Source organism: Kribbella lupini, assembly GCF_039529595.1.
Taxonomy (GTDB): Bacteria; Actinomycetota; Actinomycetes; order Propionibacteriales; family Kribbellaceae; genus Kribbella; species Kribbella lupini.
The window spans coordinates 2438261-2495233 of record NZ_BAAANC010000002.1; the positions used below are offsets into that span (position 1 = coordinate 2438261).

Genomic DNA, 56973 nt, shown 5'->3' on the forward strand with positions numbered 1-56973 from the left:
CGCCTTGCCGCCGGAGACGCCGCCCTCGACGATCACCGCGAACGCCACGTCGCCGCGGAAGCCGACCATCCAGCCGTTCGTGATGACCTTGCCGTTGGCAACGACCTCGGCGGTACCCGTCTTGCCTGAGGCGACGCCGGTGCTGGCCAGCGCCGACGCGGTGCCGTTGGTGACCGTGCTCCGCATCATCGCGCGCAGCGCGCCGGCCGTGGCCGGGGGCAACGGTGCCGCCGCCGGGCCGGCCGGGTCCTTGCCGATCACCAGCACCGGCTTCATCGCCGTACCGTGCTTGACCGTCGCGCCGATCAGCGCCACGCCCAGCGGGCTGGCCGTCACGGTGCCCTGGCCGATCATCGACGCGGCCTCGGCGACGTCGTCCTTCGGAGCCGGCACCTCACCGCCGTACGCCGGGATCGAGAGCTTCAGCTCCTGGCCGAGGCCGAACATCGCCGCCGCCTTGGTCATCCCGTCCTTGGCCAGCCGCCCGTGCTGGGAGATGAACGCGGTGTTGCAGGACTGGTTGAACGCCTTCTCCATCGTGCCGTTCCCGTACGGCGCGAGGCCGTCGTAGTTCTTGAACGACTTGCCGAAGACGTTGATCGTGTTCGTGCACGGCAGCGGCGAGCTCGCGGTCAGCCCGGCGCCCATCAGCGCGGCCGACGTGACGATCTTGAACGTCGAGCCCGGCGCGTAGTGGCCCTGGAAGGCGCGGTTGTAGTTGGTCGCGGTCGGGCCGTTCGCCGCGGCGAGGATCTGACCGGTCGACGCCTGGACGGCGACCAGCGACGCGGGCAGCTTGCTCGTCGCCAGCGCGGCCTCGGCGGCGCGCTGCAGGTTGGTGTCCAGCGTGGTGCGGACCGGCGTACCGGCCTTGCCCTCCTGCTTGAACACCTCCTTGATCACCATCTTGGTCTTGCCGTCGCGCAGGTTCACCTGGCCGCCGGGCGTGCCGGCCAGCTGCTGCTGCATCGAGTACTGCAGGCCGGTGGTGCCGACCTGGTCCTGGCTCGAGGCGGTCGGGCCCGCGTTCTTCAGGGTCTCGGCGGTCGCGGTCTTCATCGTGCCGATCACCGAGCGCGCGAAGGTCGGGCTCTCCGGCAGCGACTGCGTGCCGCCCATGGTCAGGACGCCGGGCAGGTTGCCCATCTTCGGGCGGAGCTTGTCCCACTCCTCGGCGCGGATCGTGATCGCGTCGACGAACTGGCCGGGCGGAGCCGCCTTCGCGCGGTTCCACAGCTTGGTGCCGTCGACGTCGAGGTTCTTGGTGAACGCGGCGTACGTCGCGGCGGTCGCCTTGTTGCCCGAGGCGACGCCGACGATGACGACCGGGCGGTTCGTGGTCAGCGGCTTGCCGGTCCGGTCCAGGATCGAGGCCCGGGCCGGCACCGTGCGGACCCGCTTGAGGTAGTTGGCCTCGCCGAGACCGGGGTAGATCGTGTCGCCGGAGGCCTTGATCTTCCAGGCGTCGCCGGTCTTCACCACGGTCGCCGTACTGGTCCACTTCATCGTGCCGATCCCGCGCAGCACGGCCTCGACGGCCAGGTCCTGGGTGCAGTTGCTGTCGTCGGTGCAGTTCGGCTCGCCCTGCGGCGTGACCGTCGCCGACTGCGCGACCAGCGCGGTGTCGACGTCGTCCAGCCGGGGGCCGAAGGTGGCCGGGTTGTCGGTCAGCGCGGCGGCCTCGGTCGGCTTGCCGTCCGGCGCCCAGGCCTTCACCCAGCCGGCCGCGAAGGCCTTGACCACCTCGGCGGAGGCCTGCTTCTCGTCGTTCGGGTCGGCCTTCCCGCCGTCACCGGACTTGCTGTCGGAACAACCAGCGGTGACCATCAGGGCACTCAGACAAACGATGGCAGCAGTTCGCTTCACGATCTCCACTCTCGCACGGCGACGGTTTGACACTCCGAACAGTCTTCGGCGTGTGCCCAGCCTGCCACGAGGGGGGAAATACTCAGGCGGGCCACAGGAGTACGACGCCCGAGGCGCTCGGGAGGTTGGTCAGATCGACAGCTGGATCACCGCGAACACGGCGGACTCCGGGTCGGTCAGCACGGCCATCCGGCCGAAGTCGGTGTCCAGCGGGTCGCCTGCGAGGCGGCCGCCGGTGCGTTCGGCGCGGGTGACGGTGTCGTCGAGGTCGGCCGTGGCGAAGTACGGCAGCCAGTGCGCCGGGGTCTCGGCGGGCATGTCGGGGTGGAGCTCGCCGGTTCCGGCGACCGGGCGGCCGGCGGCGTAGAGCGCGGCGTACCGGGCGTCGGCGTACTGGTCGCCGGGACCGAAGTCCGACGTGGTGCCGATCTCCTCCAGGCGGTAGCCGAAGACCTTGGTGTAGAACGCCTTCGCCTCGTCGTACCCGCGACTGAGGGCCTCGCTCCAGACCAGCATGCCCGGCTCCGACCGGCGGCCGGTGCCGATGTGGTCGGTGGCCTGCCAGAGGCCGAAGATCGCGTCGTTCGGATCGGTCGCGATCGCCATCCGGCCGTGCACGGAGACGTCGACCGGGTCGAGCAGCAGCCGTCCGCCGGCCTCGGTGATCGCGGCGGCGGTCCGGTCGACGTGGTCGGTCGCCAGGTACGTCGTCCAGCGGCTGGGCAGGGCCTCGGTGCCGGGGTGCTTGCCGCCGATACCGCCGACGTCCTCGCCGTCCACGCGGCAGATCCAGTAGTCGCGACTGTCTTGGTGCTCGCAGTCCCAGCCGAACAGCCCGGCGTAGAACCGGGTCGCCGCCCGGGCGTCGGTCGCGGCGAGATCCACCCAGTTCGGCGTACCGGCAGGCCAGGGGGCGGTGCGATCGGCCATGCGCGCTCCTGCGGGAATCGGTTACCGGAGGGCCTTAACCTGCCAGGGCGGGCAGGTCACGTCGAGGCGATGGACGGTGAACCGGGTAACGGTTCGATCACTCCGGGGCGTATTCTCACCGCTTGTGACCCGCCTCGCCCTGCACAGCCGGCTGATCGCCGGCACCGAAGAGTCCTACGCGATCGAGCACGCCCGGGTGTGGCCCGAGCTGATCGCGGTCATGAACGACGCCGGCATCACCGACTGGAGCATCTGGCGCAGCGGCCGCGACCTGTTCCACCTGGTCGAGTGCGACGACTTCGAGGCCGCCGTGGCCCAGCTCCGCGACGACCCGGTCGACCAGCGCTGGCAGCAGCACATGAGCCAGTTCGTCGAGGGCTTCGCCGCGAACGGCGCGCCGCTGCAGCACGTCTGGACCATGTCCCAGCAGACCGCCTAGCGCATCTCCCAGACCAGGATCTCGGCGCCGTCGGGACCCGCGGTCACGCGCTGCCCGTCCGCGGCGACGATCCGGGCGGCGTCGGCCTCGCCCAGGTCGCCCGCGCTCTCGAGCACGACCGAGCCTCGGGCAACGAACAGATGGACGTACGGCGCCACCGGCAGCTCGACCGTGCCCTGGGGCCGCAACCGCGCGACGGTCATCCCGGCGCCGCGCTGGTTGATCCGGATCGCCGTACTGCCGGCGTGCTTGGGCAGGCCCGAAGCGATCGGGACCAGCTCGCCGGCGCTCAGCGCGACGTCGACCTCGGCCTGCTCGTACGACGGGGCAAGGTCGAGCTCGTCCGGCCGGACCCACATCTGGATGTAGCGGACCGGCTCGCCTCCGTCGTTCTTCTCCGAGTGCCGGATCCCGCTGCCCGCGCTCATCCGCTGCGCGAGGCCGGGGTAGACGATGCCGCTGTGTCCTTCGGAGTCCTGGTGCACGAGGGCGCCGCGCAGCACCCAGGTGACGATCTCCAGGTCCTGGTGCGGGTGCGGGTCGAATCCGGTGCCGGGGGCAACCACTTCGTCGTTGTGCACGAGCAGCGCGCCGAACCCGACGTTCGCCGGGTCGTAGTACGGGCCGAACGAGAACGAGTGCCGCGACTCCAGCCAGTCCTCCTCGGTCAGGAAGCGGTCGGCTGCACGGCGTACGTCGATGCTCACACCGACTAGTAATACCCCTTCTCGCCGTCGAGCAGCTCGCGGATCGTGTCGAGGTGGCCGACGTGCCGCGCGGTCTCCTCGATCATGTGCAGCACCATCCAGCGCAGCGTCGCCTGGCCGGCCTTGAAGCCGGGGTGCTTCCCGGTCTCGTCGAGGGAGTGCGCCGCGATGATCTCGTTCGATCGCTCGCACTGCGCCTCGAACTCGTCCAGCAGCTGCTTCAGCGGCGCGGTCGGCGTCATGTCGGCGTCCTCGGGCAGCGACTCGTCGAACTGCGGGTTCCCCGCCGACGAGCCGTTCAGGAACACCACCTCGAACCAGCAGTGCTCGACCCACCGCAGGTGGTAGACGAGCCCCGCCATCGTCATCGCCGGCGACGTCGGCAGCACCGACCGCAGCTCGTCGGCCTCGGCCAGCCCTTCGCACTTCCAGCGCACCAGGGCACGTTGCTGATCCAGCCATCCGACCAGCTGGGTGCGCTCATCAGCAACGAAAGGGGGCCGCTCACGAGAAAACGTCATGGGCGGACCGTACGTGGGACTCGGCCCGCCCGCGACACAATTAGCGGCCCTGCAGGGACTTGACGTTGTCGCCGAAGGTCCAGTTCTTCGAGCCGTCCCAGTTGATCGACCAGGTCATCAGGCCCTTGAGCTGACCGTTGAAGCTGTTCCAGGCCTGGGAGACCAGGGACGGTGACATGTAGCCGCCGCCGGCGCCGTTCTGGGCGGGGAGGCCGGGCACCTGCTTGTCGTACGGGACGCGGATGGTGACGCCCTGGATGACCAGCCCGTTGTTGAGGCAGGTGGTCTGGGCGACGAAGCCCTGGACCGTGCCCGCGGAGTACGAGTCGCCGGAGCAGCCGTACATGCTGCCGTTGTAGTACTGCATGTTCAGCCACCACAGCCGGCCGCTGTCGGCGTACTTCTTGATGATCGGCAGGTACGAGCCCCAGATCGAGCCGTAGGTGACGCTGCCGCCGGTGACGTACGCCGTCTCGGGTGCCATCGTCAGGCCGAAGTTCGACGGCATCTGGGCCAGCACGCCGTCGATGATCCGGATCAGGTTGGCCTGCGAGGTGGACAGTTGGTTGATGTTGCCGCTGCCGGTGAGGCCGGTCTCGACGTCGATGTCGATGCCGTCGAAGTTGTACGCCTTCAGGATCGGTACGACGGTCGCCACGAACCGGTCGGCGACGGCGGACGAACTGAGGTCGATCCCCGCGGTCGCGCCGCCGATCGACAGCAGGATCGTCTGGCCGGCCGCCTTCGCCGCGCACATCTCGGCCGGGGTCGCGACCTTCACGGTCGCGTCCATCCCGTCCTCCCACTTGACCGTGCCGTCGGACAGGATCACCGGGAACGCCGCGTTGATCACGTTGTAGCCGTGCTGCCCGATCCGGGTGTCGGTGATCGGCGTCCAGCCGAACGGCGGGTGCACGCCGTTCGAGGCGCCGTCCCAGTTCTCCCAGTAGCCGTGCAGCACCTTGCCGGCCGGGCGCGACTTCACCGCGCAGGTGGCCGAGCCCGGCGGCGGGGTGGTCGGGGGCGTCGTCGGCGGAGTTGTGGGTGGGGTCGTCGGCGGGGTGCTGTCGCAGGCGCCTTCGTCGAGCCAGAGCGAGGGGGCCGCGACCGGGTTCCAGCCGGAACCGGGTGGGGCGGTGTGCGCGGAGCGGGCGGCGTACGAACGGTTCTGATAGGTCACCTTGGCGCCGGCCGCGTAGCTGACGCCTTCGGCCCAGGCGGCCGCCGTACAGGCTGCTTGGGCCGAGGACTGGCCGGCCTGGGCCACCAGTCCGGCCGACGCGAGCAGCACACCGGCTGCCACCGCACTCACGAACACAGCGCCGATCCGTCGGTTCATGGCCGCTCCTCAGTCCAATACGCAGTGACCTTTCGTTTCTTCACCGTAGGCGCTGCGCCCGCGGACTGCCACGACATGTCGGAAACCCGCCTCGGACAGCAGAGAACGTGGACCGGGTTGGTGTCGACGGCTGACGGTTTGGCCCCCACCCAGTTGGTGGAGCTCGTGGGCTCGCCCACCCGCCCACCTCTGTGGGAGGTGGTGGATGCGTTGGCGGCGGTGTGGGGAGGTGCACGGCCGAGTGAATGCGCGCATCCACCTCTGTGGAGGGGTGGTGCACCGTCGACGGAGTGTGGGAGCACGGCCTATTGCTATGCCCCACCGGCGGTACAGAACGGGACTCCGACCGCTCGGTGGGCGGTCGGAGTCCCGGTTCGTGGATCGGGTGCCGGGGGAGGAGGGGCCCCCGGCACCGGTTGTCACCCCGTGGGGTTGCCGTTGTCGGAGCCGAGCTTGGCCTTCGCCGTCTGGCCGGTCTGGCCGCCGCGGGTGTAAGTGATCGTGACTTCGTCGTCCGGGCGGTGCGAACGGACCGCGGCGACCAACGCGTCCCCTGACGCGATCGCCTTGCCGTCGATCGCGGTGACCACGTCACCGCTCTTCAGGCCGGCCTTGTCCGCCGCACCGCCGGACGTCACCTCGCCGAGGGTTGCTCCCTGTGTGAGCCCGTCGGAGGACTGCGCGTCGCCGACCTGCACTCCGAGCCGCGCATGTGTGGCCTTGCCCTTGGCCACCAGCTCGTCGATGATCGGCTTGGCCTGGTCGATCGGGATTGCGAAGCCCAGGCCGATGTTTCCGCCTTCGGATTGTCCCGATCCTCCGGCGGTTTTGATCGCGCTGTTGATTCCGACCACCTGGCCGGCGAGGTCGATGAGGGCGCCGCCGGAGTTTCCCGGATTGATCGCGGCGTCCGTCTGGATGGCTGGGAAGACCGTCGTACTGTCCTGCTCCTCGCCGCCCGAGGTGACCGGGCGGTTGAGCGCCGAGACGATCCCACTCGTCACGGTGGCATCCAGGCCGAACGGCGAACCGATCGCCACCACACCCTGCCCGACGCCGAGGCTGCCGCTGGTGCCGAGAGTGGCCGGCGTCAGGTCCTTGGCGTCGGCGCGGATCACCGCGAGGTCGGTCAGCGGGTCGGTGCCGACGACGGTCGCGGAGACCGTCCGGCCGTCGTTCAGGATCACGCTCAGCTTGCCGCCCTGACCGGCACCCGCCACCACGTGGTTGTTGGTGACGATCAGGCCGTCCTTGCTGATCACGATGCCCGAACCGGTGCCGCTGCCCTGCGCGGTGGTGAAGGCGATCTTCACTACGCTCGGCAGGACCTTGGCCGCGGCGTTCTGCACCGAGCCGTTCGGCGCGGAGGCCGGCGCCGCCTGTCCGCCGTTCAGCGGAGCGGTCACCGACGGGGTCGCGCTGGAGTCGTTCGTGGCCGAGTAGACAGCCGCACCACCCACGCCGCCGGCGGTCCCGACCAGGAGTGCGGTCAGAGCCACCAGAGCCAGTCCGCGCCGCTTGGGCTTGGGCTGCTCCGGATGAGCCGGCTGCTGCGGGCCGAACGGCGGCCAATTGGTACCCGGCGACGCCCCCTGATGCGCCCCGGTCGTACCGAACTGACCACCCTGGTAGCGCCCCTGGCCCTGCGGCGCGTACTGCTGCTGCGCGTGCTGGCCGTAGCCGGTCGTCGGCAGCTGCTGAGTACGCTCCTGCGGACTCGAGCCGTACGACGGCGGCGTCCCCTGCGGAGCCTGGTTCCCGTACGTCGAACCCTGCGCCGGGGTGTCGTTCCCGGGCTGGTTCTGCGGCTGGTGCGGCTGGTTCTCGGTCATGGGTCAACCATGAGGGCCGGACCTGAGAGAGCCCTGAAGATCCCGTCAGAGCAGCCAAAGAAGTCCGTGAGCCTTCGCTGAGGATCCTGTGACGAACCTGTGAAGAGGAGCTTGTGGCTGAGGTCGGCGATGATGCGGCCGGAGAGGTCGGCGTGGGCTGAGGCCACTTCGGCCGGAAAGAGAAGTGGCGCGAGGGGTCGGTTAGCGAGGGGGTGTTGTCCACCCCGGGCGGGGCAGGCGCTCCTGCCCTGTCCGGGGTGGTGTCTAGCGGGACTGGGTGGCGGCGTGGGGGAGCCAGAGGGTGAACTGGGCTCCGCCGCCGGGGGCGTTGCGGGCGTAGATCATGCCGCCGTGCTGCTCGGCCGCGTGCTTGACGATGGCCAGGCCGAGGCCGGATCCCGGGCGGCTGCGGGCTTCGCTGGAGCGGTAGAAGCGCTCGAACACGTGCGGCAGGTCGGCCTCGGCGATGCCTGGGCCGCTGTCGGTGACCGTGAGTACGCCGTCGCGCAGGCGCACGATCACCCGGGCCGGCGACTCGCCGCCGGTCGGCGGTGTGTCGGGGGTGCTGTACTTCGCGGCGTTGTCGAGCAGGTTGGTCACCGCGCGGCCGAGCAGCCGCTCGTCGCCCCAGACCGGGAACGGCGCGAGCTGCACATCCCACTCCAGTCCGGGCGCGCGTCGCCGTACCTTCAGGACGGCGTCCTCGACCACGTTCGCCAGCTCGATCAGCTCGGCGTCGCGGACCTGCGGGGTGTCGCGCGCCAGCTCGGTCAGGTCGCCGATCAGCGTCGTCAGCTCGTCCATCTGCGCCCGTACGTCGTCCAACAGCTGCTGCCGGTCCTCCGGCCGCAGCCCGCCGCGCTTGTCGGCCTGGGCGAGCAGGTCGAGGTTGGTCCGGATGCTCGTCAACGGAGTTCGCAGCTCGTGCCCTGCGTCGCCGACGAGTCGGCGTTGCCGATCCTGAGATCGCGCCAGGGCTTGCAGCATCGCGTTGAACGCCTGCGCGAGCCGGGAGATCTCGTCCGACCCGGTCACCGGGATAGGCCGTAGCTCTTCCGTACGAGCGACGTGCTCGGCAGCACCGGTCAACCGCGTCAGCGGCCGCAGCCCGGACTGCGCGATCGCGTTCCCGGCCAGGGCGGCGCCGATCACGCCGACGAGGCCGAACGCCCACAGGACGATCCCCAGGTTGTGCAGGGTGCGGTCGATCGAGTCGAGCGATTGGGCGACCACGAGCGCGCCGGGTTGCAACTGTTCGACGGCGCACTGCCGGTAGTCGCAGTACTGCGCAGGAACCGCGACCACCCGGAAGTGTCCGCTGTTGCGAACCCCCACCGTCCGCACGCTGGCCTGGTTGCCCTGCTCGATGGCGATCTCGAGCTCGTCGTTCCCCATCGGCGGCATCAGGCTGTCGACGGCGGCGAACTGCTCGCCGTTCGCCCCGTAGACGCCGACCTGGATGTCGCTCAGGCCGAGCGCGTCGGACGGGATCGTCTGCAGGATCACCTTGTTGGTCAGCACGCCGCGCTTGGCGGCCTGCCCGGCGCGGTCGATCAGGCTGTTGTCGAGGTTCTGGTACATCTGCTGCCGGACGGTGATGTACGCCGAGATGCTGACCAGCGCGACGGCCAGTCCGACGGCCACGGCCGCCAGCAGGGTCACGCGGGCGTGCAGGCTCAGCCGGTGCAGCTTCTCCTGCCACCAGCTCTGCGTGCGGGCAGCGGTCGCCGCCACCCGGTTGGTCCCGTTGCCGTTCGTGCGGGCCTGCGGTGCGTTGATCCGGGAGGCGGGTCCAGGGCCCTGGGGGCCGGTGCCACCTGAAGCGGGCGCGCCTGGGCCGGCGCCAATCAGGCCGGGCGCACCCGAGCCGTGCCCGCCTAAGCCAGCTCCGCCTGAGCCGGGCGCATCCGAGCCGGCACCGCCGGAGGCGTTGCCGCCGCCGGCGGCACCGGGCGCCAACGAGCCCTGTCCGCCGGAGGCGTCGCCGGCTCCCGCCGGGCCCTGCCCGCCGGAGACGTTGCCGCCGCCTGCCGGGCCCTGCCCACCGGGACCCGACGGCCCCGGCGACGCGGGTCGCGGGCTCGGCGTCGGGGGGATGCGGCCGCTTCCGGCGTACGAGGGGAAGTCCGGGGGTTGCGAGCTCACGGTGGGGTGTCCCTGAGGACGTAGCCGATGCCGCGGACGGTGTGGATCAGGCGGGGCAGGCCGTTGACCTCGGTCTTGCGGCGCAGGTAGCCGACGTAGACCTCGAGGGAGTTGGCGGTGGTCGGGAAGTCGTAGCCCCAGACGGCGTCCAGGATGACGGCGCGCTCGAGCACCCGGCGCGGGTTGCGGATCAGCAGTTCCAGCAGCGAGAACTCGGTCCGCGTCAGCTGGATCGCGACGTCCCCGCGGTGCACCTCGTGCGCGTCGACGTCGACCACCAGGTCGGCGTACTGCAGCACCTCGCCGCGCGGTCCGCCCTCGCCGGGCGTCGCGCTGCGGCGGAGCAGGGCGCGCAGGCGCGCGAGCAGCTCCTCCAGTGCGAACGGCTTGGTCAGGTAGTCGTCGCCGCCGGCGTCGAGCCCGTCGACCCGGTCCGCGACCGCGTCCCGCGCGGTCAGTACCAGGATCGGCACGTTGTTGCCCGCGGCCCGCAGCGCCTTGGTGGTCTCCAGGCCGTCGAGGCGCGGCATCATCACGTCCATCACGACCACGTCGGGCTCGACGTTGCCGATCACCGCGAGCGCCTCGGCGCCGTCGGAGGCCGTCACCACCTCGAAGTCGTTGAACTCCAGCGAACGGCGCAGCGAGTCCCGGACCGCCCGGTCGTCGTCCACCACCAGTACCCGCATCGTTCGCTCCCCCCTCGTGATCAAATCTTTCTCCCGCGAGCCTAGGCCGTCAGTTTGAGAAACGGCTGAGAACCCGCTGATCGGTCGCGAAGGACGATCACCAGGCGTAGCTTTTCCGCGTGGACATCGTCGAGTTCTCCCCTGAGACCGAGCAGCTCACCTGGACCTTCGGCGGTGCCGCGCCGGTCCGCCGGGTCCGGCCCGGAAGCCTGTTGCGGCTGTGGACCGAGGACGCGTTCTCGGGCCGCCTGCGCAGTACCGAGGACCTCGCCAGCGCGAGCCTGAACATGCCGTTCGTGAATCCGCAGACCGGCCCGTTCTACGTCGAGGGCGCCGAGCCCGGCGACACCCTCGCGCTGCACTTCGTCGAGCTGACCCCGGCCCGCACGTGGGGTGCGTCGGCGACCATCCCGTTCTTCGGCGGCCTCACGAGCACCGACAAGACGGCCACACTGCAGGACCCGCTGCCGGAGCGGACCTGGATCTACGAGGTCGACACCGAGAAGCAGACCGTCGGTTTCCAGGCCCAGGGCAGCGACTTCGAGGTCGCGCTCCCGATCAACACGATGCTCGGCACGGTCGGCGTCGCTCCCGCGGCCTTCGAGGTCCGCTCCTCGCTCGTACCGGACTACTTCGGCGGCAACATGGACACCCCGGAGATGAAGGCCGGTACGACGTGCTACCTGCGCGTCAACGTCGAGGGCGCGCTGTTCTCGGTCGGCGACGGCCACTACCGCCAGGGCGAGGGCGAGTCCTGCGGTACGGCGGTCGAGGGCGCGATGAACGTGGTCATGCTGGTGGACCTCATCAAGACCCCCGGCCCCGCCTGGCCGCGCCTAGAAACCGACGATTACCTGGCCGTCGTCGGGTCGGCCCGCCCGCTGGAGGACGCCTGGCGCGCCGGTCAGGTCGACATGGTCGGCTGGCTCAGCGAGCTGTACGGCCTCGACAAGCTCGACGCGTACCAACTGCTGAGCCAGGTTAGCGAGGTCCCGCTGGCCAATGTCGTCGACGCCAACTACAGCGTCGTCACCAAGGTCCCGAAGCGCCTGCTGCCCAACGCCGAGGTCTACGGCGGCATCCACGCCCAGCTGCGCGGCATCAAGAGCTGAACGCCGGTACGACGTCCTCCGCGAACCGCTGCAGCGGTTCGCGGTCGTAGGCGACGCCGGGGATGTAGGCGATCACGTACTCGATCCCGATCTCGGCCAACTGCTCCAGCTGGATCCGCAGTTGTTCGGCCGTCACCACCTCGGCCCGCAGCCCCGCGAGCCCACCGCCGTTGCCGATCTCGCCGAACTCCTCCAACGTGTAGCGCCCCCGCGCCCTCGCCGTCGCAGTGACCGGGTCGGCGCCGGCCTCGACGGGGAACACGTTGATGCTCGTCGACTTCACGATCGCGTCGTAGTCGCGACCGACGGCGTCGCAGTGCGTCCGCAGTACGGCGAGCTTGCGCTTGATCGTCTCGACGACGCCGGTGCCGAAGTTGCAGGCGTCGGCGTACTGCGCGACCAGCTTGAGCGTGACCTTCTCGCCGCCGCCACCGATCCACAGCGGAGGCTTGCGTCGCGGCTCGACGAACGGCTTGTCGACCGAGTGGTACCTGCCGTGGAAGACGACATCGTCCTCGGTCCACAGCCGGTGGATCAGCTCGACGGACTCCGCGAAGGAGCCCATCCGGTCCTTGAGGCTGGTCCAGGGATACCCGTACGCCGTCCACTCGTGCTCCGACCAGCCGGCCCCGATCCCGGCGTACAGGCGGCCGTGGCTCGCGACGTCGACGGTGGCGGCCATCTTCGCGTAGAGGGCCGGGTTGCGGTATCCGCTGCAGCCGACCATCTGGCCGAGCTTGACCCGGTGCGTGTCGCGCGCGAGGGCGGCGGTCGTCGTCCAGGCCTCGAAGACGGTCTCGCGCACCGGTTCGGGCACGGTGTGGAAGTGGTCGAACAGCCAGATCGAGTCCCAGGGGCCGGCGTCGGCGGCGCGGGCTACGGCGGTCATCGCCTCCCATTGGTCGATCGGGTCGGTGAGCTCGCCCAGGTCCATCCGCCAGCCCTGCGGGACGAAGAGGCCGAACTTCATCGGGCTGGTTCCTTGACCGGGGCACCGGTCTTGCGGCGGGAGATGGCTACGCCGGTGAGGCAGAGTGCGCCGCCGGCCAGGGCGAGGGTGGCGGGGGTTTCGTCGAGGAGGAGCCAGGCGAGGCCGATGGCGACGACCGGTACGGCGTACACGGTGACGCCCATTCGGCCGGCGGTGGAGCGGCGGAGGGCGAAGGCCCAGGTGGTGAAGCCGAGGGCGGTCGGGAAGGCGGCGAGGTAGAGGACCCACCAGATCGTCGCGGTGCTCGCGGCGCGGAGTTCGTCGAGCAGCGTGGGGGCGAACGGCAGGCAGACGATCGCGCCGATCGTGCAGGCGATCCACGTCACCTGGGCGGCGGGGAGACGGCCGAGCAGCGGCTTCTGGGTGACCACGCCGACGGCGTACGAGACGGCGGCGGTGACGCAGAGGACGACGCCCCAGGTCTCCGCGCGGCCGGTCGACGTCGACGTGCCGATCACGACGACACCGGCGAACGCGACCAGGCTGCCGATCACGAGCGGCCGCGGGAAACCTTCGCCGAGGGTGATTCCGGCGAGCAGTGCGATCAGCAGCGGAGCGATGTGGACGAGCATCGCCGCGGTGCCGGCGTCGAGGCGGCGTTCGGCCTCGTTCAGGGCGAGGTTGTAGACGCCGAACCAGAGCAGTCCACAGGCCAGCAGCAGCGGCCAGTCGCGTCGTACCGGTCGTTGCCAGCGGCGCCCGCGCGGCTGGAGGACGAGGACGGCGCCGAGCAGGACGCTGCCGACCAGGAGGCGGGCGAGGGACAGCGGACCGGCCGAGAACTCCGTGCCAACGTGCCGGATGGCGACGAAGGAGGAGGCCCACAGCAGCACGGTGACGGCGGTCGCTCCGGGGGCGAGCAGGTTCTTCACAGTGATTAGGCTAGGAAGGAAATCGCAGGCTCTCCATGCCGGAACGAAGGACTGGGTGTGAAGTGTTTTCCGAAACGAAGGCAATCGAGCTTGATGACCTCAATACCCGCATCCTCACCGAGCTGACCGCCGATCCGCGGCTGCGCACGACCGAGCTCGCACGCCGCCTCGGGGTCTCGGCGCCGACCGTGCGCGAGCGCGTCACGCGGCTCGAGGAGTCGGGAGTGATCCGCGGCTACCGGCTCGACCTGGATCCCGCCGCGCTCGGTCTGCCGGTGGCGGCCTGGGTGCGACTCAAGCCCGGCCCCGGGCAGATCCCGCGGATCGTCGAGCTGGCCCGGGCCACGCCCGAGGTGGTCGAGTGCCACCGGATCTCCGGCGAGGACTGCTTCCTGATCCGCGTCCAGGCCCCCGCGATCGACGCCCTGGAAGCCCTGCTGGACAAGCTCAATGTGCACGGCTCGACGAACAGCTCGTTCGTCGTCTCAAGTCCGGTCCCGCCCCGCTCGGTCCCGCTGCGCTGACGCGGCGTACTTGCGGGCCACCGTCGCGAACGACTCCTTCGGTTCGCGGCGATCGAGGTCGTGGGCCGGGATCCTCACGACGCCGAACCCGGCCATGTCCAGGTCGAACAGCGGGTCGGTCCAGTGCGGGAAGTCGCGCATCGCGTAGGTGAAGACGAAGCACCCGTGCACGCGGCGCGAGTCGTACAGGTCGATCAGTTCACCGAGGTACGCCGCCTGGGTGGCCTCGTCGCGCGTGTACCCCTCCTTGACCCGCCGCGGCGAGGCGAACCAGTTGACGATCAGGAACGACCCGGGCCCGCGCTGTTCGGCCCCGACGAACGAGCCGCAGCCGAACTCCGTGATCACCACCGGCTTGTCCGACTTCTCGACCAACCTGTCCAACTGTCGCTCGTACGCCGCGGAGTCGGTCCCGAAGCGGTACAGGTTCACCCCGACGAAGTCGAAGCCGGACCAGTCGACCTGCTCCCAGTAGCCGGCCGCGTAGCTGATCGGCCCGCGGAACGCCTCGTGCGCGGTCGCCAGGGCGGCCGTGAGCAGGACGGCGAGCTTGCGCGTGATCCGCCGGTCGAAGAAGCGGCGCCACCGCACCAGCACCTGGATCCGCAGGAAGATCCGTGGCCCGGGGATCATCCCCGGCGCGCTCAGCGAGAACTCGCTGCCGACCAGCAACGTCACCTTGCCCGGATGCCGCTGCCGCAGTTCCTCGGCCATCGTCGCGGTTTCGGCCAGGTGCGCCAGGATCTCCCGATGCGGCCGATCCTCCAGGTACGGGCAGTCTGGTTGCCGCCCGGACGAGGCGAAAGAGCAACGACGGCGGACAAGACCTCAGTCGGACGGACCGGGTACTTCGGTCGGGCTTGTCCGTCTGGTGGGCCCCGACCAGCGTCGGAAGTGGTCTGCCTCACTACGCTGGGAGCGACTTCAGCGACCTTCGGAAGGACCCGACCCATGGCTGCCGACAAGCCTGTCCGCAGAGTTGCCCTTCTCACCGCGGGTGGGCTCGCGCCCTGCCTGTCGTCCGCCGTCGGCGGACTGATCCAGCGCTACACCGCCGTGGCGCCGGACGTGGAGATCATCGGATACCTGAACGGCTACCACGGCCTGCTGAGCGGCCGGTACGTCGACGTGACGCCCGAGGTGCGGGCCAAGGCCGGCCTGCTGCACCAGTTCGGCGGCAGCCCGATCGGCAACAGCCGGGTCAAGCTGACCAACACCGCCGACCTGGTCAAGCGCGGCCTGATCGCCGACGGCCAGAACGCCCTGCAGGTCGCGGCCGAGCGGCTGGTCGCCGACGGCGTCGACGTCCTGCACACGATCGGCGGCGACGACACCAACACCACCGCCGCCGACCTCGCGGCGTACCTGCACGAGCACGACTACGACCTGACCGTGGTCGGCCTGCCGAAGACGATCGACAACGACGTGGTGCCGATCCGGCAGAGCCTCGGCGCCTGGACCGCCGCCGAGCAGGGCGCGCTGTTCGCCCGCAACGTGATCGCCGAGCACAGCTCGAACCCGCGGATGCTGGTCGTGCACGAGGTGATGGGCCGCAACTGCGGCTGGCTCACCGCCGCCACCGCCCTGGCCTACCGCGAGTGGGTCAAGGGCCAGGAGTGGAACCCGGGCATCGGCCTGACCTCCGGCGGCTGGGACGTGCACGCCGTGTACGTGCCGGAGGTGGAGATCGACCTGGACGCCGAGGCCGAGCGCCTGAAGGCCGTCATGGACGAGAACGACTGCGTCAACATCTTCCTGTCCGAGGGCGCCGGTGTGCCGGCGATCGTCGCCGAGCTCGAGGCGCGCGGCGAGGAGGTCGGCCGGGACCCGTTCGGGCACGTCAAGCTGGACACGATCAACCCGGGTGCCTGGTTTGCCAAGCAGTTCGCGGAGCGGATCGGCGCGGAGAAGACGATGGTCCAGAAGAGCGGGTACTTCAGCCGCTCGGCCGCCGCGAACGACAAGGACCTGGCGCTGATCAAGGAGTGCACCGACTACGCCGTGGACGCGGCGCTGCGGGGCGAGTCCGGGGTCGTCGGCCACGACGAGGAGCGCGGCGACGAGCTGCGCGCGATCGAGTTCCCGCGGATCGCCGGCGGCAAGGAGTTCGACGCGGGGGTCGAGTGGTTCACCGCGCTGAAGGCGGAGATCGGCCAGCCGTAGGTCGTTATCGGGACAGCCGCGCGACCCAGGTGTCCGCGGCTTTCTCGATCTGGTCGAGCACGTCGTCGAAGCCCTCGTCCTCGCCGTAGTACGGGTCCGGTACGTCGACGTCGGCGAACAGCTCGACCGCGACGGCCTCGGTGCCGAGCCGGCGGTTCAGCGCGGACAGGTGGCCGGAGTCCATCGCGAGCACCAGGTCACGCTCGGCGAACCAGCAGCTGCGGAACTCCTGCGCCCGGTGCGCGCTCCCGTCGTACCCACGACGTCGGAGCGCGGCCGCGGCGCGGGAGTCCATCGGGTCGCCGATGTGCCAGCCGCTGGTGCCGGAGCTGGTCACCACGACGTCGGTCAGTCCCGCCTCGGCCAGCTTGGCGCGCAGGACGACCTCGCCGATCGGCGAGCGGCAGATGTTGCCCGTGCAGACCACCTCGACGCGCCTCACCGCCTTGGTCATCTCAGTGGATCTCGGCCTTGTCCGGCAGTACGGCGTTCAGCAGGACGCCGACCAGCGTGATCACCAGGGAGCCGAGCAGCGCCGCGACGAACCCGTCCACGTGGAACTGGACGTCGAGCTTGCCGGTGATCCAGGAGGTCAGCAGCAGCATCAGGGCGTTGATCACGAAGATCAGCAGGCCCAGCGTCAGGATGATGAACGGCAGCGAGAGCAGCTTGGCCACCGGCTTCACGACCGCGTTCACGATGCCGAAGATGGCCGCGACGATCAGCAGCGTGAGCACCCGCTTCCCGGTGGTCGCCCCCTGCAGCGTGATCCCCCCGACGACCCAGCTCGCCACCGCCAGCGCCACGGCGTTCGCCAGCAACTTGATGATCAGGTTCTTCATACCGTCGATCCTCCCACCCCGAGGCTCACCGGACGGTCCTCCCGCACCGGAACCGGGGTAAAGCCAGGGATCAGCTGTGCGGCATCGCGATGGCTTCGAGCAGGGACTCCTCCGCCCCGGCCAGGTGCCGGCGCAGCTCCTCGACGCACTCGTCCAGCTCGCCCTTCTCCAGCAGCCGGATCAGCTTGCGGTGCGAGGCGACCTGCTGCTTCGCGTCCTGCCGCAGGGCGTCGACGCGGGCCAGCGCCAGCCGCGCCTCGCCCGTGATCGAGTCCGCGGTGGCGATCAGCCGTTCGCTCCCGGTCAGCGCGACCAGGCTGCGGTGGATCGCCAGGTGCGTCTCGGTCATCGCCTCCGGATCGGCGCCGTCCTTCGCGGTCGCGGCGAACTCCCGCATCGCCGCCCGGACCTGCTCGCGGGCCGTCTCGTCGGCGTCGTACCAGGCCTTGATCCCGGCCGACTCGAGCACGAACCGCGCCCGGCAGATGTCGGCGACCGCGGCCGGGTGCAGGATCGCGACGCTGACGCCCTTGTTCGGCTCGCGGACCGCCAGGCCCTCGGTGACCAGCATCGTCATCGCCTCGCGCACCGTGCTGCGGGCGACGCCGAGCGCCTCGGCCAGCGGCTGCTCGCGCAGCGGCGTACCGGGCTCGAGGTCGCCGGCGAAGAGAGCGGCCCGGAGCGCGTCCACGACCCGGTCCACCGTGGTCGAGCGATCTACTCGCAGCCGTTCGTACATGGGAGGATTCTCGTCCAGTCAGGGGCCGTTGTCGCGCGCGGCACCCGTCCGGACCCCGACCTGTGGACAACTCCCGACCTGATGAACCACTTTTCAGGCAGTCTGTTCTCAGGCGAACGACGGCCGCCCACTCTCCGCCCGGAGAGCCGCTGATCGACCAGGAGGACGCGATGGAGGGGAAGGCGCTGCCCGCGCTGAGCGCCGTCGGGCTCGTACTGGTCCTTCCGCTGCTGATCGTGCTGGCGATGCTGCTCACCTCGATGGGCTCGATCGGGCAGGCGTCGGCCTGCGCGCCGTCGACGAGCAGCGGCAAGGCGTTCGGCTGGCCGACCGAGGAGCACGAGCCGTCCCAGGGCTGGGACGACGGGGCCGAGAAGCACACCGGCCTCGACTTCGACGTCGCCAAGGGCAGCAAGGTGATGGCCGCCGAGGACGGCGAGGTGATCGACACCTCAGGGCCCTGGATCAAGATCAAGCACCAGGACGACGCCGTCCAGACCTGGTACCAGTTCTTCGACTCCAAGAGCGTCCGGGTCGGCGACAAGGTCACCCGGGGCCAGGAGATCGGCAAGTCCGGCGCGGGCGACGAGTCCGAGCCGGGCGAGTCCGGCGAGCACCTGCACTTCGAGCTGCGGATCCGCGGCGGCGAGAACGGCGGCGGCGACCTGGAGCCGCAGGACCCGACCGACGAGCTCGGCGAGGACAGCAGCGAGTCGTCCGGAAGCTGCGGGTGCGGCGGCCCTCTGGTCGGTTCGAACAACCAGCAGAAGGCCTTCAACTTCTTCACCGCGAACGGGTTCAGCAAGGAGCAGGCGGCCGGCATCGTCGGCAACATGATCCACGAGTCCAGCGTCGAGCCGGGCCGGCTGCAGAACACTCCCTCCGGACAGGTCACCCACGCCAAGGACGCGGTCGACAGCAGTCTCGGCTGGGGCATCGTGCAGTGGACGCCGGCCGGCAAGATGATCCGGCCCTCGCTCGCGGCGACCAACGGCGACGAGGCCAAGGTCGAGTCGCTGGAGTGGCAGCTGGAGTTCCTGAAGAAGCAGCTCGACGGCGAGCCGCCGCTGGCCGAGGGCGAGGCCGGCCGCCAGCTCAAGGCGACCAGGTCGGTCGCTGACGCGGCAGTGGCCTTCGGCCGGTACTTCGAGCGCTTCGCCGGCTCCGACGACCTGAGCAATCCGCGGTACGCCCAGCGGAAGACCGCGGCTCAGCAGGTGTACGACCACTTCAGCGGATCGCCCGGTGCCGCCGGTGGGACCGACGGGGAGACCGGCGGCTGCGGCGCCGGCAACGGTGACATCGTGCAGACCGCGGTGTCGCTGGCCTGGCCCGACCGCGACGAGTCCCGGGGACCGAACAAGGAGGACGCCAGGCCGTCGTACCAGGACGCGATGCCGAAGTACAACGGCGCCACGACCTACTACCCGTACACCGACTGCGGCGTCTTCGTGGCGACCGTGATGGTGATGAGCGGCGTGGACAAGGACTACTTCCGGCGGGGCACCGGCAGTCAGCGCGACTACGTGAAGGGTTCGTCGAAGTTCGAGACGTTCGACAACTTCACCGAGATCAGCCAGCTGCAACCCGGAGACATTCTCGTCAACGACGGCCACACCTTCATCTACACCGGCCCGTTCAAGGACCCGGACGGCAAGACCTGGACGGCGATGTCCGCCTCGCTCGAGACCGGGTCCGGCGCCGGCCGGGTTCCGCAGCCGTCGCAGACTGTTCTCCAGGACAGCAACGGCAAGTACACGGTCGCCCGGATCAAGAAGTAAGGAGTCGAACCGCCGATGGAAGAGAACCCCCGCAGCCTCGTGGTGGGTGGCGCGGTCGTCCTGATCGTGCTCGTGCTGGTCGGAGGATTCCTGGTGTTTCGTGGCGCGCCGAAGCACACCGTCACGGTTCGTTCGGTGCCGAACGACCTCACCCTCACGCTGGACGGTACGCCGATCGCCGCGAACGGCGAGGTGAAGATCAAGGAAGGCAAGCACACCCTGGTCGGCGAGCGGAGCGGCTTCAAGTCGCACACCCAGACGCTCGACGTCCGCGACGACACCTCCGTGCGGATGTACCTGTTCGCGAACAGCGCCGAGGGCCGGGCGTGGGAGAAGGACCACCCCGACCAGGCGCTGGAGGCCGAAGCCGAGTCGGGCCGGCGCTACCAGGAGCTGACCGATCGCCTCGAGGCCAAGTACCCGCTTCTGAAGCAGCTGCCCTACGTCGGCCCGGGCTTCGACGTGTCCTACGGAAACTCGAAGGTGAAGCCCGACGACCCCGAGTCGCTCGCCTTCTACGTGAAGATCTCCGACTCCGAGGGCAAGACCAAGTTCCTGCAGTGGATCCAGGGCCTGGGCCTCGACATCAACACCCTGGAAGTCGTCTACAAGTAGCCCGGAACAACGCAGTCCCACCCACCGCCAAGGTCGAACGACGCACTCCCCACCGCCAAGGTCGAACGACGCACTCCCCACCGCCAAGGTCGAACGACGCACTCCCCACCGCCAAGGCAACAAATGGTGCGCGCACCCACCTCCGCCTGCCCCGAGCCATCACCCCTCGACGAGCCTAAAACCCCAGGCCCACCCCACCTAGCCGCCCACCCAAACCCCCGCGGCGGCGCCCGCACAGACCTCCCCGCGCCCACCCCCGTCGCCGCACCAGCGCCGGGTTGACGCCACCCCAGCAGATCTGCACACTGACTGATTGTCGGACAATCAGAGGATCCGTCGATCGGGTCAGAGTGCGAAGAGGTGCTTGCATGGGTCAACCGCTGGGGTGGGGTCGCCGAAACTTGATGGTCCGTCCGGACCACTACCGGATCGACTACGTGATCAACCCGTACATGTCGACCCAGGACCAGCCCGACCCCGAGCTGGCGACCAAGCAGTGGGAGTCGCTGCGTCAGGCGATCGTCGACGCCGGCGGCACCGTCGAGGTGCTCGAGCAGCGGCCGGACTCGCCCGACATGGTCTACGCGATGAACGTCGGACTGGCCACCGCCGACGGCCGGGCGATGCTGTCGCACATGCGGTTCGAGCCGCGCCGCAAGGAGTCGCTGTCGGCGGCCGAGTGGTTCACCAGCAACGGGTTCGCCCTCAGTCGCACCGGCAGCGAGGGCGTCGGGCCGCACTTCGAATCCGGTGACGCGTTCGTCTTCGGCGACGCCCTGGTCGTCGGTTACGGCCACCGGTCCGAGGCGCTGGCGCTGAAGCACCTGGCGACCGAGTGGAACATCCGGGTCCGCGGCCTGCGGATCGCGCACGAGGGCATGTACCACCTGGACCTGCCGTTCTGCCCCGTCGACAGCACCCACGCGATGGTCTACCCGCCGGCCTTCGACGCGGCCAGCCGGGTGCAGCTGGAGCAGATCGTGCCGGACCCGATCGTGCTCACCGACGAGGAGGCGTTCGCGTTCAGCGGCAACTCCGTCGTGGTCGGCGAGACGATCCTGATGCCGGACTGCTCGCCGCGGCTGCGGGAGATTCTGACCGGCCTGGGGCTGCGCGTCGTCGTGCTCGACCTGTCCGAGTTCCACAAGGGCGGTGGGTCGGCGCGGTGCATGACGAATCCGCTCGATTTCGATCTTTCTGGGATCGGCATCCCCGGTGGAGAGGTCATTCTGCCGGATTGAGCGCGATCTGCTGGACAGTTTGTACAGTCGGCCGGCAAGCTCTTCTACGCCGGGGACGGAAGCCTTAGCCTGCGGGCATGACCGCACAGGATGAGGTCCGCTTCCGCCCCTGCCTGGACGATGTCGCGGCTTACAAGCCGGGCCGTCCGCCGGAGCGCACCGACGGCCGCCCGACGTACAAGCTGTCCAGCAACGAGAACCCGTACCCGCCGCTGCCGGGCGTGCTGGCGGCGGCGACGGCTGCCGCCGAGAACATGAACCGGTACCCGGACATGGGTGCGGTCGACCTGCTCGAGGCGCTGTCGGAGCGGTTCGGCGTACCGGTCAGCGATCTCGCGGTCGGCACCGGATCGGTCGCCGTGCTCTACCACCTGCTGCAGGCGGCCTGTGCCGCCGGCGACGAGGTGATCTACGCCTGGCGCTCGTTCGAGGCGTACCCGATCGCGGTGCAGCTGACCGGCGCGACATCGGTCCGCGTCCCGCTGACCGAGGACGCGCGGCACGACTTCAAGGCGATGGAAGCCGCCATCACCGATCGGACCCGGGTCGTGCTGGTCTGTACGCCGAACAACCCGACCGGTCCCGTCGTACGCCGCGACGAGCTGCTCGCGTTCCTGGACGCGGTCCCGTCGAACGTGCTGGTGGTGCTCGACGAGGCGTACCGCGAGTTCGTCCGGGAGCCGGACACCGTCGACGGCGCCGAGATCTACCGCGACCGTCCGAACGTGGTCGTCCTGCGCACGTTCTCGAAGGCGTACGGTCTGGCCGGCTTCCGCGTCGGCTACGCGATCGGCCACCCGCCGGTGGTCGCCGCGATCCGCAAGTGCGCGCTGCCCTTCGGGGTCAGCCAGGTCGCCCAGGCGGCCGCGATCGCGTCGATCCACGCCGAGCAGGAGCTGCTCGACCGCGTGGAGGCCCTCTGCCACGAACGCCGTCGCGTCGTCGGCGAGCTCGAGGCGGCCGGCTGGGACGTCCCCGAGACCCACGCCAACTTCGTCTGGATGCCGCTGGGCGAGGACACCGTCCCGTTCGCCGAAGCCGTCCAGGCCGAAGGCGTCTCCGTCCGTCCGTTCCCCGGCGAGGGTGCTCGCGTCACCATCGGCGAACCCGAAGCCAACGACCTGTTCCTCGCGGTCGCCCGCACCTGGCGCCAGTGACTCCGCCGGCCGTCGGTACGTTGGCGGCGTGAGCGGACAAACACTGGTCTGGATCTCAGGAGCCTCGGCAGGCATCGGAGCCGCGCTGGCTGCGAACCTGCCGTGGCCGGACTGCCGGGTGGTCGACCTGTCGCGGCGCGGCGGAGGATCGGCCGAACACTTCCCGGTGGACCTGGCCGACCCCACCCAGTGGCACCGGGTGGAGCGGCACTTCGCCGACGAGCTGGCCGGCTTCGACGGTGAGCGGGTCGTCTTCGTGCACAACGCGGGGACGGTGGTGCCGATCGGGCCGGCGGGCGAGGTCGACGCGGCGGCGTACACGCAGTCGGTGCTCCTGAACTCCGCGGCGCCGCAGGTGCTCGGCCGGGCGTTCCTGGCGGCGACGGCGGGACTGGCCTGCGAGAAGCACCTGGTGATGCTCACGTCGGGCGCCGCGAAGAAGCCGTACGCCGGCTGGTCGGCGTACAACGCCGGGAAGGCGGCCGTGGACCACTGGGTGCGGACCGTCGGCCTGGAGCCGAACGGGGTCCGGGTGGTCGCCGTCGCGCCGGGCGTGGTGGACACGGCGATGCAGGGCGAGATCCGGAAGGTCGACGAGCAGGCGTTCCCGTCGGTGGAGCGCTTCCGGGAGCTGAGCCGGACCGGCGGCCTGAGTACGCCGGAAGAGGCGGCGGCGGGGATCTGGGCCCTGCTCGACCGAGAGCTGCCCAGCGGGTCGGTCGTCGACCTGCGCGACCTCTAGGACCGCAAGGCCTCCGGGACAACAGAAGAACGGCACCGGGAAGTAGTGAGGCTTGCTTCCCGATGCCGTTCTGAATGGTGCTACCGAGTCAGTCGCCCCACCGAGGCGACAGGTTCGGGTCCTGCATCACTGACCAGGGAGGGTCAGTTGTTCTGGCCGACTTCCTGCTCACAGGTCTTCAGCGACTCGACCGCGTTCGCGTCCTGGCCGAGGCCGAGCAGACCGGTCAGGTCCGAAACCGGAACCTGAACGCCAACGGCGTTGACCGGGATGTCGTTGTGGCAGGCCTGGAACGGGCCGACCTTGTTGTCCGAGACCGAGATCAGGCCGTCGTCGCCGGCGCGGTACCACTTGCCGTGGTGGTCGTTCTGGCCGACCTCCTGCTCGCAGGTCTTCACGGCGGTGGCCGAGTTGCCGTCGTTGGCCAGGCCGACGATGCCGACGATGTCCTTGACCGGGACCTGGACACCCACGGCGTTGACCGGGATGAAGTTGTCACAGGCCTGGAACGGGCCGACCTTGTTGTCGTCGATGGCGATCAGGCCGCCGTCGCGGTCAACGCCGTACCACTTGTGGGCACCCTTGGCGCCGTAGCCCTTGGAGGCCGCGGAGACGGTGTCAGCAAGGCCGCTGTTGGCCTTGGTGTCGTCGATCATGTTCGCGCTGACGACGGTGGCCAGGCCCAGCGTGGCGACGGTCGCCACGGCCGCAGCAGCGGCGATCTTGCGTGTTACCTGCATTATGCGAGGTTTCCTTTCGGGTTTGACGGATTCGTCTTAGTGGGTAACGACGCCTGGTCACCCCGGTTACAAACTTTTTCGCCGAGTTTTGTTTCGGATGGATGAAGGCCGGAACTTCCCAGGCGGCAGACCAGTAGATGCCTGACGCCGCAGCAACCTGCCTCTGACCAGGCAACTTGTCGGTAACTGCGGTCTCAGGAGCTTTGGTTGCCGCGACCGGAAAGTCGTTCCCGCGAGTTCTGGGGGATCGCGTAACCGATGCCCGATTTCCTCGTTGTGTCATCGCGGGAGACGGATCGCCCGGTGATTCATGGAGATTTTCGGTGGGCTCGGTGGCCGTCGAATCGGCAATACCATGATGAATCGGTATGTCGTCGCACTATTGCCGGACTTCGCGCCGTGTTTTTTCGGGGCACAGCGCGCGACCGGCAACTTTGGACCCGCTGCCGCGCGCATCGGCAGCGGTGGGAGACCCGGGCACCCCATGGGAGCCCGGGTCTTTCCTATTCCCTCCGCGCGCGGACGCCCGCGCGCGCGAGTGGTCTACTCCGAAGGCGGAGCGCCGGCGCCCTTGGCCGGGGCGGCGCTCGACGTGGTGGCCACCGCGGGCCGCCGCTCGGCGGTCACCACCAGGGCCACTCCCAGCACCACGACGGCCCCGCCGAGCAGGATCGTGGTCGTGACGTGCTCGCTCAGGATCAGCCAGCCGAGCAGCACCGCCACCGCCGGGTTCACGTACGCGTAGGTGCCGATCAGCGAGATCGGCGCGTTCGCCAGCAGGTACGAGTACGCCGTGTACGCGAGCAGCGAGCCGAAGACGACCAGGTAGGCCAGCGCGAACCAGCCCTTCGTGTCGACCGCCCCGAGGTGCAGCCGCGCGGGCTCGCCGCGGAGCACCCCGATCAGCACCATCGCCGTACCGCCGATCGCCATCTCGTACGTCGTCGCGACCAGCGGGTCCTTCGGCAGCCCCAGGCGCGGGGAGAACCGGGATCCGACCGCCCAGCTGATCGTGCCGAGCACGAGGATCGCGACCGAGAGCGGCTTCGCGCTGGTATCGCCACCGGAGATCGAGAGCAGGGCCGCGCCGGCGAAGCCGATCAGCACGCCGATCCAGGTCAGCACGCGGGGCCGCTCGCCGCCGCCGACGCGGAGCAGCATCAGCCACAGCGGTACGGCGGCCACCAGCAGCGCGGCCAGGCCGGACGGCACGGTCTGCTCGGCGATCGCCACGGCGCCGTTGCCGAACGCCAGTAGTAACAGCCCTACGACGCCCGAGCCGAGCAGCTCGCGTCGCGTCACCTTGAGCCGGCCCGCGCCGGAGCGCAGGGCGAGGAACGTCGCCAGCAGGAGCGCGGCGGCCAGGAAGCGGGAGGCCATTCCGAGCATCGGCGGGATCTGGGCCTCGACCACGATCCGGATCGCCAGGTACGTCGAGCCCCACACGACGTACACGATCGCCAGCGCGGACCAGATCATCGCGGGCGACGCGGACCGGGCGCCGGGCAGCGCCGGTACGACGGGTGCGGAGGCGGCCATCGGATCTCCTTGTAACCAGTAAAACTGTAAGACGTTCCTGACGCTAGTCGGCGGTGGGGCGGGCGGCAAGTGGTTTCCCTGCCACCGGTCGACGGTTTCCTGCCGGGTTCACGCGCCGGACAACCGGCGGCCACCGGCTCCCGCGAGGGTGACCGCCAACCGTGAGGAGACAGAACATGCGCTACACCCGGGTACTGATGGCCGGTGTGGTCGCCGCCGCGGCGATGACCGCACCGGCGACGGCAGTACAGAACAGTGCACTGACCCAGGTCCGAGCCGTTGCCGAGACCGGGTCAAACTTCGACGACGAGGCGGGTGGCGACGCCAACGCCGACGACCCGGCGATCTGGGTCAGCCCGACGCGGCCGGACCGGTCTGTCGTTCTGGGCACGCTCAAGAACGGCGGACTGACCGCGGTCGACCTCACCGGCCGGCAGTTGCAGCACATCGCCACCCCGCTGGCGCCCGCGGAAGGCCAGGAGCCGGGACGGTTCAACAACGTCGACGTGCTGCAGAACGCCGTACTCGGGGGCCGCGTCAGGGATCTGGCCGTCGTCACCGACCGTGGACGTGACCAGTTGCGGATCTACGCGGTCGACCGCCGCGGCGCCGACGCCAAGGACCAGGTGCTCACCGACGTCACCAGCGCCAAGGCCCCGCTCGTCTTCAGCAAGGACACCGAAGAGGTTCAGGACCAGCGCACGGCGTACGGCGTCGCGGTGCTCGAGGACCCGCTGGGACCGCTGGTCGGCGTCACCCGGCGCAGCGAGGCCCGGATCGGCCTGTTCCGGCTGGTCGCGGACGGCGCGAAGGTCACCTACCGGCCGGTGACCCGGTGGGACTTTCCGACCAGCTTCAAGCTGCGCGACGGCAGCACCTGGGCACCCTGCGAGGATCCCGGCGACCGCCCGCAGTTCGAGGGCATGGTCTTCGACCGGACGACCCGCACCCTGTACGCCGCCCAGGAGGACGTCGGCATCTGGCGCGTCCCGCTCAACGGCAAGCCCGAGCTCCTGGAGAAGGTCCGCGAGTTCGGCCGGCCTGCGGCGTACGACGAAGAGACCGAGGAGTGCGTTCCCACCGGACCGGCGCGGCCGGACGGCGGCCGGCACCTCAGCGCGGACGCCGAGGGTCTGACCATCGCGTACAAGAATGGACGGAAGACCCTCTATGCATCCAGCCAGGGGGACTCGACCTTCGCGATCTACGGGCTCGACGCCCGCGGCCTCACCTACCGGGCCGGCTTCGCTGTCGTCGACGGCGCGGCCGCGGACGGCGTTCAGCACAGCGACGGCGCGGCCGTCACGACCCAGTCGCTCGGCGCGCGGTTCCCGCACGGGCTGCTCGCCGTGCACGACGGCGAGAACACTCCGGGGGACGGCGACCGGGAGGGGACCAACTTCAAACTGGTCCGGCTCGAGCAGTTGCCCTGATCGGTACGAAGCTGTGACACAAAACACTCGGAGCGGGCAGGAGGCGTCACATTGCCCGCTCCGAGCGTGCCGGCGGCCTCGGATATGACCACCTGATGGACTGGTGTCTCAACGCGGCACGCGTTTCCGTACCGGCGTACGAGTTGGCGTCCAGACAGTTCGCGGAACCACCAGCGGCCGGTTACGGTGTCCGGCAAGATGGGCAGTGGTACCAGTGAGGAGGTTCACTGCCGGACGGTGCATCACCCCTGGACCCACGCGGTCCTGTCTGAGAGGCCTCACCCGGCTGGTCAGGCCGGCAGCGTGCAAGTTGCGGTCGCGGCGATCCCGCGCTCGAACCCCCGAGGAGTGCATGTGAGTGAGTCGGTGCCGGGCCTTGCCCCGGAAGTGTTCGCGCCCGTCGAGGCGCCGGTCAGTCCCCCACAGGCCTCCGAGGAGGTCGAGTTCGTCCAGCTGCTGACGCCCGAAGGTGAGCGCGTCGAGCACCCGGACTACTCGTTCGACCTCGACGACGAGGCGATCAAGGGCTTCTACCGGGACATGACCCTGGTCCGCCGGATCGACACCGAGGCGACCGCGCTGCAGCGCCAGGGCGAGCTGGGTCTGTGGGCCTCGCTGCTCGGCCAGGAAGCGGCGCAGATCGGCTCCGGCCGCGCGCTGAACTCCAAGGACATGGTCTTCCCGACCTACCGCGAGCACGGCGTCGCGTTCTGCCAGGGCGTCAACCCGCTGAACCTACTCGGCCTGTTCCGCGGCGTCGACCAGGGCGCCTGGGACCCCCGGGACAACAACTTCCACCTCTACACGATCGTGATCGGCGCCCAGACGCTGCACGCGACCGGGTACGCGATGGGCCAGCAGCGCGACCACGCGGTCGGCGACCCGGAGACCGGCGAGGCGACGATCGCGTACTTCGGCGACGGCGCCAGCAGCCAGGGTGACGTCAACGAGGCCTTCATCTACGCCTCGGTGTTCAACGCCCCCGTCGTCTTCTTCTGCCAGAACAACCAGTGGGCGATCTCGGAGCCGATCGACCGGCAGACCCGCATCCCGCTGTACCAGCGCGCGGCCGGCTTCGGCTTCCCCGGCGTCCGCGTCGACGGCAACGACGTCCTGGCGACGTACGCCGTGACCCAGCAGGCGCTGAAGCGGGCGCGGGAGGGCAGCGGCCCGACCCTGGTCGAGGCCTACACCTACCGGATGGGCGCGCACACCACGTCCGACGACCCGACCAAGTACCGGCTGTCGGAGGACCTGGAGTACTGGAAGCTCAAGGACCCGATCGAGCGCGTCAAGGCGTACCTGGCCCGCCAGGCCGGCGTCGAGCACGAGTTCTTCGACGAGGTCGAGGCCGAGGCCGACCAGGTCGCCGCCGAGCTGCGCCAGGGCTGCCTGGCGATGCCCGACCCGGAGCTGACCGACTTCTTCAAGTACGCCTACGTCGACATGCCCGACGAGCTCGCCGAGCAGCGCGACTCCTACGCCGCGTACGCCGCTTCCTTCAACGCAGAGGGCGAGTGAGCCGGATGACCAAGATCAGTCTCGGCAAGGGCATCAACGCCGGCCTGCGGGCCGCGATGGAGAACGACCCGAAGGTCGTCATCCTGGGTGAGGACATCGGCAAGCTCGGCGGTGTCTTCCGGGTGACCGAAGGACTGCAGAAGGACTTCGGCGAGGACCGGGTGATCGACACCCCGCTGGCCGAGTCCGGCATCATCGGGACCGCGGTCGGCCTGGCGCTGCGCGGGTACCGGCCGGTCTGCGAGATCCAGTTCGACGGGTTCGTCTTCCCGGCGTACGACCAGATCATCAACCAGGTCGCCAAGATGCACTATCGGTCGATGGGCAAGCTGCGGATGCCGATGGTGATCCGGATCCCGTTCGGCGGCGGCATCGGCGCGGTCGAGCACCACTCGGAGTCGCCGGAGACGCTGTTCGCGCACATCGCCGGTCTCAAGGTGGTCGCGTGCGGCGACCCGGTGGACGCGTACTGGATGATCCAGCAGGCGATCACCTCCGACGACCCGGTGGTCTTCCTGGAGCCCAAGCGGCGCTACCACGAGAAGGCCGAGCTCGACGAGAGCGTGCCGCCGGCGTACCCGCTGCACAAGGCGAAGGTGGTCCGTGAGGGCACCGACGCGACGCTGTTCTGCTACGGCCCGATGGTGAAGACCTGTCTGCAGGCGGCCGAGGCGGCGCTCGAGGACGGGCGCAACCTGGAGGTCGTCGACCTGCGGACCATCTCGCCGCTGGACCTGCGGACGATCTTCGACTCGGTGAAGAAGACCCGGCGCGCGGTCGTCGTGCACGAGGCGCCGTTCTCGCTCGGCCCCGGCGCCGAGGTCGCGGCGCGGATCACCGAGGAGTGCTTCTACCACCTGGAGGCGCCGGTGCTCCGGGTCGCCGGGTACGACACTCCCTACCCGCCGTCGCGGATGGAGGAGGAGTACCTGCCCGACCTGGACCGGGTGCTCGACGGTGTCGACCGGGTGATGGGGTACTGATGGGCATCCAGCAGTTCCGCCTCCCCGACGTCGGCGAGGGTCTGGTCGAGGCCGAGATCGTCAGCTGGAAGGTCAAGCCCGGCGACACGGTCAAGCTCAACGACACCGTCGTCGAGATCGAGACCGCCAAGTCCCTGGTCGAGCTGCCGGTGCCGTTCGCCGGCACGGTCGCCGAGCTCCTGGTGCCGGAAGGCGAGACGGTCCCGGTCGGTACGCCGATCATCGCCGTCGAGACCGCCGACGCCACGCCCGGCGACCTCACCCCGCCGGTGACGTCCGGTACGCCGAAGGAAGACCTGGTCCCCGACACCGAGAACGGCGGCACCGGCCGGACGGCGGTCCTGGTCGGCTACGGCCCCCGCACCACGGAAGCCAAGCGCCGCCCCCGCAAGGGCGGAGCGCCCGCAGCCGCCCCCACCGCGGCAGCGCAGGCAGTGCCCGCGCCGGCACCGGTAGTTCCTGCTCCGGCTCCGGTCCCCGCGCCGGCACCCGCAGCAGCAGTTGCCGCAAGCAACATTCATGTGCTGGCGAAGCCCCCGGTCCGCAAGCTGGCCAAGGACCTGGGGATCGACCTGAGCACGGTCACCGCGACCGGCCCCGGCGGCATCATCACCCGTACTGATGTGGAGAACCACACCACCACCACACCAGCGGCTGCCGCACCTGCACCTTCGTACGCCGTACAGCCTGGCGCGGGCGACGTCCGCATTCCCGTGAAGGGGGTGCAGAAGGTGATGGCGCAGGCGATGGTGGCCAGTGCGTTCACCGCGCCGCACGTGACCGAGTGGATCACCGTCGACGTCAGCGCGACCATGGACCTGGTCGAGCGGCTGAAGAAGGACAAGGCGTTCAAGGACCTGCGGGTCTCGCCGTTGCTGATCGTCGCGAAGGCGGTCACGCTGGCGGCCCGCCGGACGCCGATCGTCAACGCGGCGTGGGACGAGGCGAACCAGGAGATCGTGCTCAAGGGCTCGGTCAACCTCGGCATCGCCGCGGCCACGCCGCGCGGCCTGATCGTGCCGAACATCAAGGGTGCGGAGTCGCTCACCCTGCCCGAGCTGTGCGGCGCCCTGAACGACCTGGTCGCCACCGCGCGGGACGGCAAGACCTCACCGGCCGACCAGGCCGGCGGGTCGTTCACGATCACCAACGTCGGCGTGTTCGGGGTGGACGCCGGGACGCCGATCATCAACCCGGGCGAGGCCGCGATCCTCGCCTTCGGCGCGGTCCGCAAGCAGCCGTGGGTGGTGGACGACGAGATCGTGCCGCGCTGGATCACCACGCTGGCGCTGTCGTTCGACCACCGCCTGATCGACGGCGAGAAGGGCTCGATCTTCCTCGCCGACGTGGCGAGCATCCTCGAGGACCCGGCCCGCGCGCTGATGTTCTAGGACGCGGTACGACGAACGGCCCGGACGCTGCGTCCGGGCCGTTCGTCTGTGCAGAGGAAAAGAGGGGGCCCCGGGCGGGGGACCCCCTCTTCTCAGCTTTCAGGAGTTCAGCGGATCCGCGTGACCGCGTCCAGCGCGTCCGCGATGCCCTCACCGAAGAAGGCGTTGTTGGCCGTCGTACCGGTGCAGCGCGCGTCCGGCGTCGTCGGGCACGCGGTGTCGTCGGCCTGGCGCTGCAGGGCCTTCTCCAGGTCGCGCGGACCCCACCACGGGTGCGCCGACTTCATCAGCGCGGCGACCCCGGCGACGTGCGGCGACGCCATCGACGTACCGCTCTTGGTGCCGTAGCCGCCGCCGGGCAGCGTCGACAGGATGCTGCTGCCGGGCGCCGCGACGTCGATCTTGCCGAGGCCGAAGTTCGAGAAGCTGCTCTTGATCCGGGCCTGCGTGGTGCTGGCGACGGTGATCACGCCGGGCAGCTCGGTCGGGATGTCCAGGCAGTCGTTGGTGATGTTCCGGGTCACCGCCGTGCTGTCGTTCGGGCTGGAGGTGTCGGTGGTCTTGTTGGCCAGGTCGTAGTTCGAGTTGCCGGCCGCGGCGACCGACAGGACGCCCTTCTTGGTCTGGTAGTTCATCGCCCGCCGGACGGCTTCCTGGACCGCGCCCTGGTCACCGTCGTCGTCGCACCAGAACTGCCACGGGTCGATGAAGTAGCTGTGGTTGGTGACGTCCATGTGGTGCTCGGCGGCCCAGACGAAGCCGCAGATCGCGTACTCGGGGTAGATGTAGCCGTCGTCGTTGACCACCTTCACCGAGGCGATCCGCACGCCCGGCGCGACGCCGACGATGCCGACGCCGTTGCGGGCCGCGGCGATCGTGCCGGCCACGTGGGTGCCGTGGTCGCTGGTGGTCGGGCGCCAGCCGCCCGGCGTACGGTCGGCGACGCCGTTCCCGGTGCAGTTGACCGAGTTCTTCGCGTCGAAGTTCGGCTTCAGGTCCGGGTGCTGGTCGTCGACGCCGCTGTCGGTGACGCCGACCAGGACGCGCTTGGAGCCGTCGGTGACCTGGTGCGCCTGGTCCGCCTTGATCTGGACCATGTCCCACTGCTTGGCCTCGTCCGGGTCCGGGACGACGGTCGACTCGCCGGCGTTCAGGCCCTTCGCGGCGGCCTTCGCCGCCGTACCGACCGGGCCCTCGGAGACGGCCGCGGTCCGGGTCGCGCCGACCGACTGCACCTCGCGGCCGTTGCGGCCCTGGCGGACGTCGGTGCGGAAGTCCGGGTTGGTCGACTGCGCGATCACGACGCCGAGCTGGTCGTACGACGCGACGACCGTGCCGCCGGCGGCCTTGACGGCCTGCTCGACCCGCTTCACGTGCGGCTTGGTGGCCTTGGTGTTGACCACGTAGTTCATCAGGAGGCCGGGCTCGGCCGCGGCGGCGGTGCTCGTCGAGGGTGCGAACGGGGTCGCCTGGGCGGCGGTCGCGGCACCGGCGGTGGTGAGGGCCAGGGCCGCCACCGCCAGGCCGGCGCTCAGCCGGCGGGTACGTGAGCTTCGGGACACACTTGCTCCTCAAGACACAGAGTGGAACGGGACGGCAACGCTGCGGTGAGCCTAGATCGGATTCGCGGCCGCGCCCACCACCCCGGCCAGGTCAGGGGAATACCCGCACACTTATCCACAGTTTTATCCACAGAATGTGGAACAAACAGTCGACTGATAAGATAGATACAACAGAGATACCAGTCGTATGTGACCAGGAAGCGTGAGGAGAGTCGTGGCAAGCGGGGTACCCGGCGAGCAGCCGGTGCTGGGGGACGAGACAGCAGAGATCGCACGGGTGGTGGCCGAAGCCGGGCCGGGGGTGGAGAAGATCCCCGCCGCGGAACGCGTGTACGCGTACGTGAAGGCCGCGATCCTGGACCGGGTCTACCCCGGCGGGGAGCTGCTCACCGAAGGTGAGCTGGCCACGGCCGTAGGAGTTTCCCGTACGCCGGTGCGCGAAGCGCTGCTGCGGCTGGAGGAGTCCGGCCTGGTCAAGCTGTACCCGAAGAAGGGTGCGCTGGTCCTGCCGGTGCTGCCGCAGGAGATCAACGACGTCCTGGAAGCCCGCGAGCTGATCGAGACGCACGCGGCCGCGAAGGTCTGGCCGCGGCGCAAGCAGCTGATCGAGGCGCTGACCGCGAAGGTCGACGAGATGCGCGCGCACCGCAAGGCGGGCGACGCGAAGAGCTTCCTGGAGGCCGACCGGGCCTTCCACGAGGCGATCGTCGGCGCGGCCGGCAACGAGATCCTCGCCAAGCTCTACAACAGCCTCCGCGACCGCCAGGTCCGGATGGGCGTGCCGGGCATCGAGGTGCAGCCGGCCCGGATGGACAAGTCGATCGTCGCCCACCAGGAGATGATCGAGGCGCTCGGCGGCAACAGCGTGAAGCGCTTCCGCGACCTCGTGGTCGCGCACATCGAGGTGGCCGCGACCGACCTGCGAGGCGTGCGGTGACCGAGCTCCTCTTCCCCCTGGGCGGTCGCCGCGCCTGGGCGGTGTGGGCGGCTGCCGTCTTCACCTACCTGGTGACCGTGCTGCACCGCGGCTCGATGAGCGTCGCGGGCCTGCAGGCGGCCGAACGCTTCCACATCTCCGCGTCGGCGCTGGCCAGTTTCACCGTCGTCCAGCTCACCGTGTACGCCGCGATGCAGGTCCCGGTCGGCATCCTGCTCGACCGGTACGGCTCGAAGCGGCTGCTGATCACCGCGTCCGGTCTGCTCTTCCTGGCCCAGTCGGCGTTCAGCCTGGTCGACTCCTACCCGGCCGCCCTCGCGGCCCGGGCGGTGCTCGGCGTCGGTGACGCCCTGGTCTTCATCAGCGTGCTCCGGGTGGTGATGTCCTGGTTCCCGGCGCTGCGTCAGCCGGTGATGTCGCAGGCCACCGGCATGCTCGGTGGCATCGGCGCGATCGTCTCGACGGTCCCGATGGCCGCGGCCTTCCACGCCTTCGGCTGGACCGGCACGTTCGCCGGCGCGAGCGCGCTCAGCCTGGTCACCGGTGTCGCCGTCCTGTTCCTGATCAAGGACACCCCGTACGACGAACCGCTGCACCGCGCGAAGCAGTCGCTCACCGAGGTCCGCCACAACCTGCGCCGCGCCTGGCGCGAGCCCGGCACGCGGCTGGGCCTGTGGACGCACTTCACCACGAGCTTCTCCGGCTCGACTTTCGGCCTGCTCTGGGGTTACCCGTTCCTCGTCCGAGGGCAGGGGCTCTCCCCGACGACAGCTGCGTCGCTGCTGATCCTGCCGGTGCTGGCCGGCCTGTTCTACGGCCCGCTGGTCGGCCGGTACGCCGCGCGCTTCCCGTTCTACCGGTCCTGGATCGTGCTGGCCGTGATCAGCGGGTCGGTGCTGATGTGGACCGTCGTCCTGCTCTGGCCCGGGAAGGCGCCGATGCCGGTGCTGTTGCTGCTGATCGTCGTACAGGCCGCTGGTGGTCCGGGGTCGATGCTCGGGCTGGACTACGCCCGGACGTTCAACCCGTCGACGCGCTTCGGCGCGGCGAACGGGATGGTCAACACCGGCGGCTTCATCGCGACGCTGATCTGCATCGGCATGGTCGGCGTCCTGCTGGACGTGTCGTCGGGCGGCGCCCCGCAGGAGATCGGCGACTTCAAGTTCGCGCTCGCGTTCCAGTACGTGCTGTGGGCGATCGGCACCCGGCAGATCCTCAAGTACCGGCGCAAGGCCCGCGGTCACCTGGCCCGGTACAACCCGGAGGCGTACCAGGCGCTGCTGGCCAACCGGATCATGCCGCTGAAGGGCTGAGACAGCCCGCTGGTACGGCCTGTCAGCCGAGTGCCAGGCCGGTGCCAGCGGGCCGGTGGACTGTGGTTCCCAGAGACACGAAGTCATCTGGAGGAACCGAATGTCCACAACGAACCAGCCCGCCATCGTGGCGGAAGGCCTGGTCAAGAAATATGGCAGCACGGTCGCGCTGGACGGCGTCGACCTGACCGTGCCGACTGGCACCGTGCTCGGCGTGCTGGGACCGAACGGCGCGGGCAAGACCACCGCCGTCCGGATCCTCGGCACGCTGCTGCAGCCGGACGCCGGGCACGCGAAGGTCGGCGGGTTCGACGTGGTCAAGGAGGCCGGCCGGGTCCGCGAGATCATCGGCCTGACCGGGCAGTACGCCTCGGTCGACGAGGACATGTCCGGCCGCCGCAACCTGGTCATGATCGGCCGCCTGATCGGGCTGTCCCGCCCGCAGGCCAAGAGCCGCGCCGACGAGCTGCTCGAACGGTTCGAGCTGACCGACGCCGGCGACCGGATCGCCAAGACGTACTCCGGCGGTATGCGCCGGCGCCTGGACCTGGCCGCAAGCCTGGTCGGCAACCCGAGCATCCTCTACCTGGACGAGCCGACCACCGGCCTCGACCCGCACGCCCGCAACGGCGTCTGGGACACCGTCCGCAACCTGGTTCTCGACGGTACGACGGTCCTGCTGACCACGCAGTACCTGGAAGAGGCCGACGCCCTGGCCGACTCGATCATGGTCTTCGACAAGGGCAGCGTCGTCGCCTCCGGGCGCCCGGCCGAGCTCAAGGCGCAGGCCGGCAAGCAGTCGCTCGACGTCCGCCCGGCCGAGCCCGGTCACCTCGAGCGGGTCGCCGCGATCGTCGCCGAGTCGACCGGCACCCGGCCCACCGTCGACGTCGTGAACGCCCTGGTCAGCGTGCCGGTGAGCGACGGGTCGTCGATGCCGGTCGTCGTACGGCGGCTGGACGAGGAAGGGATCGCCGTCACCGAGCTGTCCCTGCGACTGCCCAGCCTGGACGAGGTCTTCCTCGCCCTGACCGGTCACGCCGCCGAAGAACAGTCCACCGCAGTCCTGGAAGGAGCGGGCCGATGAGCACCGCCACACTCACCCCGACCGGCTCCGCGCAGCCGCAGCACGCCGTACGGCAGAGCCGCCCGTTCGCCTGGGTCCAGCAGAGCCTGACGCTGGCCTGGCGCAACATCGTCCGGATCCGGCAGAACCCGGAGGCGCTGGCCGACGTCACCTTCCAGCCGATCATCTTCCTGCTGCTGTTCCTGTTCGTCTTCGGCGGCGCGATCGGCGGTCAGGCCGGCGGGACCTGGCACGACTACCTGCCGTTCCTGCTGCCGGGTGTGCTCGTCCAGTCGGTGGTCTTCTCGACGCTGGGCACCGGGGTCGGGCTGAACGACGACTTCGCCAAGGGCGTCTTCGACCGATTCCGCAGCCTGCCGATCGCCCGGGTCTCGCCGCTGATCGGCGCGGTGCTCGGTGACACGGTCCGCTACCTGACCTCGATCGTGATCTTGATGGTGACCGGCTTCGCGCTCGGCTTCCGGTTCGAGAACGGTCTCGCCTACGGGTTGCTCGCCTGCCTGCTCGTGCTCGCCTTCGCGCTGTCGCTGTGCTGGGTGTGGGTCTGGCTGGGCCTGAAGCTGAAGACGGCGCAGGGCGTGCAGGGCATCGCGTTCCTGGTGATGTTCCCGCTCACCTTCGGCAGCAACATCTTCGTTCAGACCACCACGCTGCCGGGCTTCCTGCAGTCGTGGACCAAGATCAACCCGATCACCTACCTGGCCGATTCGATGCGCGGCCTGATGATCGGCGGCGACCTGCAGAAGCCGCTGCTGATCACGCTGGCCTGGATGGTCGGCCTGGTCGCGGTCTTCGCCCCGCTGGCGATCCGCGCCTACCGCAAGCGCACCTGAGAGACAGGACCGCGAAGGGCCGGAGCGAGGGGCTCCGGCCCTTTCGCCTGTCCGGAATCAGCCCGGCGCCCTGAAGCGAAAAGAAGGACTTTTACTTTGCTGCACAAGGATTTCGGCTCAGCGGAAACCTGCTGACAAGACCTTGCTCTGAGTGACTAAGATGAGCGGGTCACGCACGGGGTAGCGACAAGAGGTGTTATGAGCGATCCCTCCGTGCGCCGGTACTCCGGACGCTCGGTCGACGAGTGGAAGGCCGCCAGGCGGGAGCGCCTGCTGGACGCCGCTCTGGAGCTGTTCGGGACCGAAGGCTATCCCGCGACCTCGGTGGAACGTTTGTGTGCACAGGCGAAAGTGTCGACCCGGCACTTCTACCACGAGTTCCAGAACAAGGAAGCCGTGCTGCTCGCGGTGCACGCCCAGGTGATCGAGCTCGGGGTGCGCAGTACGGGGGACGCGCTGGCGGCGACGAAGGACGCGCCGGTCCGCGAGCGGATCACGGCGGCGCTCGACGGCTACCTGCGGACGATCATGACCGACCTGCGGCGGGCCCGGATCTCGTTCGTCGAGGTGGTCGGCGTGAGCCCGGCGGTCGAGGAGCAGCGGATCGCGTTCCGTGAGCTGCTGGTGTCCAGCGTGGTGTCGATCGGCGACGACGCGGTGGCCCGCGGCGAGATCACCCGCAAGGACTTCCGTTTCCTCGGCCTGTCGTTCATGGGCGCGGTCAACACGGTCGTCTACGACTGGATGCTGGCCGACCCGCGTCCACCGGAGCAGCAGGTCCAGTCCGCGCTGCGCGACCTCGCGGTCAACCTGATGACAGCAGACCCCGGCGCCGGCGGTCCGGCGGCAGGGTGAAGCGCTTGCGGAGCTCGTCCAGCGCGTCGCCGTGGCCCAGTTCCATCCCCGACCGGAAGGCGGTCTCGTAGTCCAGCTCGCCGAGGGCCGCCACGGCGGCCTCCACGGTCCGGCGGACCCACTGGTCGGGGACCACCCGGACGCCGCGGATCGCCGCGGCCAGGCCGAGGGTGCGGGCGGCCACCGCCGCGTCGCCGGCCATCAGGTCCATCGAGGCGGCGACCTCGACCACGGCCGACGCGATCGGCATGTCCTCGGTGGTCAGCGCCAGGGCGACCGCGGGCTCGACGTACCGGCGCGCTCCGGAAAGGTCGCCCTTGGCAACCATCACGCGGGCCAGCTCGGTCATCACCATCGCTTCGCCGTGCGGTGCCATCCGCTCGGCCTGCGGGTCGAGCGTCGCGTGCGCCTGCTCGGCCAGCTCGAGCGCCTCGTCCAGCCGCCCGGACATCCGGCTCAGGGCGGCCATCCCCATCAGCGCGATCCCCTGGCCGCCACGGCCGCCGGTCTCGCCGGCCAGCTTCCGCGCCTCGTGTACGTCGGCCCAGGCGGCGTCGAGGTCGCCCAGCTCGGCGCGGCTCACCGCCACCTGCCCGAGCAGCTGCGGCAGCCCTTCGGTCGTGCCCAGCTCACCGATCAGCCGCATCGCCTCGGTCAGCGCGTCGACTGCGGCCTGGTGGTCGCCGTGGGTCGCTGCGTAGGAGGCCTTCCCGCGCAGTGCCAGCGACGTGCCCCACCGGTCACCGATCGCCCGGAAGCCGTCGAGAGCGGCCTGCAGGTCGGCCGCCATCTGCTCGACGTCGCCCTCGTTCTCGCGGAACATCGCCGTCATCATCCGGGCCATGTTCCTGGTCCAGGCGTCGTCGCTCTCCCGCGCCTCTTCCAGCTGCCGGAAGGCGGTCGCCTTGTCCCGCCGGATCGCCGCCCACACCCCGTTGGTGAACCAGCCGACCGCGGACCGCCTGACCTCCTCGTGCCGACGGCTGAGCAGCCGCACCTCGGCCAGCCCGCGCATCGCCTTGGTCACCCCGTCCGACGGGTCCGCGCCGTTGGACAGCGTGCCGATCGAGTACAGCATCACGGTGAGCGCCCGGACCAGCGGTTCCGTCGGGCCCGGTACGGCCAGCGCCGACTCGAACCAGCTCACCGCCTCGGACGGTCGGCCGCGCATGTTCCAGTACTGGCCGAGGACGGCCACCAGCTTCAGCGACTCGTTGGCCCGGCCGGAGTCGATCGCCGTCCGCAGCGCGTCCAGCAGGTTCTCGTTGTCGGCGTCCATCCGGGCCATCCACCGCAGCTGGTCGCCGGTGCGCAGCTTCGGTTCCGCCTTGCGCAGCAGGTCACCGAAGTACGCCGCGTGCGCCTGGCGGATCTGGTCGACCTCACCGGCGGCGGCGAGCTGCTCGGCGCCGTACGCCTTCACCGTCTCGAGCATCCGGTACCGGACCGATCGCTCCTCGGCGGCAGCCTCGACCAGCGACTTGTCGACCAGCGAAGCCAGTACGTCGAGCACGGCCTCCGGTGGCAGGCCAGGTCCGCTGCAGACCTGCTCGGCGGCCTCGAGGGTCGCGCCGCCGGAGAACCGCGACAGGCGACGAGCGACCGCCTGCTCGTCGGGCTCCAGCAGTTCCCAGCTCCACTCGACGACCGCACGCAGCGTCTGGTGCCGTGGCAACGCCGTACGGCTGCCGCTGGTCAGCAGCCGGAACCGGTCGTTCAGCCGGTCGACGATCTGCAGGGGAGTGAGGGCGCGCAACCGGGCCGCGGCCAGCTCGATCGCCAGCGGCATCCCGTCGAGCCGGCGGCAGATCTCCGCGATGGCCTGGCGGTTCGCGTCGACGACGGCGAAGTCCGGCCGGACCGCGCGGGCCCGGTCGACGAACAGCCGGATCGCCGGGTAGTCGTCGTCGGTCGCATCGACCGGCGGCAGCTCCAGCGGCCCGACCTGGTGCAGGTGCTCGCCGGGGATGCCGAGAGGTTCGCGGCTGGTCGTGAGCACGCGCAGGCGTGGGCACTCGGCGAGCAACGAGTCGACCAGTCCGGCGACCTCCTGGATCAGGTGCTCACAGTTGTCGAGCACCAGCAGGACGCGGCGGTCCGCGATCACGTCGACCAGCCGGTCCGTCGCCGCGCGGGTGGTGGGGAGCCGCTTCGGCGTCAGCGTGGTCTGGATGCTGTCGACGTACTCGCTCGCACCCAGCGCCGACAGCAGCGTCGGGGCCACGTCGGCCGCGTCGGCCAGTGGTGCGAGCTCGACGAAGTAGATGCCGTCGCTGCTCTGGTTGACCAGCGTCCGGCCGGTCTCGGTCGCCAGCCGCGTCTTGCCGGCGCCACCAGGGCCGACCATCGTCACCAGCCGGGTCCCGTCGTTCAGCTGGCGCGACAGCTCGGCGACGTCCTCGGCCCGGCCGACGAAGCTGGTCAGCGGAGTCCGCAGGTTGCTCTTCGGCTTGGGAACCGGACCAGCAACCTGTACGCCGGCCGAAGCCGCCGGCGGATCGATCTCGTCACCCCGCAGCACGGCCACGTGCACGTCGCGCAGCCGCGAGCCCGGGTCGGCCCCGAGCTCGTCGGCGAGCGTCGTACGGACGCGCTCGTACGCCGCAAGCGCCTCGGCCTGGCGCCCGTCAGCAGCGAGCGCGCGGATCAGCAGCTCGTGCGGGCGCTCCCGCAACGGGTGCGCGAGGGTGAGCCGTTCCAGGTCGGCCACGACGTCACGCGCGTGGCCGGTGGCGATCCCGGCCTCGGCCAGGTCCTCGGCGGTGCCCAGCCGGAGCTCGGTCAGCCGGTCGGCCTCCACTTGGGCGAACGGCAGGTCCCGCAGGTCGGCCAGGGCCTCGCCGCGCCAGAGCCGGTCCGCCTGGGACAGCAGGGCGTGCGCTTGGGCCGGGTCGGTGGCGAGTAGTTGCCGTCCGCGCCGAGCCAGCTCCTCGAACTGGACCGCGTCGACGCAGTCGGGCCCGATCGTCAGCGTGTAGCCGGCCGGGCCGGACTGGACGGAGATGCTCGACTCGGTGGCGGGCAGACCGGCCCGCAGGCGGGAGACCAGCGACTGCAGCGCGTTGGCACTGGGTGCTTCGCTGCCCCACAGCCCGTCGACCAGCGTGTCCACACCGACCGGCTTGCCGGCGCCGAGAGCCAGCCTGGCCAGGAGTCCGCGCAGCCGGACGCCGCGGACGTCCAGCGGTGAACCGTCGGCCGCCCACATCGCGAGTGGACCGAGCACCGCTATGCGCACCCCACCAGCCTCCCACAGCACCCGCTCAAACCCCCTGCCGTTTGTCACAGTCGGCGGGCTAAGGTCGGCTCTCGTGACCGACATCGCCGCGCACACGCAGACCGCGCTCACCCGGATCATCACCGAGCGTCAGACCAAGGGCCGGGTTCCGGGCCTGGTCGGCGCCGTCGCCCGCGGCGGGAAACTCGCCTGGTCGGGCGGTGTCGGCTCGGCCTCGCTGGACCAGCCCGGCGTCGCGCCGACCGCCGACACGCAGTACCTGATCGCCTCGCACAGCAAGACCTTCACCGCGGTCGCGATCATGGCGCTGCGCGACGAGGGCAAGCTCAGCCTCGACGACACCGTGGAGAAGCTGATCCCGGAGAGCAAGCACGCCGGCGTCACCGTCCGGCAGATGCTCAGTCACGTCAGCGGCATGCAGCGCGAACCGGTCGGCGACGTCTGGGACGTGATGGCCTTCCCCGACCGCGCCGAGCTGATCGCCGGCTGGAACGAGGCCGAGCGGATCGGCAAGCCGCACCACCGCTTCCACTACTCCAACCTGGTCTACTCCGTGCTCGGCGAGATCATCGCGCGGCTCGACGGCCGGTCCTGGTACGAGTCGCTCCAGGCCCGGATCCTGCAGCCGCTGGAGATGCGCCGGACCACGGTGGGGATGGACGGCGGCCCGGCCGCGTCCGGGTACTACGTGCCGCCGTTCAGCGACGTACCGGTGCCGGAGCCGCTGCTCTCGCTCGGCGCGATGGACGCCTGCGGGGGACTCGCCAGTACGGCGGAGGACCTCGCCAAGTGGACCTCGTTCCTGGCCGATCCGACCGACGAGGTGCTGTCCAAGGACACCCTCGACGAGATGTGCCAGCCGCAGATCATGGCCGACCTGGACCGCTGGCAGCTCGCCTTCGGCCTCGGCTTCATGCTGCTCCGCGTCGGTGAGCGCGTCTTCGTCGGCCACACCGGCGGCATGCCCGGCCACATCACCGGCACCTTTCTGCACCGCCCGTCCGGTACGGCGGGTATCGCGCTGATGAACACGACCGCCGCGCCGTCGCCCGCCGCCGTCGCCACCGAACTGGCGATCAAGGTCCTCGACGAGGACCCGGTCCTGCCGAAGGCCTGGACGCCCGGCACGACGATCCCGCCCGAGCTGGCCGGCGTCCTCGGCACCTGGTTCACCGAGGGCCAGCCCTTCGTCTTCTCGGTCCGCGAAGGCCACCTCGAAGCCAAGTCCCCGGCCGCCGCCGACTACGTCGCCCCGGCCGTCTTCGAGCAGGTCTCCACCGACGTCTACCGCACGGTCTCCGGCCGCGAGACCGGCGAACTGCTCCGCATCACCCGCGCCGCCGACGGCACCCCGACCAAGTTGAACTGGGCAACCTACCTCTGCACCCGCGAGCCCCTCGCCTTCGGCCAGCACCTTTAGACGGACGACGATGCCCAGGACAGACGGTCCTGGGCATCGTCGGACGAGCTACTCCGTGTAGCCCGTGTGGCCGTCGAGGATCTCCCGGATGATGTCCAGGTGCCCGACGTGGCGGGCGGTTTCCTCGATCATGTGGCACAGGACGTAGCGCAGCGAGGCGGCGCCGCCGCCGGCGCGCATCGACGGCGGGCCCTGCTCGAGCGCGTCGAGCGAGAGGTTCGCGATGGTCGCGTTCGACCGGGCGCACTCCTCGTCGTACTCGTCGAGCAGCTGGGCCAACGGGACGTCGTCGACGAACATCTCGGCGTCGACGTGGCCGTCGTCGGTCCACGGCGTCTGCCCGGTGTCGGGGACCCCGGCGACGTTCAGCTGGAACCAGGAGTACTCGTTCCAGCGCAGGTGCGCCACGAGGCCCGCCATCGTCATCAGCGGCGACGTCGGCAGCACCTTACGGTGCTCGTCGGCGGCCTTGAGGTCCTTGCACTTCATCCGCACGAACGACCGCTGAAGATCCAGCCAGCCGGTCAGTTGGGTTCGCTCGTCCGCGGTCAGCGGAGGACGGGTCACAACAGTCATCAACGACTCCAAGAGTGGAACTGGAGCCACCGCTCAGTCGCGGGTACGACGAGTCGGCAGCACGAAGGTCTTACCAGACATCGCGCTCACCTCCTCTCGTCGTCGCCTGGACCCTACCGGTCCGCCGCGCCCGAGCTCAACAGAATTGCTTTGACCTCGGCCTTGAGCACCTTGCCGACCTTGGAGCGCGGCAGCTCGGTCCACACCACGACCTGCTTGGGCGTCTTCACGCTCCCCAGCCGGCTCTTCACGTAGTTGCGGACCTCCGACTCCGACACGGTCAGCCCCGGGTGCAGCTGCAGCACGGCGGTGACCCGCTCGCCCCACTTCTCGTCGGGCAGCCCGACCACCGCGCAGTCCTGGATCGCTGGGTACGTCATCAGCGCCTGCTCGACCTCGGCCGAGTACACGTTGAACCCACCGGTGATGATCATGTCTTTCGCCCTGTCCACGATGTAGAGGTAGTTGTCGTCGTCGAGGAACCCGATGTCCCCGGTGTGGTGCCATCCGTACGCCGAGGCGGCCGCGGTCGCCTCCGGATCCTGGTAGTAGCCGGCCATGACGAGCGACCCCCGGACCACGATCTCCCCGCGTGCACCGTGATCCAGGAGCCGCCCGTCGTCCGCCATGATCGCGACCTGGGTCAGCGGACTCGGCCGTCCCGCGGACGCGAACCGCTCGACCGCGGGCGTTCCGTCGGGGTGGAAGTGGTCGGCCGGCGCCATCGTCGCGATCATCATCGGCGCCTCGCTCTGGCCGAACAGCTGGGCCATCACCGGCCCGATCCGCTCCAGCGCCTCCTCCAGCCGGGCCGCCGACATCGGTGCCGCGCCGTACCAGAAGCACTGCAGGGAGCTCAGATCCCTGCTGGGCAAGGACTCCTCCGCCAGCAGCATGTAGATCAGCGTCGGCGGCAGGAACGTGTGGGTGACCCGGTGCCGCTCGACCAGGCCGAGGAACGCGGGCAGATCGGGCTTCGGCATCACGACGATCTCGCCGCCGAGCGTCAGGACCGGGAAGCACAGGACGCCGGCCGCGTGCGTCAGCGGCGCCAGCGCGAGGTAGACCGGCCGGCCCTCGAACGGGTACGCCATCAGCGTGATCGCCGACATCGTCTCCAGGTTGCGCCCGGTCAGCATCACGCCCTTCGGGCGGCCCGTCGTACCGCCGGTGCCGACCAGCAGCGCGACGTCGTCGACCGGCTCGGCCTGCCACGGCTCCGCCGGTACGCCGTCCAGCCACTCCGTCAAGCTGATTGCCTCGGGCAATGAATCGTCGAGGCAGACGACCAGCCGCAGCTTCGTCAGCTCCGGCAGGATCCGTTGCACCAAAGGAAGAAATGCGCGCTGGAACACCAGCACCGAGCAGTCGAAGGCGTCCAGCAGGTCCCGGTTCTCGGCCGCCTCGTTGCGCGGGTTGACCGGGCACCAGACCGCGCCCGCCCGGGAGATGCCGAACACGCAGGCGAACGCGATCGGGTTGTTCGCCGACAGGATCGCGACCTTGTCACCCGGCCCGATCCCGGACTTCGCCAGCGCCCGGGCGACCTGGTACGACAGTTCCTGCACCTCGCCGTAGCTCAGGCTGGTGCCGTTCATCGTCAGGCAGGGCGCCGCCGGACCCAGCGACGTCCCTTTGTCCAGATAGTCGTACAGCCGCACGCGAACTCCTCGGTGGAACAAGCGCGGGGGCCACCCGAGGGGGTGAGAGGGGTTGCCCCCGCGCCTGGTTCAGTGATGGACCGTCAGCACGGGTTCGAGCACCAGCCCGAAGCTCCGCAGGACGCCCAGCAGTTCGCGGTGCCCGAAGGCCTGACAGGCCGAGGCGAGCCCGACCCGGTGCGGCGGTTGCTGCAGCAGCGAGTACGCCGCGTAGGCCTGCAGCGCGCCGGTCTGCTTGTAGTTGCTGTTGCCGTAGATCACGCAGTGCGCGCGCCCGAGCGGACCGGTCGCGTAGACCGAGTCCAGCGACGTGTTGACCCGTGGGTTCTCGCGCGGCGGCATGCTGGCCTGGACCGAGGCGGCGACGTCGGCGAGCGCCGACTCCTGCTGGTCCGCGGGAAGCGTCTTGATCTGCGTCTCGACCATCTTCACGGCCTCGACCACGCCCTGCATGACGGTCCGGTCGAAGACGCCACCGGCGACCTTGACGTTCGCGACGCGTGGGTCGTTGCGGAACCAGACCGGGTGGCTGGTGCCGCCCCAGGGCAGCGCGAGCGCGGACTCGTGCTGACCCGGCACGTTCACCTCGAACGTGGTCAGCGGGTCCCACTTCACCAGCTTGTTCTGCTCCAGGTAGTGCCAGTCCGCCTTCAGGATCGTGAAGATCGTCTGCGTCGACGCGTACGTCGGGAAGCCCTTCCACAGCACGAGAATGTCGAGCGTGTCCAGGCCGGGCGTCTCCAGGCAGATGTTCGCGGCGATCTCGCCGGTCGTGTACATCTGCGCGATGCCCGGGCCGAGCAGCAGCCCCTGCGACGCGAACTTGTCGCCCCAGTTCTCCTGCGCGGCCAGCATCCAGTCCTGCTCGCCGGTGGTGTCCAGGTAGTGGCAGCCGGCCGCCAGCGACGCCTCGACCACCTCGGGCCCGTACTTCACGAACGGCCCGACCATGTTGCTGACCACCTGCGCGCCGCTGAACAGCTCGGTCAGCGCGCCGACCTCGTGGTCGACCTCGACCACCTCGTGCTCGACGGTCTCGATGCCGGGGACCTTGTCGAGCACCGCCTGGATCCGCGCCTTGTCCCGGCCGGCGGCGATGAACGGGACGTGGTACTCCCGCAGGTACTCGCAGACGAGCCGGCCGGTGTAGCCGGAGGCGCCGTACACGACGACGGGTTTGGTCATCTCACATCCCCATTCCGCCGTCGACCGGCAGGCCCGCGCCGGTGATGAACTTCGCCGCGTCGCTGGCCAGGAAGACCACCGCGTCGGCCATGTCGCCGACCTCGCCGAGCCGGCCCAGCGGGGTCAGCCCGATCACGTCGCCGACGGCGGCCTCTGCCGACGGCCAGAGCCCAAGGGTGACCATGTCGGCCGCGAGCTTCATGCCCATCTCGGTCGGAACCAGCCCGGGGTAGACGCAGTTCACCCGGACGCCGTACCCGAGTTTGCCGGACTCCATCGCCGCCACGCGGGTCAGCCGGTCGACCGCCGACTTGGTCGCGGAGTAGCCCGCGATGCCCGGGAACGGGATCGTCGCCGCGACGCTGGAGATGTTGACCACCGAGCCACCAGACCCCGCCGGTCCGCCCGGGCGCATCGCCCGGAACGCGTGCTTCACACCGAGCGCGGTGCCCAGCACGTTGATCTCCAGCATCGTGCGGACGTCGTCCGGGTCGAGGTCCACGACCAGGCCGGACAGCTCGACGCCGGCGTTGTTCACCAGGATGTCCAGGCCGCCCAGCTCGCCGACGGTGGCGGTGATCGCGGTCTCCCAGTTGGCGTCGTCGGTCACGTCGAGCTTGACGAACGCCGCGGTCGCGCCGGTCTGCTTCAGCTCGTCGGCGGTCGCGCTGCCCAGGTCCTCCTGGATGTCGGCGATCACCACCGACGCCCCGGCGGCGGCGAGTGCCGCGGCCATCCCGGCGCCCAGGCCGCGGGCACCCCCGGTCACCAGAGCCTTGCGTCCGGTCAGGTCGTACATGGCATCTCCCCTCAGCCGGTGCGGATGCTTTGACGCCGCGGTCACCGGTGAGGCGGCGACCGGGCGATGGAACTCAGCGTCATGGATGTTTGGACAGTCGTCAAGACTTTCTTGGACAAGTGTCAAGGAATTCCGGGCAGGCCGGGTAGGATCGGGTCAGGAGGCTTGCCGATGACCGAGGTGACGGACCGGATCTCGCGCCGGCAGGTGGACAAGTTCGCGGAACGCCGCGCACAACTGGCCACCTCGGCGCTCCGCACGCTGTCCGAGCTCGGGTACGCCCGGACCAGCCTGCGCGAGATCGCCCAGAACTCCGAGTTCTCGCACGGAGTGCTGCACTACTACTTCCGCGACAAGGTCGAGCTGATCACCGCCTGCGTGCGGCAGTACAAGGCCGAGTGCGTCACCCGGTACGACGAGCTCGTGGTCACCGCGACCACCGCCGAAGGCCTGCGCAAGGACTTCGCCGACGCACTCGCGACCACCTGCCGCGAGGACGCGTCGATGCACCGCCTCTGGTACGACCTGCGCAACCAGGCCCTCTTCGAGGAGTCCTTCCGCAAGGACGTCCTGGAGATCGACCAGACCCTCGAACTGATGATCTGGCGAGTCGTCACCACCTACGCCGACCTCGCCGACCGCCCCCTGGCCGTCACCCCGAGCACCGCCTACGGGCTACTGGACGGCCTCTTCACCCAGGCCCTCCTCCGCCACCTCGCCGGCGTCCCGAACGCCACCGAAGACCTCGCCGCAGCAGCCCACCAAACCCTCCCCAAACTCCTGCAGCGGTGACGGGAAGCCCAGCGTCATCCCGCTGAAAAGTCAGCCGTCATCAACGGAATCAAGACCGATCTCTTGCATGGCAATTGCCAGTCGATCACTCGGATCGCAAAGTCAGCGGTTTTCTCGCTCCACCTGAGGACTCCACTGAACTTCAGCCACGGCGTCATGGCTGTGAATACTTTCGAAGTTTCGAACTCGCACGGTGTGCTCAAGTCGCCGAGTCCGCAGACGAATCGACAAGTCCCGCGCCATGTCCTCTACAAAGAGCGGGTGCTCGAATGCCTCCATCGTGATGACGCGTTCGTCTGGTCGCTTGACCAGTGGATAGATCGGGCAGGAGCCCGCCTGGCGGATCAACTCCACTGCTCGCCCGAATGCGAGGGGATAACAGTCGTCGCCGTGCCCTGCTGTCGTCACTTCCACGGCACTTCGCTGGTTGTGAGCACCGTAGTCACTGATCGCCTTGCTGCACGGACAGAGGCTAGTAACTTCAGACGTAACACTCGACTCGACGCGGCAGGTTTCCGACCTCCATGTTGCACGCAATCTGAGATCCGACGTTTGCCACGAGAGATGCTCGGAGACCGGAGAGATAACCTGCGTCGCTACTGGAAGAGCGACCTGGACCTCAACCTCGCTGGCCCCTAGACGAATCGCCGCCGCCTTCAGGGTGACCGGTAGCGTTCGCGGGTCCACCTCCGACAAAGTTTCGTGAATGACGGAAACCATACGGCTCATATGCGTTCCCCGTCGATGGGCGTCGAGTCCGACAGCAATGTCGAAATTCGCCACCCCAGACTGCTCGGTCTCGCCGTCGTAGAACCGGGTCGGATACCGAACTCCGGCGATTCCTACTCGATGGAGGGCAATGCCTCGGGGGTCAAATTCGTCCTGGATGTCCGGGAGCATGTCAGTCGACTTACCCTCTGTAGATGCACCCTGAAGTGCAGGTTTCGTAAACATGGACAGCGCACAGGTCGGGCAACTCCGGAATCAAGCGGTCCCAGATCCAGCGTGCGAGGATCTCGCTCGTTGGATTACTGAGGCCCTCAATCTCATTTAAGTAATAGTGGTCAAGTTGCTCTTCCAAGGGTTTGAAAGCACTTTTGATGTCACCGAAGTCGCGTACCCATCCAGCCTCACTGTCGACAGGCCCGCTGATATGGATCGCGACTTTATAGGAGTGGCCGTGGAGTCGGGCGCACTTGTGTCCAGATGGAACATTCGGTAGCAGATGGGCGGCCTCGAACCGGAATTCTCTAAATATCTCCGTTTCATGCATCATGCGATCCCGAGATACTTGTGGGTTTGCAGACTGAGTTGCCACCTTGGATTCTCCAGGCAATATTCAACGGCCAGTTTAGTGTTGTGTACGACATCGGGTCCGTCCATCGGCTGCACCCGGAACGAATCGAAGTCCAAGTCTTCGAAAGATCGAGGATCTACTCCACCCTGGGGAAAAACAAACTTCAGTTCATCGCCACCGGTTACGACGAGTTCCGCTCCGATTTTCGGGCTGACGCAGAGCCAGTCAATGCCGGGAGTTGGGACTCGAGTTCCATTGGTCTCCACGGCGATGTAGAAGCCGCGGGCATGAAGTTCGTCGATCGCCGCCGAGTCAAGTTGCAGTAGAGGTTCGCCGCCGGTACATACCACCATGCGGTGCGAAGGGACGGTTGTAGGCCAGGCTGCTTCGACCGCGTCGGCCAGCGCGCGGGCGTCGGCGAATCTGCCCCCGCCCGGTCCATCGGTACCGACGAAGTCGGTGTCACAGAACTTACACACCGCCCTGGCGCGGTCCTTCTCATGGCCAGTCCACAGGTTGCAGAGGCTGAACCTGCAGAAGACCGCTGGCCGGCCAGCATGGGTGCCTTCGCCTTGGAGAGTGTAAAAGATCTCTTTGATTTTGTAGCTCATTCAGGACGCCTGATACACGAGGGGGTCGGAGGTTCCCGCCTCTTTGAAGCCACGGAGACGGAGTAGACAGGAGTCGCAATGGCCGCAGGGTGCTCCAGTGTCATCCGGGTCGTAACAAGAGGATGTCAGAGAGTAGTCAACGCCCAGCGACAGCCCGAGTTCCACCGTCTCCGCTTTCGTCAGGTTGATCAGGGGAGTGTGTATCGTGAGCTTCTTTCCCTCGACGCCCGCGCGTGTTGCGAGATTGGCCATTGCCTCGTAGGCGGCGATGTACTCCGGGCGGCAGTCGGGATACCCCGAGTAGTCGACTGCGCTCACGCCGATGAAGATGTCGCTCGCGCCCAGGACTTCCGCATAGGCGAGGGCGAAGGAAAGGAAGACAGTGTTGCGGGCGGGTACGTAGGTGATCGGGATGTCTTCGGTAACCTCGCCGGCCGATGCGTGCTTCGGTACCTGGACGTCCGCAGTGAGAGCGGAGCCGCCGAAGAGTCGGAGATCGATGTCGCAGACGACATGCCCCGCTACCACTTGCGCAGCGGCCACCCGCCGAGCCGCCTCAAGTTCAATCACGTGTCTCTGGCCGTACCTGAAACTGAGGGCGAAGGTCTCGTATCCCTCCGCCTTGGCATGCGCCAGAACAGTGGTCGAATCGAGGCCACCGCTGAGAAGAACTACGGCCTTGCGAGACATGTAAGCGATCCCATCCATCGGGCCTGCCCGATATGAGTAGAAGTAACTGCAGGCTAGAGTAGCCGCAGCCGACCGACAGTTTTGGGTACAGGAGTCAGTGTCGATGCCGAAACAACTGACGATCGTGGTGACGTGCACCGATCGCAAAGCGCTGTCGCGGGCTCCTCGGCATGAGGTTCGCCACCTGCCCGATGTCGCCCTGGAGGTGCGCGCTCGCATGTGGGTGGACCTGGTGTCGGCGGCGACCGACACGCGTCCCCTTGCCCGGTTGTACCAGGGTGAGGCCTGGCATCAGGTGAGTAAGTTGGAGGCGGAGGTCGCGGCGAAGGGCTTCGTCCCGCGGACATTGGTCGCGTCGGCAGGGTTGGGTCTGAGGTCGGTCCAGTCAGAGGCACCGGCCTACTCTGCAACGTTTGCCCTGGGGCATCTGGACAGTGTCGGGCTGGACCGCAGTCAGAACCAGATGTGGTGGGAGAGGATTCGGAGCTCGCGCCTCGCGGACGACCTCGATGATCCGTTCGCAGGTCCTACCTTGCTGGTCCTCTCCGAGACGTATGCCTCGGCGATGGCCCGAGAACTAGAATCGCTTGAGGCCCGCGAAGATGTCCTTGTGTTCGGCGGGATGAGCGGACTGCTGGAGGAGCAGCGTTTCCCATCCGATCTCGGACTGCGAAGTGCGCTCGGCGGTACAGCAATCAGCCTCAACCTTCGGATGGCGACTATGTGGTTACAGCGGCAAACGACGGTGAAATTCGATGCCGAGCGCAACCGAACGGAGTGGGATGCGTGGGCGGAGTCAGTTCGCAAGAGCACTGTATACAACCGTCAACCAGTGGATGACGCGGCCGTGGCTGCATGGATCCGGATGGTGCGGGAATCGCGGCCGGACTTGAGCAAGACGGTCGCGCTTCGGATGCTGCGCGACTCAGGTGTGGCTTGCGAGCAGCGAAGGTTCGGCGCCCTCTTTTCCGCCGTAACGGGCAAACCATGAGCGAGGGGTGGCTTGAGCGACGGGCGCTTCGCGTTCTCCAGAACGATGACATGCCTCTATATTTGTTCGCATTGGCAGCCGAAGAGGTCGATCTGGTGGCAGATGTAGCCCGGATTGGACGCGATGAAGCCGGCAAGTTGATCGGATACCAACGCCCCGAGAAACGTAAGCACGTCAAGCAGATCCAGGACTATCTGGACAGCGCACACGTGTTGTTTCCGAATGGGTTGATCCTCGCACTCCCTCAGGAGGTTAGGTTCAGATCCAGTCGTGGTCCAGGGGCGTCCGATGGGCTAGCGGTATCAGGCACGTTGGAGATTCCCATTAGTGATGGCGCCGACGGTCCGCGGCCAGCGTGGATAGTCGACGGCCAGCAGCGGAGCCTTGCGCTCGCCCGTACTAAGAATTCACGACTCCCAGTTCCGGTCGCCGGGTTCGTCGCTGCGAATATTGAACTGCAACGGGAGCAATTTCTCCGTGTGAATACCGTGCAACCGCTGCCATCCAACCTGGTGACAGAACTTCTGCCGGAGATAGCGCGCGTCCCCTCCAATCGGATGTCGACACGAAAACTGCCGTCGGCGTTGGTCGACATGCTGAATCAGGACGCAGATTCGCCATTTTATCAATTGATCCGGCGGGCTTCGTCTACCACTGAGGACAAGCGGCTCGCAGTTGTTACCGACACCAGCCTGGTGGAAGCGCTCAAAGAATCGCTTGAATCACCGTCAGGCGTCCTCTTTCCGTATCGAAATATAGCCGCTGGGACGACTGATACGGCTGGCATCAGGGCAGTCCTGATCGCCTACTGGTCGGCCGTGCGAAATACCTTCCCGGAGGCGTGGGGAAAGCCTGCAACTCAATCCCGCCTCATGGGCGGCGTTGGTATCCGTGCGATGGGGCGCCTTATGGAAAGAGTGATGGCGCACGTAAAAATATCGGATAATGAAGCGGTGAAGCAAGCCGAAATGGAACTCTCCTTGGTTGCCGATGTGTGCTGCTGGACGAAGGGAGTATGGCCCGAGTTAGGGTTGCCTTGGGATGAACTCCAAAATACTCCGCGTCATATTAGCGCTCTATCGAATTTTCTTGCACGCTCATATGTGACTCAGCGGGCGGTGAAGTGAAGTTCTACTTTCCTGACAGTCAAGATTTAGTCAGCCCGACCTACGACTTCCTGCAGGATGAATACTCGCCCTTTAGGGTTCGTCAGCGCGACGACCGCTACGCTCACGAAGTGCTCGGCCGGGCTCCATATCATGGAATACTGGTAAGTAAGGCTATCGTCGATGGATCGGTCAAGGGTGCCGGTAAATATACATCCGCCCAGCGTGCCAGACTGTATCGACTAGGTGTTGAGCGGTTCTTTCGGCTACCGAAGAATATCGACTCTCTCGGCGACAATGGCGCCTTCAACTATGCTGATGAACTCGTTCCGCCAGTTTCTGTGGCGGAGACATTGGACTTTTATGAAGGCTGTGGATTCACGTCGGGTATCAGTGTCGACCACATCATCTTCGGCTATGAGCCTAATCATGACTTCGAGACAGTAGCGTCCGCATGGGCCGAACGGCGTTTGCTGACACTTCGCCTGGCAGAAGAATTCATAGGCAAGGTTGTCGATCAGAAACTACACGTCGAACCGGTCGGAGCAGCGCAGGGATGGAGCCCGGCCAGTTATGCAGACAGCGTTCTTCAGTTGCAGAACATGGGTTATCAACGCATCGCGTTGGGGGGCATGGTGCCGCTCAAGACGGCCGATATTATGGACTGTCTGTTGGCGATCGACCAGGTCCGCCAACCGCAAACCGAACTGCATCTGCTGGGGATAACTCGCATCGCGTCAATGGCTGCGTTCGCGCAGCATGGCGTGGCCAGTTTCGACAGCACATCGGCGTTTCGTCAGGCGTTCATGGACGACCGCGACAACTTCCATACCGCAGACGACTCGTTCGTCGCCTTGCGGGTGCCGCAGGTTGAGGGAAACCCGACCCTTCGTCGCGGCATTCTCTCAGGTCGGATCTCACAGAAGGACGCTGTGAAGCTGGAGCGAGCCTGTCTCAAGGCGCTTCGCGGGTTCGACGGCAGCCAGGAGTCCCGACGGGTGGCCCTATCTGCCCTGGCTGAGTACGAGTTGCTGTGCCAAACAGCCAAGAAGTCGTATATCACTGAGTACGATCGAACACTGCAGGCCGCGCCGTGGAGCGACTGTGCGTGCACGCTCTGCCGCGAACTGGGGATCGAAATCGCAATCTTCCGGGGAACCGAACGTAACAAGCGGCGAGGGTTTCACAATCTGTCGGTCCTTGCCGCGAAGATGGAGAGCCTACCTGCGAAGCCCACTCAGAGGAGCAACCGTGGCTGACCGCTACGACATCCGTCTTCCGGCACTTCAAATCCGGCAAGGCAGTCACTTCATCTATTGCTTTGGTGTTGATGGCAAGCGGATCCACGATTTCGCGGCCGTCTCACGGGTCCATCGGACCGATGACTCTCTCCAGGGGTATCAGCGGCCTGAAGTTCTAACTCATATCAAAGCGATCCGCCGCTACCTAGAGTCGCCAGAGGCTATGCTTCCGAACGCGGTCGTCCTGGCGTTCGATGGACGAGTGACCTTCGAGTCGGCGAATCTTAACTCGCTGCTCGAGTACATCGTCCCGGGTGAACTCGTCATTCCCGTCGATGAAAACCAGGCCGAAGAGGATCGACCGGCGTGGCTAGTCGACGGGCAACAGCGATCGGCCGCGATTAGAGACGCCGATGTCGGAGAATTCCCGGTGGCTGCGGTGGGCTTCATTGCCAAAGACGAGGCTGAGCAGCGCTCGCAGTTCATTCTGGTCAACAATACGAAGCCGCTGCCAAAGGGGCTCATCCATGAACTCCTCCCGGATTCGACTGGACACCTTCCGCCCGCCTATGCACGGAAGCAACTCCCCGCCGAGATTATGATCAAATTGAACGCTGGGCCGCGCAACTGGGTTGGGCACCCCTTTGCTGAGCGCATCGCAACCCCGACACAACCCAGCGGATACATCAAGGACAATAGCGTCCTTAAGATGATTGAAAACAGCCTGTCTGATGGTGCTCTATATAGATTCCGCGGCGATGACGGCACGGGGGACGTGCCAGCCATCCTCGAACACCTGAATCTCTTCTGGACAGTAGTATCGGACGTGTTCTACGAGGCCTGGGAGCTTGAGCCACGTAAGTCTCGTCTGACCCATGGCGTGGGCATTCAGGCTATGGGGTACGTCATGGATCAACTCACCGAGGATCGTGACCTCGCAGCAGAAGGCACCGAAGACCTTGAGAGCGCACTACGAGCCCTTCGCGATCACTGTTCGTGGACCTCAGGTACTTGGCAGTTCTCGGCGGCTGAGCAACGCCGATGGAACAGCCTGCAAAACACTCCGAACGATGTTCGCCTACTGACTAACCATCTCCTGAGGAAATTGCGATAGCGTTCCGTGTCGCCTGGGCTTGGTCTAGAGCATCTTCCGGCGGTCGTTGATGCGTTTGGCCTTGCCCAGGGAGCGTTCCAGGGCGTGCGGGGGGAGGACCTCGACGGTGGCGGTGATGCCGATGTGGGTCTTGATGCGGTGGGAGAGCTCGCGGGCGGCGGGGGCGTGGTCGAGCAGGCCGGGGGCGGCTTCGACCTGGACGGTCAGTTCGTCCAAGCGGTTCGGGCGGGTGAGGACGCAGAGGTAGTGCGGCGTCAGGCCCTCGACCAGCAGGAGCTGTTCCTCGATCTGGGTCGGGAAGACGTTGACGCCGCGGACGATCATCATGTCGTCGGTGCGGCCGGTGATCTTCTCCATCCGGCGCATCCCGGGCCGCGCCGTACCGGGCAGCAGCCGGGTCAGGTCGCGGGTGCGGTAGCGCAGGACCGGGAAGGCCTCCTTGGTCAGCGTGGTGAAGACCAGCTCGCCCTCGGAGCCGTCCGGCAGCACCTCACCGGTGACCGGGTCGATGATCTCCGGGTAGAAGTGGTCCTCCCAGATGTGCAGCCCGTCCTTGGTCTCGACGCACTCCTGCGCGACGCCCGGGCCCATCACCTCCGACAGCCCGTAGATGTCGACGGCGTGCATCCCGGTCCGCTCCTCGACCTCGAGGCGCATCTGCTCGGTCCACGGTTCGGCGCCGAAGATGCCGATCCGCAGCGAGGTGTCGCGCGGGTCGAGCCCGCGGGTCTCCATCTCGTCCAGGATCGACAGGAAGTACGACGGCGTGACCATCACGATCTCGGCGCCGAAGTCGCGGATCAGGTCGACCTGCCGCTCGGTCATCCCGCCCGAGACCGGCACCACCGTGCACCCGAGCCGCTCGGCGCCGTAGTGCGCCCCGAGCCCACCGGTGAAGAGCCCATATCCATAAGCGACATGGCACACGTCGCCCGCGCGCCCACCGGCGGCGCGGATCGACCGGGCGATCAGGTCCGCCCACCGGTCGATGTCGCCGCGCGTGTACCCGACCACGGTCGGGCGGCCCGTCGTACCGGACGAGGCGTGCACCCGCACGACCTCCGACCGCGGTACGGCGAACATCCCGAACGGGTAGTTGTCCCGCAGATCCTTCTTCGCAGTGAACGGCAGCCGGCTCAGATCCGACAGCTCCCGCAGGTCGTCGGGCGCGAACCCGACTCCGTCCAGCGCGGCCTTGTAGTGCGGCACGTTCTCGTACGCCGCGCGCACGGTCGTCTGCAGCTGGGCGAGCTGCCGCGCCCGCAGCTCGTCCACGGACATCCGCTCACCGGCGTCCTGCAGCTCGGGCGGGCAAGCTTCACCGAGAAAACGCTCGGCCATGGCACAGCCTTTCTACGGACGCGCCAGCAAGGTCGCGATGCCCTGCCCGACGCCGATGCACATGGTGGTCAGCGCGTACCCGGCGTCGCGGTGGCGAAGCTCCAGGGCGGCGGTCAGGGCGAGGCGGGCGCCGGACATCCCCAGGGGGTGACCCAGGGCGATGGCGCCGCCGTTCGGGTTGACGTGCTCGGCGTCGTCGGACAGCCCGAGCTCCCGCAGTACGGCGAGCGACTGCGAGGCGAACGCCTCGTTCAGCTCGATCACGCCGACGTCGGCGAGCGGTACGCCGGTCCGGTCGAGCAGCTTGCGGGTCGCGGGCGCGGGCCCGATCCCCATGATCCGCGGCGGTACGCCGGCTGCCGCTGTCCCGACGATCCGGGCCAGCGGGGTGACGCCGAGCCGCTCGACCGCTTCGCCGCTCATCACCAGCAGCGCGGCCGCGCCGTCGTTCACGCCGGAGGCGTTGCCGGCCGTCACCGTGCCCGGGTCGCGGAACGGGGTCTTCAACCCCGCAAGGGCTTCCAGCGACGTCTCGCGCGGGTGCTCGTCGGTATCGACCACGGTCACCGCGCCGCGCTTGCCGGGCACCTCGACCGCGACGATCTCCTCGGCCAGCCGGCCGTTCGCGATCGCCTTGGCCGCGCGCTGCTGGCTGCGCAGCGCGAACAGGTCCTGGTCCGCGCGGGCGATGCCGAAGTCGACCGCGACGTTCTCCGCGGTCTCCGGCATCGAGTCGATCCCGTACTGCTTCTTCAGCACCGGGTTGACGAACCGCCACCCGATCGTGGTGTCGAAGATCTCCGCCGAGCGCGAGTACGCCGAGGTGGCCTTGGGCATCACGAACGGCGCCCGCGACATCGACTCGACGCCGCCGGCGATCACCACGTCGTTGTCACCGGCAACGATCGACCGCGCGGCCGAGGCGACCGCGTCCAGGCCGGACCCGCAGAGCCGGTTGATCGTCGACCCCGGCACGCTGTCCGGCAGCCCGGCCAGCAGGACGGCCATCCGGGCGACGTTCCGGTTGTCCTCGCCGGCCTGGTTCGCGCAGCCGAGCACCACGTCGTCGATCGACGCGGGGTCGAGCGAGGGGTGCCGGGCCAGCAGCGAACGCAGCACGTGCGCGGCGAGATCGTCCGGACGCACCGCGGCCAGCGCGCCGCCGTACCGGCCGATCGGGGTGCGGACGCCGTCGACGAGATAGGCGGTGCGGGTCACGATTCCTCCTTGATGACAGTGCCGGACAGCTGCCGGCTGCGGCCGCGGAACTCCGCGACCACCTCGTCGCCGCGGCGCACGGTGACGTCGTAGATCCCGTTGCGCCCGTACGACGTCCGCTCGACCGCCTCGGCGACCAGCACGTCGCCGCGCCGGGCGGCCGTGACGAACACGATGTCGCAGGCCTGCGCGACGGTGACCTGGTTGCGCGAGTTGCAGGCGAACGCGAACGCCGAGTCCGCGAGCGTGAAG

At 68.5% G+C, this 56973-nt stretch carries 53 protein-coding genes (2 of these 53 only partly in view); 24 read left to right on the top strand and 29 right to left on the bottom strand.

The features are described from left to right. Positions 1–1866 carry the 5' portion of a penicillin-binding transpeptidase domain-containing protein gene (locus ABD235_RS25015; RefSeq protein WP_344178164.1) on the bottom strand. 42 nt of this gene lie to the left of the window's left edge, so 1866 of the gene's 1908 nt are visible here — the first part of the coding sequence; its start codon is at positions 1864–1866; the stop codon falls past the left edge of the window. Positions 1867–1995: 129 nt separating this feature from the next. Continuing rightward, entirely contained in the window at positions 1996–2796 is an 801-nt protein-coding gene (locus ABD235_RS25020; RefSeq protein ID WP_344178167.1) for a VOC family protein, read from the bottom strand. Between the two features lie 124 nt (positions 2797–2920). Here ABD235_RS25020 and ABD235_RS25025 point away from each other — a divergent pair, with 124 nt between their 5' ends. Continuing rightward, positions 2921–3235, top strand: coding sequence for an L-rhamnose mutarotase (locus ABD235_RS25025; protein WP_344178170.1), 315 nt, complete (start codon positions 2921–2923; stop codon positions 3233–3235). On the opposite strand, the gene ABD235_RS25030 is transcribed toward ABD235_RS25025, so the two are convergent. The 6 genes from ABD235_RS25030 to ABD235_RS25055 all read right to left on the bottom strand — a co-directional run bounded on the left by ABD235_RS25030 (position 3232) and on the right by ABD235_RS25055 (position 10468). Further along, positions 3232–3942, bottom strand: a complete 711-nt coding sequence (locus tag ABD235_RS25030) for a pirin family protein (protein ID WP_344178172.1) — start codon at positions 3940–3942, stop codon at positions 3232–3234. The two genes, ABD235_RS25025 and ABD235_RS25030, sit on opposite strands and share 4 nt — an antisense overlap. A 5-nt stretch (positions 3943–3947) precedes the next feature. Beyond that, positions 3948–4463: a DinB family protein gene (locus tag ABD235_RS25035; protein WP_344178173.1), complete on the bottom strand. Its 516-nt coding sequence runs from the start codon at positions 4461–4463 to the stop codon at positions 3948–3950. Between the two features lie 40 nt (positions 4464–4503). After that, positions 4504–5802: a carbohydrate-binding protein gene (locus ABD235_RS25040; RefSeq protein WP_344178176.1), complete on the bottom strand. Its 1299-nt coding sequence runs from the start codon at positions 5800–5802 to the stop codon at positions 4504–4506. Between the two features lie 419 nt (positions 5803–6221). After that, the gene (locus ABD235_RS25045) at positions 6222–7634 is read right to left on the bottom strand and encodes a S1C family serine protease (protein WP_344178179.1); all 1413 of its coding nucleotides are present in this window, start codon (positions 7632–7634) and stop codon (positions 6222–6224) included. Between the two features lie 264 nt (positions 7635–7898). Next, on the bottom strand, positions 7899–9368 hold the full coding sequence (locus ABD235_RS25050) for a sensor histidine kinase (protein ID WP_344178180.1): 1470 nt from the start codon (positions 9366–9368) through the stop codon (positions 7899–7901). 407 nt (positions 9369–9775) lie between these two features. Further along, positions 9776–10468 carry a response regulator transcription factor gene (locus ABD235_RS25055; RefSeq protein WP_184800369.1) on the bottom strand — a complete coding sequence of 231 codons (693 nt, stop codon included), beginning with the start codon at positions 10466–10468 and terminating at the stop codon, positions 9776–9778. 119 nt (positions 10469–10587) lie between these two features. Between ABD235_RS25055 and ABD235_RS25060 the strand changes: the two genes are divergently transcribed. Further along, complete coding sequence (locus tag ABD235_RS25060) at positions 10588–11580, top strand: acetamidase/formamidase family protein (RefSeq protein ID WP_344178183.1); 993 nt, start codon at positions 10588–10590, stop codon at positions 11578–11580. Here the strand turns inward: ABD235_RS25060 and ABD235_RS25065 are convergent. Together ABD235_RS25065 and ABD235_RS25070 are read right to left on the bottom strand one after the other, a co-directional pair. Beyond that, entirely contained in the window at positions 11570–12550 is a 981-nt protein-coding gene (locus tag ABD235_RS25065; RefSeq protein WP_344178184.1) for an LLM class F420-dependent oxidoreductase, read from the bottom strand. The two genes, ABD235_RS25060 and ABD235_RS25065, sit on opposite strands and share 11 nt — an antisense overlap. After that, a complete protein-coding gene (locus ABD235_RS25070; RefSeq protein ID WP_344178186.1) occupies positions 12547–13443 on the bottom strand; it encodes a DMT family transporter in 897 nt (298 codons plus the stop codon). The genes ABD235_RS25065 and ABD235_RS25070 overlap by 4 nt, the downstream gene beginning before the upstream one ends. 62 nt (positions 13444–13505) lie before the next feature. Between ABD235_RS25070 and ABD235_RS25075 the strand changes: the two genes are divergently transcribed. Continuing rightward, positions 13506–13967 carry an Lrp/AsnC family transcriptional regulator gene (locus tag ABD235_RS25075; RefSeq protein WP_344178188.1) on the top strand — a complete coding sequence of 154 codons (462 nt, stop codon included), beginning with the start codon at positions 13506–13508 and terminating at the stop codon, positions 13965–13967. On the opposite strand, the gene ABD235_RS25080 is transcribed toward ABD235_RS25075, so the two are convergent. Further along, entirely contained in the window at positions 13929–14681 is a 753-nt protein-coding gene (locus ABD235_RS25080) for a glycoside hydrolase family 113 protein (RefSeq protein ID WP_344178190.1), read from the bottom strand. The two genes, ABD235_RS25075 and ABD235_RS25080, sit on opposite strands and share 39 nt — an antisense overlap. A gap of 237 nt (positions 14682–14918) precedes the next feature. Between ABD235_RS25080 and ABD235_RS25085 the strand changes: the two genes are divergently transcribed. Next, positions 14919–16130 (top strand): pyrophosphate--fructose-6-phosphate 1-phosphotransferase, encoded by a 1212-nt coding sequence (locus ABD235_RS25085; protein WP_344178192.1) that lies wholly within the window; start codon positions 14919–14921, stop codon positions 16128–16130. A 4-nt stretch (positions 16131–16134) separates the two neighbouring features. On the opposite strand, the gene ABD235_RS25090 is transcribed toward ABD235_RS25085, so the two are convergent. The 3 genes from ABD235_RS25090 to ABD235_RS25100 form a co-directional block, all read right to left on the bottom strand. After that, entirely contained in the window at positions 16135–16584 is a 450-nt protein-coding gene (locus ABD235_RS25090; RefSeq protein WP_344178194.1) for a low molecular weight protein-tyrosine-phosphatase, read from the bottom strand. 1 nt (position 16585) lies between these two features. After that, positions 16586–16972, bottom strand: coding sequence for a phage holin family protein (locus ABD235_RS25095; protein ID WP_344178196.1), 387 nt, complete (start codon positions 16970–16972; stop codon positions 16586–16588). 70 nt (positions 16973–17042) lie between these two features. Further along, positions 17043–17711 (bottom strand): GntR family transcriptional regulator, encoded by a 669-nt coding sequence (locus ABD235_RS25100; protein WP_344178199.1) that lies wholly within the window; start codon positions 17709–17711, stop codon positions 17043–17045. Between the two features lie 170 nt (positions 17712–17881). Between ABD235_RS25100 and ABD235_RS25105 the strand changes: the two genes are divergently transcribed. From ABD235_RS25105 to ABD235_RS25125, 5 genes are all read left to right on the top strand, one after another. Next, positions 17882–19492, top strand: coding sequence for a phage tail tip lysozyme (locus tag ABD235_RS25105; protein ID WP_344178201.1), 1611 nt, complete (start codon positions 17882–17884; stop codon positions 19490–19492). Positions 19493–19507: 15 nt separating this feature from the next. After that, positions 19508–20107 carry a PEGA domain-containing protein gene (locus tag ABD235_RS25110; RefSeq protein ID WP_344178202.1) on the top strand — a complete coding sequence of 200 codons (600 nt, stop codon included), beginning with the start codon at positions 19508–19510 and terminating at the stop codon, positions 20105–20107. Between the two features lie 368 nt (positions 20108–20475). Next, positions 20476–21348: a dimethylarginine dimethylaminohydrolase family protein gene (locus ABD235_RS25115; protein WP_344178204.1), complete on the top strand. Its 873-nt coding sequence runs from the start codon at positions 20476–20478 to the stop codon at positions 21346–21348. Between the two features lie 77 nt (positions 21349–21425). Further along, positions 21426–22505, top strand: a complete 1080-nt coding sequence (gene hisC, locus ABD235_RS25120) for a histidinol-phosphate transaminase (protein ID WP_344178206.1) — start codon at positions 21426–21428, stop codon at positions 22503–22505. Positions 22506–22533: 28 nt separating this feature from the next. After that, positions 22534–23247, top strand: coding sequence for an SDR family NAD(P)-dependent oxidoreductase (locus tag ABD235_RS25125; RefSeq protein WP_344178208.1), 714 nt, complete (start codon positions 22534–22536; stop codon positions 23245–23247). A gap of 143 nt (positions 23248–23390) precedes the next feature. Here ABD235_RS25125 and ABD235_RS25130 read toward each other — a convergent pair whose 3' ends face one another. Together ABD235_RS25130 and ABD235_RS25135 are read right to left on the bottom strand one after the other, a co-directional pair. Continuing rightward, on the bottom strand, positions 23391–23987 hold the full coding sequence (locus ABD235_RS25130) for a hypothetical protein (RefSeq protein WP_344178210.1): 597 nt from the start codon (positions 23985–23987) through the stop codon (positions 23391–23393). A 543-nt stretch (positions 23988–24530) separates the two neighbouring features. Then, the gene (locus ABD235_RS25135) at positions 24531–25526 is read right to left on the bottom strand and encodes an EamA family transporter (RefSeq protein WP_344178212.1); all 996 of its coding nucleotides are present in this window, start codon (positions 25524–25526) and stop codon (positions 24531–24533) included. A gap of 176 nt (positions 25527–25702) precedes the next feature. Between ABD235_RS25135 and ABD235_RS25140 the strand changes: the two genes are divergently transcribed. The 4 genes from ABD235_RS25140 (at position 25703) to ABD235_RS25155 (ending at position 30854) form a co-directional block, all read left to right on the top strand. Continuing rightward, on the top strand, positions 25703–26959 hold the full coding sequence (locus tag ABD235_RS25140) for a phytase (protein WP_344178214.1): 1257 nt from the start codon (positions 25703–25705) through the stop codon (positions 26957–26959). A 354-nt stretch (positions 26960–27313) separates the two neighbouring features. Continuing rightward, entirely contained in the window at positions 27314–28480 is a 1167-nt protein-coding gene (gene pdhA, locus ABD235_RS25145) for a pyruvate dehydrogenase (acetyl-transferring) E1 component subunit alpha (protein ID WP_425553173.1), read from the top strand. A 5-nt stretch (positions 28481–28485) separates the two neighbouring features. Beyond that, on the top strand, positions 28486–29463 hold the full coding sequence (locus ABD235_RS25150) for an alpha-ketoacid dehydrogenase subunit beta (RefSeq protein WP_344178216.1): 978 nt from the start codon (positions 28486–28488) through the stop codon (positions 29461–29463). Next, on the top strand, positions 29463–30854 hold the full coding sequence (locus ABD235_RS25155) for a dihydrolipoamide acetyltransferase family protein (protein WP_344178218.1): 1392 nt from the start codon (positions 29463–29465) through the stop codon (positions 30852–30854). The genes ABD235_RS25150 and ABD235_RS25155 overlap by 1 nt, the downstream gene beginning before the upstream one ends. 107 nt (positions 30855–30961) lie before the next feature. Here ABD235_RS25155 and ABD235_RS25160 read toward each other — a convergent pair whose 3' ends face one another. Further along, positions 30962–32416, bottom strand: coding sequence for a S8 family peptidase (locus ABD235_RS25160; protein WP_344178220.1), 1455 nt, complete (start codon positions 32414–32416; stop codon positions 30962–30964). Positions 32417–32630: 214 nt separating this feature from the next. Between ABD235_RS25160 and ABD235_RS25165 the strand changes: the two genes are divergently transcribed. From ABD235_RS25165 to ABD235_RS25185, 5 genes are all read left to right on the top strand, one after another. Further along, entirely contained in the window at positions 32631–33353 is a 723-nt protein-coding gene (locus tag ABD235_RS25165) for a GntR family transcriptional regulator (protein WP_344178222.1), read from the top strand. Next, complete coding sequence (locus ABD235_RS25170) at positions 33350–34666, top strand: MFS transporter (RefSeq protein ID WP_344178223.1); 1317 nt, start codon at positions 33350–33352, stop codon at positions 34664–34666. Before ABD235_RS25165 ends, ABD235_RS25170 begins: the two co-directional genes overlap by 4 nt. Positions 34667–34766: 100 nt before the next feature. Further along, positions 34767–35753, top strand: a complete 987-nt coding sequence (locus tag ABD235_RS25175) for an ATP-binding cassette domain-containing protein (RefSeq protein WP_344178225.1) — start codon at positions 34767–34769, stop codon at positions 35751–35753. Continuing rightward, positions 35750–36586 (top strand): ABC transporter permease, encoded by an 837-nt coding sequence (locus ABD235_RS25180; protein ID WP_344178227.1) that lies wholly within the window; start codon positions 35750–35752, stop codon positions 36584–36586. Before ABD235_RS25175 ends, ABD235_RS25180 begins: the two co-directional genes overlap by 4 nt. A 198-nt stretch (positions 36587–36784) precedes the next feature. Beyond that, positions 36785–37441, top strand: coding sequence for a TetR/AcrR family transcriptional regulator (locus ABD235_RS25185; protein WP_344178230.1), 657 nt, complete (start codon positions 36785–36787; stop codon positions 37439–37441). On the opposite strand, the gene ABD235_RS25190 is transcribed toward ABD235_RS25185, so the two are convergent. After that, positions 37392–40679: an ATP-binding protein gene (locus ABD235_RS25190; protein WP_344178232.1), complete on the bottom strand. Its 3288-nt coding sequence runs from the start codon at positions 40677–40679 to the stop codon at positions 37392–37394. The two genes, ABD235_RS25185 and ABD235_RS25190, sit on opposite strands and share 50 nt — an antisense overlap. A gap of 73 nt (positions 40680–40752) precedes the next feature. Between ABD235_RS25190 and ABD235_RS25195 the strand changes: the two genes are divergently transcribed. After that, the gene (locus ABD235_RS25195; protein WP_344178235.1) at positions 40753–42099 is read left to right on the top strand and encodes a serine hydrolase domain-containing protein; all 1347 of its coding nucleotides are present in this window, start codon (positions 40753–40755) and stop codon (positions 42097–42099) included. A 48-nt stretch (positions 42100–42147) separates the two neighbouring features. Here the strand turns inward: ABD235_RS25195 and ABD235_RS25200 are convergent, their stop codons facing one another. The 4 genes from ABD235_RS25200 to ABD235_RS25215 all read right to left on the bottom strand — a co-directional run bounded on the left by ABD235_RS25200 (position 42148) and on the right by ABD235_RS25215 (position 46320). After that, positions 42148–42675, bottom strand: coding sequence for a DinB family protein (locus ABD235_RS25200; RefSeq protein ID WP_344178238.1), 528 nt, complete (start codon positions 42673–42675; stop codon positions 42148–42150). 113 nt (positions 42676–42788) lie between these two features. Next, entirely contained in the window at positions 42789–44336 is a 1548-nt protein-coding gene (locus tag ABD235_RS25205) for an AMP-binding protein (RefSeq protein ID WP_344178240.1), read from the bottom strand. Positions 44337–44405: 69 nt separating this feature from the next. Continuing rightward, on the bottom strand, positions 44406–45521 hold the full coding sequence (locus ABD235_RS25210; protein ID WP_344178242.1) for a DUF5938 domain-containing protein: 1116 nt from the start codon (positions 45519–45521) through the stop codon (positions 44406–44408). Position 45522: 1 nt separating this feature from the next. Continuing rightward, positions 45523–46320, bottom strand: coding sequence for an SDR family NAD(P)-dependent oxidoreductase (locus ABD235_RS25215; protein ID WP_344178244.1), 798 nt, complete (start codon positions 46318–46320; stop codon positions 45523–45525). A 171-nt stretch (positions 46321–46491) separates the two neighbouring features. Here ABD235_RS25215 and ABD235_RS25220 point away from each other — a divergent pair, with 171 nt between their 5' ends. Continuing rightward, entirely contained in the window at positions 46492–47112 is a 621-nt protein-coding gene (locus tag ABD235_RS25220) for a TetR/AcrR family transcriptional regulator (protein WP_344178247.1), read from the top strand. A 102-nt stretch (positions 47113–47214) separates the two neighbouring features. On the opposite strand, the gene ABD235_RS25225 is transcribed toward ABD235_RS25220, so the two are convergent. From ABD235_RS25225 to queC, 4 genes are read right to left on the bottom strand one after another with little or no spacing between them, the layout of a single operon-like run. Continuing rightward, the gene (locus ABD235_RS25225; protein ID WP_344178248.1) at positions 47215–48012 is read right to left on the bottom strand and encodes a GTP cyclohydrolase I FolE2; all 798 of its coding nucleotides are present in this window, start codon (positions 48010–48012) and stop codon (positions 47215–47217) included. A gap of 10 nt (positions 48013–48022) precedes the next feature. Then, complete coding sequence (gene queD, locus ABD235_RS25230; protein WP_425553174.1) at positions 48023–48388, bottom strand: 6-carboxytetrahydropterin synthase QueD; 366 nt, start codon at positions 48386–48388, stop codon at positions 48023–48025. Next, positions 48385–49020 carry a 7-carboxy-7-deazaguanine synthase gene (gene queE, locus ABD235_RS25235; protein ID WP_344178252.1) on the bottom strand — a complete coding sequence of 212 codons (636 nt, stop codon included), beginning with the start codon at positions 49018–49020 and terminating at the stop codon, positions 48385–48387. The genes queD and queE overlap by 4 nt, the downstream gene beginning before the upstream one ends. After that, the gene (gene queC / locus ABD235_RS25240; RefSeq protein WP_425553175.1) at positions 49021–49728 is read right to left on the bottom strand and encodes a 7-cyano-7-deazaguanine synthase QueC; all 708 of its coding nucleotides are present in this window, start codon (positions 49726–49728) and stop codon (positions 49021–49023) included. An 85-nt stretch (positions 49729–49813) separates the two neighbouring features. On the opposite strand from queC, the gene ABD235_RS25245 reads away from it, so the two are divergent. The 4 genes from ABD235_RS25245 to dbpB (ABD235_RS25260) are packed head-to-tail and all read left to right on the top strand — an operon-like array spanning position 49814 to position 54162. Further along, on the top strand, positions 49814–50701 hold the full coding sequence (locus ABD235_RS25245; RefSeq protein WP_344178254.1) for a hypothetical protein: 888 nt from the start codon (positions 49814–49816) through the stop codon (positions 50699–50701). Then, a complete protein-coding gene (dbpB, locus tag ABD235_RS25250) occupies positions 50698–51828 on the top strand; it encodes a DGQHR domain-containing protein DpdB (protein WP_344178256.1) in 1131 nt (376 codons plus the stop codon). The genes ABD235_RS25245 and dbpB (ABD235_RS25250) overlap by 4 nt, the downstream gene beginning before the upstream one ends. Then, positions 51825–53066, top strand: a complete 1242-nt coding sequence (gene dpdA, locus ABD235_RS25255) for a tRNA-guanine transglycosylase DpdA (protein ID WP_344178257.1) — start codon at positions 51825–51827, stop codon at positions 53064–53066. The genes dbpB (ABD235_RS25250) and dpdA overlap by 4 nt, the downstream gene beginning before the upstream one ends. Then, the gene (gene dbpB, locus ABD235_RS25260) at positions 53059–54162 is read left to right on the top strand and encodes a DGQHR domain-containing protein DpdB (RefSeq protein ID WP_344178259.1); all 1104 of its coding nucleotides are present in this window, start codon (positions 53059–53061) and stop codon (positions 54160–54162) included. Before dpdA ends, dbpB (ABD235_RS25260) begins: the two co-directional genes overlap by 8 nt. A 24-nt stretch (positions 54163–54186) precedes the next feature. On the opposite strand, the gene paaK is transcribed toward dbpB (ABD235_RS25260), so the two are convergent. The 3 genes in view from paaK to paaI are tightly spaced (at most 12 nt apart) and all read right to left on the bottom strand, a layout consistent with a single transcriptional unit that may run on beyond the window. Next, positions 54187–55503: a phenylacetate--CoA ligase PaaK gene (paaK, locus tag ABD235_RS25265; RefSeq protein WP_344178261.1), complete on the bottom strand. Its 1317-nt coding sequence runs from the start codon at positions 55501–55503 to the stop codon at positions 54187–54189. A gap of 12 nt (positions 55504–55515) precedes the next feature. Further along, positions 55516–56721: a 3-oxoadipyl-CoA thiolase gene (pcaF, locus tag ABD235_RS25270; protein ID WP_344178263.1), complete on the bottom strand. Its 1206-nt coding sequence runs from the start codon at positions 56719–56721 to the stop codon at positions 55516–55518. Then, on the bottom strand, positions 56718–56973 hold the 3' portion of the coding sequence (paaI, locus tag ABD235_RS25275; protein WP_344178266.1) for a hydroxyphenylacetyl-CoA thioesterase PaaI. The gene runs 170 nt beyond the window's last position; the window shows 256 of its 426 coding nt (coding positions 171–426); its start codon lies off the right edge, out of view — the gene reads right to left on this strand; it ends in the stop codon at positions 56718–56720. Before paaI ends, pcaF begins: the two co-directional genes overlap by 4 nt.

Coding starts and splice junctions, on each gene's coding strand:
- ABD235_RS25100 (WP_344178199.1), bottom strand. CDS start 17,711: ATGTACGAACGGCTGCGAGTAGATCGCTCGACCACGGTGGACCGGGTC.
- hisC (WP_344178206.1), top strand. CDS start 21,426: ATGACCGCACAGGATGAGGTCCGCTTCCGCCCCTGCCTGGACGATGTC.
- ABD235_RS25185 (WP_344178230.1), top strand. CDS start 36,785: ATGAGCGATCCCTCCGTGCGCCGGTACTCCGGACGCTCGGTCGACGAG.
- ABD235_RS25105 (WP_344178201.1), top strand. CDS start 17,882: ATGGAGGGGAAGGCGCTGCCCGCGCTGAGCGCCGTCGGGCTCGTACTG.
- ABD235_RS25140 (WP_344178214.1), top strand. CDS start 25,703: ATGCGCTACACCCGGGTACTGATGGCCGGTGTGGTCGCCGCCGCGGCG.
- ABD235_RS25110 (WP_344178202.1), top strand. CDS start 19,508: ATGGAAGAGAACCCCCGCAGCCTCGTGGTGGGTGGCGCGGTCGTCCTG.
- ABD235_RS25220 (WP_344178247.1), top strand. CDS start 46,492: ATGACCGAGGTGACGGACCGGATCTCGCGCCGGCAGGTGGACAAGTTC.
- ABD235_RS25080 (WP_344178190.1), bottom strand. CDS start 14,681: ATGGCCGAGGAACTGCGGCAGCGGCATCCGGGCAAGGTGACGTTGCTG.
- ABD235_RS25045 (WP_344178179.1), bottom strand. CDS start 7,634: ATGACCGAGAACCAGCCGCACCAGCCGCAGAACCAGCCCGGGAACGAC.
- ABD235_RS25225 (WP_344178248.1), bottom strand. CDS start 48,012: ATGCTCCCGGACATCCAGGACGAATTTGACCCCCGAGGCATTGCCCTC.
- ABD235_RS25065 (WP_344178184.1), bottom strand. CDS start 12,550: ATGAAGTTCGGCCTCTTCGTCCCGCAGGGCTGGCGGATGGACCTGGGC.
- ABD235_RS25210 (WP_344178242.1), bottom strand. CDS start 45,521: ATGACCAAACCCGTCGTCGTGTACGGCGCCTCCGGCTACACCGGCCGG.
- ABD235_RS25055 (WP_184800369.1), bottom strand. CDS start 10,468: ATGCGGGTACTGGTGGTGGACGACGACCGGGCGGTCCGGGACTCGCTG.
- ABD235_RS25180 (WP_344178227.1), top strand. CDS start 35,750: ATGAGCACCGCCACACTCACCCCGACCGGCTCCGCGCAGCCGCAGCAC.
- ABD235_RS25135 (WP_344178212.1), bottom strand. CDS start 25,526: ATGGCCGCCTCCGCACCCGTCGTACCGGCGCTGCCCGGCGCCCGGTCC.
- ABD235_RS25200 (WP_344178238.1), bottom strand. CDS start 42,675: ATGACTGTTGTGACCCGTCCTCCGCTGACCGCGGACGAGCGAACCCAA.
- ABD235_RS25245 (WP_344178254.1), top strand. CDS start 49,814: ATGCCGAAACAACTGACGATCGTGGTGACGTGCACCGATCGCAAAGCG.
- ABD235_RS25175 (WP_344178225.1), top strand. CDS start 34,767: ATGTCCACAACGAACCAGCCCGCCATCGTGGCGGAAGGCCTGGTCAAG.
- ABD235_RS25085 (WP_344178192.1), top strand. CDS start 14,919: ATGGCTGCCGACAAGCCTGTCCGCAGAGTTGCCCTTCTCACCGCGGGT.
- ABD235_RS25020 (WP_344178167.1), bottom strand. CDS start 2,796: ATGGCCGATCGCACCGCCCCCTGGCCTGCCGGTACGCCGAACTGGGTG.
- ABD235_RS25095 (WP_344178196.1), bottom strand. CDS start 16,972: ATGAAGAACCTGATCATCAAGTTGCTGGCGAACGCCGTGGCGCTGGCG.
- ABD235_RS25215 (WP_344178244.1), bottom strand. CDS start 46,320: ATGTACGACCTGACCGGACGCAAGGCTCTGGTGACCGGGGGTGCCCGC.
- ABD235_RS25155 (WP_344178218.1), top strand. CDS start 29,463: ATGGGCATCCAGCAGTTCCGCCTCCCCGACGTCGGCGAGGGTCTGGTC.
- ABD235_RS25150 (WP_344178216.1), top strand. CDS start 28,486: ATGACCAAGATCAGTCTCGGCAAGGGCATCAACGCCGGCCTGCGGGCC.
- ABD235_RS25040 (WP_344178176.1), bottom strand. CDS start 5,802: ATGAACCGACGGATCGGCGCTGTGTTCGTGAGTGCGGTGGCAGCCGGT.
- ABD235_RS25130 (WP_344178210.1), bottom strand. CDS start 23,987: ATGCAGGTAACACGCAAGATCGCCGCTGCTGCGGCCGTGGCGACCGTC.
- paaK (WP_344178261.1), bottom strand. CDS start 55,503: ATGGCCGAGCGTTTTCTCGGTGAAGCTTGCCCGCCCGAGCTGCAGGAC.
- queD (WP_425553174.1), bottom strand. CDS start 48,388: ATGATGCATGAAACGGAGATATTTAGAGAATTCCGGTTCGAGGCCGCC.
- queE (WP_344178252.1), bottom strand. CDS start 49,020: ATGAGCTACAAAATCAAAGAGATCTTTTACACTCTCCAAGGCGAAGGC.
- ABD235_RS25090 (WP_344178194.1), bottom strand. CDS start 16,584: ATGACCAAGGCGGTGAGGCGCGTCGAGGTGGTCTGCACGGGCAACATC.
- dbpB (WP_344178256.1), top strand. CDS start 50,698: ATGAGCGAGGGGTGGCTTGAGCGACGGGCGCTTCGCGTTCTCCAGAAC.
- queC (WP_425553175.1), bottom strand. CDS start 49,728: ATGGATGGGATCGCTTACATGTCTCGCAAGGCCGTAGTTCTTCTCAGC.
- ABD235_RS25035 (WP_344178173.1), bottom strand. CDS start 4,463: ATGACGTTTTCTCGTGAGCGGCCCCCTTTCGTTGCTGATGAGCGCACC.
- ABD235_RS25115 (WP_344178204.1), top strand. CDS start 20,476: ATGGGTCAACCGCTGGGGTGGGGTCGCCGAAACTTGATGGTCCGTCCG.